At 70.6% G+C, this 57,671-nt stretch carries 48 protein-coding genes and 3 pseudogenes (1 of these 51 running past the window's edge); 28 read left to right on the forward strand and 23 right to left on the reverse strand.

Annotation, left to right across the window (positions count from 1 at the left end):
* Positions 1 to 364: 364 nt before the first annotated feature.
* Together ACZ4QV_RS31145 and ACZ4QV_RS31150 are read left to right on the forward strand one after the other, a co-directional pair.
* Positions 365 to 454: pseudogene (locus tag ACZ4QV_RS31145) on the forward strand (endonuclease domain-containing protein); the annotation flags it as partial.
* A gap of 117 nt (positions 455 to 571) precedes the next feature.
* The gene (locus tag ACZ4QV_RS31150) at positions 572 to 817 is read left to right on the forward strand and encodes a hypothetical protein (protein ID WP_467763695.1); all 246 of its coding nucleotides are present in this window, start codon (positions 572 to 574) and stop codon (positions 815 to 817) included.
* A gap of 252 nt (positions 818 to 1,069) precedes the next feature.
* Here ACZ4QV_RS31150 and ACZ4QV_RS31155 read toward each other — a convergent pair whose 3' ends face one another.
* The 6 genes and pseudogenes from ACZ4QV_RS31155 to ACZ4QV_RS31180 form a co-directional block, all read right to left on the reverse strand.
* Positions 1,070 to 1,846 (reverse strand): alpha/beta fold hydrolase, encoded by a 777-nt coding sequence (locus ACZ4QV_RS31155; protein WP_361154670.1) that lies wholly within the window; start codon positions 1,844 to 1,846, stop codon positions 1,070 to 1,072.
* Positions 1,847 to 1,850: 4 nt separating this feature from the next.
* Positions 1,851 to 2,480 carry a TetR/AcrR family transcriptional regulator gene (locus ACZ4QV_RS31160; protein ID WP_467763696.1) on the reverse strand — a complete coding sequence of 210 codons (630 nt, stop codon included), beginning with the start codon at positions 2,478 to 2,480 and terminating at the stop codon, positions 1,851 to 1,853.
* Positions 2,477 to 2,662 (reverse strand): hypothetical protein, encoded by a 186-nt coding sequence (locus ACZ4QV_RS31165; RefSeq protein WP_467763758.1) that lies wholly within the window; start codon positions 2,660 to 2,662, stop codon positions 2,477 to 2,479. Before ACZ4QV_RS31165 ends, ACZ4QV_RS31160 begins: the two co-directional genes overlap by 4 nt.
* Before the next feature lie 408 nt (positions 2,663 to 3,070).
* Positions 3,071 to 3,630: pseudogene (tpg, locus tag ACZ4QV_RS31170) on the reverse strand (telomere-protecting terminal protein Tpg).
* 7 nt (positions 3,631 to 3,637) lie between these two features.
* Positions 3,638 to 5,305: pseudogene (gene tap / locus ACZ4QV_RS31175) on the reverse strand (telomere-associated protein Tap); the annotation flags it as partial.
* Positions 5,306 to 5,379: 74 nt separating this feature from the next.
* Positions 5,380 to 6,384, reverse strand: coding sequence for a GNAT family N-acetyltransferase (locus ACZ4QV_RS31180; RefSeq protein ID WP_361586920.1), 1,005 nt, complete (start codon positions 6,382 to 6,384; stop codon positions 5,380 to 5,382).
* A gap of 178 nt (positions 6,385 to 6,562) precedes the next feature.
* Between ACZ4QV_RS31180 and ACZ4QV_RS31185 the strand changes: the two genes are divergently transcribed.
* A complete protein-coding gene (locus ACZ4QV_RS31185; RefSeq protein ID WP_361586923.1) occupies positions 6,563 to 7,351 on the forward strand; it encodes a class I SAM-dependent methyltransferase in 789 nt (262 codons plus the stop codon).
* A gap of 214 nt (positions 7,352 to 7,565) precedes the next feature.
* Here the strand turns inward: ACZ4QV_RS31185 and ACZ4QV_RS31190 are convergent, their stop codons facing one another.
* Complete coding sequence (locus ACZ4QV_RS31190; protein ID WP_467763697.1) at positions 7,566 to 8,582, reverse strand: Lrp/AsnC family transcriptional regulator; 1,017 nt, start codon at positions 8,580 to 8,582, stop codon at positions 7,566 to 7,568.
* Between the two features lie 146 nt (positions 8,583 to 8,728).
* Here ACZ4QV_RS31190 and ACZ4QV_RS31195 point away from each other — a divergent pair, with 146 nt between their 5' ends.
* Positions 8,729 to 9,673: an isopenicillin N synthase family dioxygenase gene (locus tag ACZ4QV_RS31195; protein WP_467763698.1), complete on the forward strand. Its 945-nt coding sequence runs from the start codon at positions 8,729 to 8,731 to the stop codon at positions 9,671 to 9,673.
* 820 nt (positions 9,674 to 10,493) lie between these two features.
* On the opposite strand, the gene ACZ4QV_RS31200 is transcribed toward ACZ4QV_RS31195, so the two are convergent.
* Complete coding sequence (locus tag ACZ4QV_RS31200; protein ID WP_361619737.1) at positions 10,494 to 11,582, reverse strand: hypothetical protein; 1,089 nt, start codon at positions 11,580 to 11,582, stop codon at positions 10,494 to 10,496.
* A 269-nt stretch (positions 11,583 to 11,851) separates the two neighbouring features.
* Positions 11,852 to 12,232 (reverse strand): winged helix-turn-helix transcriptional regulator, encoded by a 381-nt coding sequence (locus tag ACZ4QV_RS31205; RefSeq protein WP_361586929.1) that lies wholly within the window; start codon positions 12,230 to 12,232, stop codon positions 11,852 to 11,854.
* Positions 12,233 to 12,307: 75 nt separating this feature from the next.
* Here ACZ4QV_RS31205 and ACZ4QV_RS31210 point away from each other — a divergent pair, with 75 nt between their 5' ends.
* Positions 12,308 to 13,237 carry an NADP-dependent oxidoreductase gene (locus ACZ4QV_RS31210; protein ID WP_361619735.1) on the forward strand — a complete coding sequence of 310 codons (930 nt, stop codon included), beginning with the start codon at positions 12,308 to 12,310 and terminating at the stop codon, positions 13,235 to 13,237.
* On the opposite strand, the gene ACZ4QV_RS31215 is transcribed toward ACZ4QV_RS31210, so the two are convergent.
* A complete protein-coding gene (locus ACZ4QV_RS31215; RefSeq protein ID WP_361154683.1) occupies positions 13,227 to 14,150 on the reverse strand; it encodes an alpha/beta fold hydrolase in 924 nt (307 codons plus the stop codon). The two genes, ACZ4QV_RS31210 and ACZ4QV_RS31215, sit on opposite strands and share 11 nt — an antisense overlap.
* A 94-nt stretch (positions 14,151 to 14,244) precedes the next feature.
* On the opposite strand from ACZ4QV_RS31215, the gene ACZ4QV_RS31220 reads away from it, so the two are divergent.
* Positions 14,245 to 14,973 carry a TetR/AcrR family transcriptional regulator gene (locus ACZ4QV_RS31220; RefSeq protein ID WP_467763699.1) on the forward strand — a complete coding sequence of 243 codons (729 nt, stop codon included), beginning with the start codon at positions 14,245 to 14,247 and terminating at the stop codon, positions 14,971 to 14,973.
* 189 nt (positions 14,974 to 15,162) lie between these two features.
* Here ACZ4QV_RS31220 and ACZ4QV_RS31225 read toward each other — a convergent pair whose 3' ends face one another.
* Positions 15,163 to 15,741, reverse strand: a complete 579-nt coding sequence (locus tag ACZ4QV_RS31225; RefSeq protein WP_361635128.1) for a TetR family transcriptional regulator — start codon at positions 15,739 to 15,741, stop codon at positions 15,163 to 15,165.
* A gap of 415 nt (positions 15,742 to 16,156) precedes the next feature.
* Between ACZ4QV_RS31225 and ACZ4QV_RS31230 the strand changes: the two genes are divergently transcribed.
* From ACZ4QV_RS31230 to ACZ4QV_RS31250, 5 genes are all read left to right on the forward strand, one after another.
* Positions 16,157 to 16,681, forward strand: coding sequence for an AfsR/SARP family transcriptional regulator (locus ACZ4QV_RS31230; RefSeq protein ID WP_361620350.1), 525 nt, complete (start codon positions 16,157 to 16,159; stop codon positions 16,679 to 16,681).
* Positions 16,682 to 16,733: 52 nt separating this feature from the next.
* Entirely contained in the window at positions 16,734 to 17,813 is a 1,080-nt protein-coding gene (locus tag ACZ4QV_RS31235) for a tetratricopeptide repeat protein (protein ID WP_467763700.1), read from the forward strand.
* Positions 17,705 to 18,304 carry a PucR family transcriptional regulator gene (locus tag ACZ4QV_RS31240; RefSeq protein WP_467763701.1) on the forward strand — a complete coding sequence of 200 codons (600 nt, stop codon included), beginning with the start codon at positions 17,705 to 17,707 and terminating at the stop codon, positions 18,302 to 18,304. The genes ACZ4QV_RS31235 and ACZ4QV_RS31240 overlap by 109 nt, the downstream gene beginning before the upstream one ends.
* The gene (locus tag ACZ4QV_RS31245) at positions 18,256 to 18,468 is read left to right on the forward strand and encodes a hypothetical protein (RefSeq protein WP_467763755.1); all 213 of its coding nucleotides are present in this window, start codon (positions 18,256 to 18,258) and stop codon (positions 18,466 to 18,468) included. Before ACZ4QV_RS31240 ends, ACZ4QV_RS31245 begins: the two co-directional genes overlap by 49 nt.
* Before the next feature lie 290 nt (positions 18,469 to 18,758).
* Entirely contained in the window at positions 18,759 to 20,672 is a 1,914-nt protein-coding gene (locus ACZ4QV_RS31250; protein ID WP_467763702.1) for a hypothetical protein, read from the forward strand.
* Positions 20,673 to 20,869: 197 nt separating this feature from the next.
* On the opposite strand, the gene ACZ4QV_RS31255 is transcribed toward ACZ4QV_RS31250, so the two are convergent.
* The 7 genes from ACZ4QV_RS31255 to rph all read right to left on the reverse strand — a co-directional run bounded on the left by ACZ4QV_RS31255 (position 20,870) and on the right by rph (position 27,984).
* Complete coding sequence (locus ACZ4QV_RS31255) at positions 20,870 to 21,610, reverse strand: hypothetical protein (protein ID WP_361154691.1); 741 nt, start codon at positions 21,608 to 21,610, stop codon at positions 20,870 to 20,872.
* Complete coding sequence (locus ACZ4QV_RS31260) at positions 21,528 to 22,217, reverse strand: SDR family NAD(P)-dependent oxidoreductase (protein WP_467763703.1); 690 nt, start codon at positions 22,215 to 22,217, stop codon at positions 21,528 to 21,530. Before ACZ4QV_RS31260 ends, ACZ4QV_RS31255 begins: the two co-directional genes overlap by 83 nt.
* A 622-nt stretch (positions 22,218 to 22,839) precedes the next feature.
* Positions 22,840 to 23,934 carry a response regulator gene (locus ACZ4QV_RS31265; protein WP_361154694.1) on the reverse strand — a complete coding sequence of 365 codons (1,095 nt, stop codon included), beginning with the start codon at positions 23,932 to 23,934 and terminating at the stop codon, positions 22,840 to 22,842.
* Positions 23,927 to 24,169: a hypothetical protein gene (locus ACZ4QV_RS31270; RefSeq protein WP_361154695.1), complete on the reverse strand. Its 243-nt coding sequence runs from the start codon at positions 24,167 to 24,169 to the stop codon at positions 23,927 to 23,929. The genes ACZ4QV_RS31265 and ACZ4QV_RS31270 overlap by 8 nt, the downstream gene beginning before the upstream one ends.
* Before the next feature lie 381 nt (positions 24,170 to 24,550).
* On the reverse strand, positions 24,551 to 24,922 hold the full coding sequence (locus tag ACZ4QV_RS31275) for a toxin Doc (protein WP_361154696.1): 372 nt from the start codon (positions 24,920 to 24,922) through the stop codon (positions 24,551 to 24,553).
* A 1-nt stretch (position 24,923) separates the two neighbouring features.
* Positions 24,924 to 25,181, reverse strand: coding sequence for a ribbon-helix-helix domain-containing protein (locus ACZ4QV_RS31280; RefSeq protein WP_361154697.1), 258 nt, complete (start codon positions 25,179 to 25,181; stop codon positions 24,924 to 24,926).
* Between the two features lie 133 nt (positions 25,182 to 25,314).
* Positions 25,315 to 27,984 (reverse strand): rifamycin-inactivating phosphotransferase, encoded by a 2,670-nt coding sequence (gene rph / locus ACZ4QV_RS31285; RefSeq protein WP_467763704.1) that lies wholly within the window; start codon positions 27,982 to 27,984, stop codon positions 25,315 to 25,317.
* Positions 27,985 to 28,938: 954 nt separating this feature from the next.
* Here rph and ACZ4QV_RS31290 point away from each other — a divergent pair.
* Genes ACZ4QV_RS31290 through ACZ4QV_RS31300 form a run of 3 tightly spaced genes read left to right on the forward strand, consistent with a single transcriptional unit; the run spans position 28,939 to position 31,739 of the window.
* A complete protein-coding gene (locus tag ACZ4QV_RS31290; protein WP_361586951.1) occupies positions 28,939 to 29,259 on the forward strand; it encodes a chorismate mutase in 321 nt (106 codons plus the stop codon).
* Between the two features lie 3 nt (positions 29,260 to 29,262).
* On the forward strand, positions 29,263 to 30,504 hold the full coding sequence (locus ACZ4QV_RS31295; RefSeq protein WP_467763705.1) for a 3-deoxy-7-phosphoheptulonate synthase: 1,242 nt from the start codon (positions 29,263 to 29,265) through the stop codon (positions 30,502 to 30,504).
* A gap of 50 nt (positions 30,505 to 30,554) precedes the next feature.
* Entirely contained in the window at positions 30,555 to 31,739 is a 1,185-nt protein-coding gene (locus ACZ4QV_RS31300) for a histidine decarboxylase (protein WP_467763706.1), read from the forward strand.
* A 137-nt stretch (positions 31,740 to 31,876) separates the two neighbouring features.
* Here the strand turns inward: ACZ4QV_RS31300 and ACZ4QV_RS31305 are convergent, their stop codons facing one another.
* The 3 genes from ACZ4QV_RS31305 to ACZ4QV_RS31315 all read right to left on the reverse strand — a co-directional run bounded on the left by ACZ4QV_RS31305 (position 31,877) and on the right by ACZ4QV_RS31315 (position 33,950).
* On the reverse strand, positions 31,877 to 32,752 hold the full coding sequence (locus ACZ4QV_RS31305; RefSeq protein ID WP_361635102.1) for a LysR family transcriptional regulator: 876 nt from the start codon (positions 32,750 to 32,752) through the stop codon (positions 31,877 to 31,879).
* A gap of 94 nt (positions 32,753 to 32,846) precedes the next feature.
* Positions 32,847 to 33,107 (reverse strand): nuclear transport factor 2 family protein, encoded by a 261-nt coding sequence (locus ACZ4QV_RS31310; RefSeq protein WP_467763707.1) that lies wholly within the window; start codon positions 33,105 to 33,107, stop codon positions 32,847 to 32,849.
* Positions 33,108 to 33,200: 93 nt separating this feature from the next.
* On the reverse strand, positions 33,201 to 33,950 hold the full coding sequence (locus ACZ4QV_RS31315; protein WP_361154705.1) for an SDR family oxidoreductase: 750 nt from the start codon (positions 33,948 to 33,950) through the stop codon (positions 33,201 to 33,203).
* A gap of 330 nt (positions 33,951 to 34,280) precedes the next feature.
* On the opposite strand from ACZ4QV_RS31315, the gene ACZ4QV_RS31320 reads away from it, so the two are divergent.
* From ACZ4QV_RS31320 to ACZ4QV_RS31335, 4 genes are all read left to right on the forward strand, one after another.
* The gene (locus ACZ4QV_RS31320; RefSeq protein ID WP_467763708.1) at positions 34,281 to 34,652 is read left to right on the forward strand and encodes an OsmC family protein; all 372 of its coding nucleotides are present in this window, start codon (positions 34,281 to 34,283) and stop codon (positions 34,650 to 34,652) included.
* A 133-nt stretch (positions 34,653 to 34,785) separates the two neighbouring features.
* Positions 34,786 to 35,571: an ArsR/SmtB family transcription factor gene (locus ACZ4QV_RS31325; RefSeq protein WP_467763756.1), complete on the forward strand. Its 786-nt coding sequence runs from the start codon at positions 34,786 to 34,788 to the stop codon at positions 35,569 to 35,571.
* Between the two features lie 221 nt (positions 35,572 to 35,792).
* Positions 35,793 to 38,894, forward strand: a complete 3,102-nt coding sequence (locus ACZ4QV_RS31330) for a DEAD/DEAH box helicase (protein WP_467763709.1) — start codon at positions 35,793 to 35,795, stop codon at positions 38,892 to 38,894.
* Complete coding sequence (locus tag ACZ4QV_RS31335) at positions 38,869 to 39,069, forward strand: hypothetical protein (RefSeq protein ID WP_467763710.1); 201 nt, start codon at positions 38,869 to 38,871, stop codon at positions 39,067 to 39,069. The genes ACZ4QV_RS31330 and ACZ4QV_RS31335 overlap by 26 nt, the downstream gene beginning before the upstream one ends.
* Positions 39,070 to 39,090: 21 nt before the next feature.
* Here the strand turns inward: ACZ4QV_RS31335 and ACZ4QV_RS31340 are convergent, their stop codons facing one another.
* Complete coding sequence (locus tag ACZ4QV_RS31340) at positions 39,091 to 40,119, reverse strand: S66 family peptidase (RefSeq protein ID WP_361619885.1); 1,029 nt, start codon at positions 40,117 to 40,119, stop codon at positions 39,091 to 39,093.
* A 113-nt stretch (positions 40,120 to 40,232) separates the two neighbouring features.
* Here ACZ4QV_RS31340 and ACZ4QV_RS31345 point away from each other — a divergent pair, with 113 nt between their 5' ends.
* Positions 40,233 to 40,457: a hypothetical protein gene (locus tag ACZ4QV_RS31345; RefSeq protein WP_361154712.1), complete on the forward strand. Its 225-nt coding sequence runs from the start codon at positions 40,233 to 40,235 to the stop codon at positions 40,455 to 40,457.
* A gap of 119 nt (positions 40,458 to 40,576) precedes the next feature.
* On the opposite strand, the gene ACZ4QV_RS31350 is transcribed toward ACZ4QV_RS31345, so the two are convergent.
* Positions 40,577 to 41,464: an alpha/beta fold hydrolase gene (locus tag ACZ4QV_RS31350; RefSeq protein WP_361586970.1), complete on the reverse strand. Its 888-nt coding sequence runs from the start codon at positions 41,462 to 41,464 to the stop codon at positions 40,577 to 40,579.
* A gap of 412 nt (positions 41,465 to 41,876) precedes the next feature.
* Here ACZ4QV_RS31350 and ACZ4QV_RS31355 point away from each other — a divergent pair, with 412 nt between their 5' ends.
* From ACZ4QV_RS31355 to ACZ4QV_RS31395, 9 genes are all read left to right on the forward strand, one after another.
* Complete coding sequence (locus tag ACZ4QV_RS31355) at positions 41,877 to 42,203, forward strand: CU044_2847 family protein (protein ID WP_361635094.1); 327 nt, start codon at positions 41,877 to 41,879, stop codon at positions 42,201 to 42,203.
* A gap of 47 nt (positions 42,204 to 42,250) precedes the next feature.
* Positions 42,251 to 46,498 (forward strand): nSTAND1 domain-containing NTPase, encoded by a 4,248-nt coding sequence (locus tag ACZ4QV_RS31360; protein ID WP_467763711.1) that lies wholly within the window; start codon positions 42,251 to 42,253, stop codon positions 46,496 to 46,498.
* Between the two features lie 838 nt (positions 46,499 to 47,336).
* Positions 47,337 to 48,815 carry a sugar transferase gene (locus ACZ4QV_RS31365; protein WP_361154718.1) on the forward strand — a complete coding sequence of 493 codons (1,479 nt, stop codon included), beginning with the start codon at positions 47,337 to 47,339 and terminating at the stop codon, positions 48,813 to 48,815.
* 82 nt (positions 48,816 to 48,897) lie between these two features.
* Positions 48,898 to 50,217 carry a nucleotide sugar dehydrogenase gene (locus ACZ4QV_RS31370; protein WP_361635088.1) on the forward strand — a complete coding sequence of 440 codons (1,320 nt, stop codon included), beginning with the start codon at positions 48,898 to 48,900 and terminating at the stop codon, positions 50,215 to 50,217.
* Positions 50,207 to 51,508 carry a glycosyltransferase family 4 protein gene (locus ACZ4QV_RS31375; protein ID WP_361635085.1) on the forward strand — a complete coding sequence of 434 codons (1,302 nt, stop codon included), beginning with the start codon at positions 50,207 to 50,209 and terminating at the stop codon, positions 51,506 to 51,508. Before ACZ4QV_RS31370 ends, ACZ4QV_RS31375 begins: the two co-directional genes overlap by 11 nt.
* Positions 51,505 to 52,902: a Wzz/FepE/Etk N-terminal domain-containing protein gene (locus ACZ4QV_RS31380; protein WP_361635082.1), complete on the forward strand. Its 1,398-nt coding sequence runs from the start codon at positions 51,505 to 51,507 to the stop codon at positions 52,900 to 52,902. Before ACZ4QV_RS31375 ends, ACZ4QV_RS31380 begins: the two co-directional genes overlap by 4 nt.
* Positions 52,899 to 54,470, forward strand: coding sequence for a Wzz/FepE/Etk N-terminal domain-containing protein (locus tag ACZ4QV_RS31385; RefSeq protein ID WP_361154725.1), 1,572 nt, complete (start codon positions 52,899 to 52,901; stop codon positions 54,468 to 54,470). The genes ACZ4QV_RS31380 and ACZ4QV_RS31385 overlap by 4 nt, the downstream gene beginning before the upstream one ends.
* Before the next feature lie 3 nt (positions 54,471 to 54,473).
* Positions 54,474 to 56,402, forward strand: a complete 1,929-nt coding sequence (gene asnB / locus ACZ4QV_RS31390) for an asparagine synthase (glutamine-hydrolyzing) (RefSeq protein ID WP_361154727.1) — start codon at positions 54,474 to 54,476, stop codon at positions 56,400 to 56,402.
* Between the two features lie 25 nt (positions 56,403 to 56,427).
* Positions 56,428 to 57,671, forward strand: the 5' portion of a protein-coding gene (locus ACZ4QV_RS31395; RefSeq protein ID WP_361635079.1) for a bi-domain-containing oxidoreductase. It continues 946 nt past the right edge of the window; only the first 1,244 of its 2,190 coding nucleotides appear in the window; it begins with the start codon at positions 56,428 to 56,430; its stop codon lies beyond the right edge, outside the window.

The raw sequence follows: 57,671 nt of genomic DNA on the forward strand, positions 1-57,671 counted from the left end.
TTCACCCGCCCACAACCTGACATCAGCAAGGCCCCCACCCATAACCAGACCAACGACCCAACTAGCCACCAGTCACGGCAAGCACCGTTGCAGTACTAGGGTCCGCCGTCAACGGATCTTGCCCAGAGCAAAGCGGTGGCAACAAACTTGCCCATATGGTGACTACCGTGCTTCGGCTCAGGAATACGTTTCTAGCAGGCCGTGAATTCGTCCGGGCCAGAACCGAACCCTCTGCTTCCGAAACGTGTGTGAAATCCGTACGCAGGCCGGCGGCGCCGGTGCGCCATTCCGTGAAATACGACTCGGTATCCGGTACGACTCGCATCGCGGGCGCAGCGCGCGATGCGACGAGTAGCTGTGCCGGCTGTACCAGGCGGCGCAGGCCTCGCGGGGATGGGATCACTGCCACGACCACGGCTACGTCCGAGGGCCGCTCTGCGGCAGCTGCAACACCTACGAGAGCAAACGTCACACGCACGGCTTCCTCCAAGCAGAAGGTGGCACCCTGCCACTCCTGGAATGCCGCGGGTGCCTCGACAAGCAGACACTGCCGCGCCGGTACCACTCCGCCGTGCTCCGCGCCCACCTGGAGCAGATCGAGCGCCACGGCCGCTGCCAGCAGCAAACGTACGCGAGCGAGGTCGACTTCGTGCACGGCGTGTACCGCTGCGAACTGCGCTGCTGGGCAACGACCGTCCCGTCGACGAAAGACGTCACGGTGCCCAAGACGGCCGTGCTCACGCAGGCCTTCGTCAATGCGGCGCTCGCCGCGCAGCAAGGTCAGCCGTCCCCCGGCGCTGCACCGGGCGCAGGGTGACCGGCGCGTCGCGCCGTCATGAGCACCGCTTCACGTGCAGGAACAACCGCCCCGCGGAAGCACGAGCGGCCCTGAACCATGCCGGTCCAGGTGTGACTGAGTGCTTCAGTTGGCGGGTGAGCGCGCGAGTCGGCGGCTGGAGCGTGCGGCGTCGACGGCTCGGGGGAGCTGAACGGCGTAGATGTCGAGAAGAGGCCAGGGGCAGTCGCCCGCCCCAGCCCCGGTCTCCGGTCGAGGGCTGAGCGGCGCCGGTCATGCCGCGGCGAAGGCGGTGATCAGGCCGGACAGGGCCTGCGGCGCCTCCATCGGTACCTGGTGGCCGCAGTCGATGGACGCGATCGTGACGTTGGTCAGGTGGGGCACCGTCAGCTTCTTCTGCATCTCCAGGCCCCAGGTCGGGTCGCCGTCCGCGACGATCAGCAGGGTCTCGACGTCGTTCGGTGCGGCGCGCTCGGTCCAGTCCTCGTAAATCCCTTCCTTCAGCCAGGCGTCCCAGGCCTTGCGGTTCATCCGCGCGTAGTCTTCGCAGGCACGGTCGAACACTTCCGGCTCCAGCGGCAGCGCGGTGCGGTCCAGCACGAACTTCCTGGCGTCTGTGCGGTCCCTGCGGCTCTCGAACAGTTCGCGCGGCAGGTCCTCGCCGCCGACCTCTTGCCCGAGCGGCGTGGGGGTGATCAGCACGAGCTTCGCCGGTGGATGCGCGAGCCCCAGCCCGGCGCCGGCCCGGCTGGCAAGGATCTGCATGACCTTGCCGGTCATCGAGTGACCGACCAACACGTAATCGGTCAGGCCGAGTTCGTTGATCGTGGCGGCGAACGCGGCGGCCATCTCGGCCATCGTGTAGCCCGGGACCGCGTGCGCCTCGCCGTGGCCGGGTGCGTCCACCGCCACGACCCGGAACTGCTCCGACAGCGGCGCGCTCGCCTCGATCCACTCACGGCGGGCGAAGCTGAACGAATGCGAGGTCACCAGGGTGCGCCCGGGATGCTTGGCATGGGGCTGCTGGGGAGTGTCGGTGAGGGGAAGCATGGTTCTAACCTCCGGTTGCCGTCGGTGGGGGCGGGGTGGTCGGCCGGGTGAGGAGCAGGCCCTGTACGGCGGTGCGGGCCAGGTGCACGCAGGAGTCCACGTCGACGGGCTGGTGGCCGAGCAGCAGGCGGAACGCCACCGGGCCGAACAGCAGGTCGATCGCCGCGTCAGGCTCGACGTGCGGGTCGAGCTCGCCGCGCGCGACCCCGCACTCCCACAGCGCCCGAAGCGCCGCGCGGCGTGGGGCGAAGAACCGGGCGTTGAGCAGCTCGGCGGTGCCGGGTTCCAGCACGGCGGCGGCGACGAGCTGGGCGAAGACGACGCCGTCGCGGCCTTGGTAGTACTCGGCCAGGTGGGCGACGACCTGGACCAGGTCGTGCGCGCTGTCGCCGGTTTCGACCAGCGGCACCAGGCGGTCGATGTGCGCGGCGAAGGCCTCGATCGCCAACGCGGTGCGGTGCGGCCAGCGCCGGTAGATCGCGGGCTTGCTCACCCCGCTGCGGCGGCTCGCCGCCTCGACCGTGCACGCGGCGACGCCGCCTTCCAGGAGCAGTTGCGCGGCGGCGGTGAGTACGCGCTCTTCGTGCGCGGCCTCGCGAGGCCGTCCCCGCCCGCGGGCCTGCGGGCCGGTCACAGCTGAGCCCGGGATCGGACAGCCTGCAACGGGCCGTGCCGCTCGCCGGGCACTTCCCGGACGAGCGGATCGAGTCGCGTCAGTGCCGCTTCGTCCAGCGGGATCGTAAGCGCGGCCAGGTTCACAGCCACGTGCTCCGGGCTGCCCGGGACCTGAAGCGTTCCGAGCGGGGTATGGCGCATCTCCGCCTCCTTTACGTTACGACACGTAATGTAAAGGCGATCCCGCCGACCCGCAACACCCACCCCTCGGGACGAGCGGTACAGCGCCGCCTTCCGTGGAAGCCTCTCCGGGCACCGAGACTCGGTCCAGGCGAAGCATGCGCCGAGCGGGCCCGCCATACCGTCGGGGTACGCCTGGTGGATGGTGCCGCGCTTGCCGTGGCGCATGCCCCGGGTGAGCTCGTGGCGGAACTCCTGCACGGTGAGCTGCCGGTTCAACCGCCGCCGGCTCAAACCGCTTCCTGCCACCTACACCGTCCAGCTCCCCCGAGCCGTCGACGCCGCCCCCTTCAGTTGCCAACTCGCGCGCTCACTCGCCAACTGAAGCACTCAGTCACATCCGGGGCCCGCTCGCTGTTCGAGGCACGGCTACAGCTCGAAGTCCAGATGGATCACTTCGGTGATCTGCACCTCCTGCAGGGATCCGGCGCGGCTGCCGCCGTCCTGGAAGTACACCTCCTTGAGGGCTTCGGCGGTCAGTTCGCGCAGCCGGTCGTCCGTCGCCGACGCCCTCTGCTGGGCGTCGAAGAGGCGGGCAGCATGCTCGGGCGGCAGGGCGACGGTCAGGTGCCGGATAGGGTCCTCGTCCGTCGCGCCGATCGGCGCCCCGGCATACCCGAGGCGGGCGTGGACGTCGATGACGATGCCGTCGGTCGTCACCGCCTTCTGCCGAGCCTTGGCCCGGATCTGCGGCTGCCGGGCGTTCGTCTCGCGCTCCAGGCGCGCGGCCAGGTCCGCTCGCGGCTTTTTGATCTGGTCCTTGACGTACCACTCGACGGTGCGCTGGGAGATCCGCAGCAGATGGGCGACCGCCTTGGTGCCCTTCAGCTGCTTGACAGATACCGCATCTGCGCGCCCGCGCTCTTGGGCGCCGGGCGGGTGAACGCCTTGTGTACCGCGGCGTCCAGGCCGTCCCCGAACCTGTTCATCGTCCGCCTACTCCCCGTTGTCGACGTTGGTGACGGTGCCGTCCTTGATGTACCGGGCGAGGTTGAGCGCCGGGGTGTCGAACTGCTCCCGTACGCCCTCGCCCTACAGGACGCTCTGCGTGCCCTCGTGCTTGACCAGGCCCGGGTTCGCGCCGAGCTGGAAGCCGCCCGGCAGCGGCTTGCCGTTCCGGTAGGGCAGGAAGTCCAGCGGACTGTCGCCGCCGACCGCGTAGACGACGCGGTCAGACAGGATCGCGACCGGGTACTGGCCGGTGAATGCCGCGTGCTTGACGATCTTGCGGTGGAAGTTGATGCGGGTGCGGGAGATGACGGCCGCGCGGATGTCGGGGCGCCAGGTCGGCCGGGCCAGGGCCCGCCACGGCTCGCCCGGCTTCCAGCCCTCGCCGCGGGGGCGCTCGCGCAGCTTGCCGAGGCCGCCCTTGACCGTCGCCTTGATCGCGGAGACGACGATCGCCATCTGCGGATCACGGCCGCGGTAGCCGTCCATCGCGGCCAGGAAGCCGGCCGGCGACAGGTCCGCGTCGACGCCGAGGCCGGCCATCGTGGCCAGGTAGGCGTCGTGCGGCCGGGTGTACCAGCCGCCCGGATAGCGGCCGTTGCCGTACCGGACGTACGCCTCGATCGGCGCGACCTCGTAGCCGAGCTCCACCGCGTAGGCGACGGTCGGCGTGGCGTACCAGGCCGGACCCTCGGGGCGCTCTCCCATCGGCGTGAACGGGCTGGGCAGCAGATCCGCGTTCAGCTGCGCCCAACGGTCCTTGGCGACCTTCACCCGGGACAGGTCGACGTGCGACAGGTCGACCAGCCACGAACCCGGCAGTTTCGCATCGAAGAACGGGTTCTTGACATGGGTGGGCGCGCCGAGGCCGAGGATCAGGCCGTTGACGCCGGCGGCGAAGACCATGTTGACGTCCAGGCCCACGAGGTTGCGGCGCAGGCACTCGGCGTCGGTCATCGGCCGCGTCCAGTCGTACGCCTCCTCGAACAGCTTCTCCGCCGGGCCGCGTACATGGAAGCGGGGCAGGTCCGCCAGGAGCGGGTGCCCGTCGGGTGCGTCGCACGGTGCGCAGTCGACCGGGTCCTTGCCCAGCGAGCCGGGATGGTGCCCGGAGTGCCGCTTGCCGTCGGCGTCCTGCTCGAAGGCCCGGGGCGCCGGATGCAGCGCGGTCATCAGTTCCAGGCCGGTCACGGCCGTCGATCCGTGCGGCGTCATCACCCGGGACGCGTAGACGCCCAGGAGCCGGGCGAGTTCAGCCGGGGCCAGCTGCCCGGCCGCGCCCCAGTGCCGGGTGTCCAGCGCGTTCCACGACGGGATGCACAGCTGCACGCAGGCCCGCTCCGAGCCCTGTGCGGGGCGGTAGATCCGCGCCCACGGCCCGAACCCGCGCTTGGTCAGCTGCCACTGCGCGCGGGTCAGCTGCTTGATGACCTTGTGGCCCTCCGGGATGCGCCCGGCGATCCGCTCTTGCTCCGTGAGCGTGGTCGGGAGGCCGTAGCGCTCCAGCGCGGCCTCGGTGAGCACGAGCAGCGGGTCGGCGTCCTTGCCGGGACCGGAGAGCTTCGGCCGACCGAGCGTGGCCTCCTTGAGCGTCCAGTCCACCAGGGACGGCAGGGACTTGGCGGGCACGTCCACGACCAGGCCGCCGGTGCGGTACGTCCCCCCTTACAGGCGCGTCGACAGCTCGCTCCGAAGTCCGGGAGAACACCACTGCGGTGAGCAAGTACGGATCAACCTTTTCGGTGAAGCTCCTCCTGGCCCAAGCGGAGACTGAGCTGGCTTCCCAGCTCACGGAACCCCAGCGCCCGTGCGACACTACGGGAGGCCGTCGTACGGGCACGCCACTGCGGCAGCAGACCGTCGGCGAGTGCCTGCGCCACCGCCGCGGAAGCGACCTGCCGTGCCAGCCCGCGGCCTCTTTCCCCTGGTGCGGTGAGCACGCACAGGTGAGCAACTGCCGCAGGCCAAGCCTGGAATCCCGCCGCAGCCACCACGTCCGCGCCCTTGCGCACGACGAACGCAGCGGAGGTGATCTCGTCCATCGCACTCTCACCGGCGTCCTCGGGCGGCACCGACTCCACCAACGCCGTCAGGTCCTGATGCCCGGGGGCGAGCCGTTCAACGGCCCGGCCGGCCGGTACCGGGCGGAAGCCGTCACGGCACACGTATCCCAAGGCCGCCGGACCCAACACCTCATGCACAGGCAGTACGGCCGCAACCGCTTCTGGAGACGTCAGCGAGCTGACCGGCATCCCGGCCAGTCCCCGGCGCAGAACCTGCGCAGCCCTATCGGTCGGTGCCGTGATGATCGCCGAGTCACCCAGCACCACTATCCCGGCCCACGACGGCAAAGCCACCTGCGAGGCGGGCGACGTGACCACGTTCAAGCCCCCCGCCGGGGGAAACGACACCAACGCAGCAGCCAGCGTTTCCCATACTCCCTGGGCCTGCTCCAGCAACGGATCAACAGTCATCAGCCGATCCTGCCATCCCGAGGCCACAGGCACCGGGCGATTACGCCGGCCGTCCCATGACAAGAAGTCCCAGGTGATCTCGCCGCAAGCCACTGCCCGGGGCCACCACTCGGCCATCTGGCTCGGCTCGGTGGGATGCCCGGTCTCGGCAAGCACCGGCGCGCCGCACGCGGGCACCATGAGTCCAGCTTCCTCAGGTCCGTCGATGACGAACATGGTGAGCTCGGCGATGATGCTCCAGCCGTCACACTGCGGCACCACTCCGTCTGGGCCTTCCTCTCACTGGATGGGGGCGGCGGGTGCCACAACTGTGCGCGCCTACGTGTCCCTGCACGACAGAACGGCGTCAGACAGCTGAGGTGTGCCGACCGGCGTCGGCAATAGATAGCCGACGCCGCGCGTCAGCTCGTGCGGCAGGAGGATCCGCTACCGTCACCAGATGTCTGAAGCCGCTGAGAAGTCCGACGCCGCCATGTCCGCCTGGAAACAGTGGCAGGAGGCTCCTTGGGGTCGGCTGCGCTACGCGATCGCCGAGGCGAACCTTGTACGGCACTTCGGCGACCTGGCAGACGAGCCGCTGTGTGTCCTTGACCTGGCTGGAGGCAACGGCAGCGACGCCCTGCGCCTGGCTGCGCGGGGACACCGTGTCACGATCGTCGACTACGCACCCGCGATGCTCGCCTCAGCGGCAGAGCGGGCTGATGCGGTCGGCCTGACGGATCTGATCGACTGCGTCGAGGCCGATGTGCACGCGCTGCCCGCCGACATCGCCGGCGGGGAGTTCGACGTGGTGCTGTGCCACAACCTCCTTCCCTACGTGGACGATGTCCACCCCACACTCACGGCGTTCCTGGCACCTCTGCGACCCGGCGGCCTGTTCTCGGTAATGGCGGTCAACCGGTATGCGGCGCCGTTGACCGTTGCCGTCCGTGAGATGGATCTGGCCGCCGCGGCAGCCGCACTCGACACCGACCAGGCCTGGACACAGACATTCGACTCGCCGCTGACGCTGCACACGGCGGAGGAGATTGCCCGTCATCTGTCCGCCCTGGGCTGTCAGAACCTGCACCACTACGGCATCCGCAGCGTCTGCGACTACATCACCGACGACGCGCGCAAGCACGACCCCGCGTTCTACCAGGACCTCGAACGCCTCGAACTCGCCCTGACCGCCCGCCACCCCTACATGCACACGGCCCGCCTCTTCCAGCTGACTGCCCGCAAGTAGGAGAAGTGACGACGCCTGTGGCGGGCGACAGTGAGGCCATCGTCGCGGGGCAAGCAGACGGTGCCGTGGACGGTGATGGTGGCGGCGGGACGGGGTGGGGCGGCGCCAGGGCTCCGTCGGCGCACGGCTCTTGTTCGTAGTCGCCGGCCGCTGTCCGGAAGGCGTACGCATACGAGCCCTGGGCAATGTCCCGGGACCCGGCGGCCCGGGCCCATCACGTGCGATCGCGGGCGTGTACTGGTGTGAAGGGGGTGGCGAGGCGTTTGACCTCGTGCAGGGTGGGAGCGGTGTCAATGCTGTGGATGCCTGGCAGGGTGCCGAGATTCTGGTCGATGTAGGCGTACAAGTCGGCCGGGGTGCGGAAGATGCCGTTGGCGACCAGATTGGCGGGGCCGGTGACGGCGGCGGTGAAGGCGATGTCGGGGTGGGCGGCAAGGGCCTCGCCGACGCTGCGCAGGCGGGCGGGGGCCACCGTCAGCCACAGTTGGGTGCTCATGTGGTGGCCGAGCAGTTGGGGTGCGAAGTCGACGAAGAGGTCGAGCGCGCCGTGGTGCCGGAGGCGGTCGAGGTGGCGCTGGATGCTGGAGGGTGAGCGAGCGGCGGCCTTGCTCAGCGCGGGCAGGGTGGCGCGGCCGTCGCGGGCGAGATCGGTGAGCAAGATGTGGTCGGTGGCATCGAGGCCACACGGGACGACGGTGTCGGGAAAGGGCGCCGAAGGAAAAGGCGAAGGAGTAGAGGCGGGAGTGGAGACTGAAGCAGGGTCGGGGGTGGTGAAGCGGGTGGCGTGCCAGGTGGTGGTGGCGCCCTTGAAGATGTGCAGCATGCAGTGGGCAGTGACGGACATGAGGTTCGGGGTGCGGGGCAGCGCGGTCAGCAGCAGGGCGTTGCGTTCGTCTGTGGTGCGGGCATCGAGGGCACAGTAGAGGTCGGTGCCGCCGGCGGTGAGGGTGACCCAACTGGTGTCGGGGCGGCGGGCGAGGCTGTCGGCGAGGGGGCGGGCCGTGTCGGGGGCGCAGCGCAGGCGCAGCAGCCAGCGAGTGTGCCCCAGACGGTGCGGGTTGGTGCGGCCGGTGATGCGCAGGCCGAGGTCGCGCAGGCGGTGATAGCGGCGGGCGGCGGTGTGCTCGCTGATGCCCAGGGTGCGGGCGAGGCGACTGTAGGGGGCGCGTCCGTCGAGCTGGAGGGCGTGCAGCAAGCGCTGGTCGAGGTCGTCCGGGCCGCCGGAATCCACCGCGTTCCCCCGTTTCGTTGCCGGTTCCTGCCGTGTCCGAGCCTACGGCTTCCGTCCGGTCGGCCGGCGACGAAAAAGTGCCCGGGAGCGGCCGGAGCGCCCGGCCTTCGCTTCCGCGCTCCGGTGCGGGGAGGGAGCAGTTCGCCATGCACCGTCCGGATATTGGCGTCATCGATCTGTCCTGGTGGTCCGAGGGCCGGGAGTCCCGGGAGCGGCTCGCGTCCGCGGTCGACCGGTCCTTGCGGGCCAGTGGGTTCCTGCTCGTGCGCGGTCACGGCCTCGACCCGCAGCTGCCTGTCCGGCTGCGGGCGGCGGCCCGCGCGTTCTTCGCGCTGCCTGCCGAGGTCAAGGCCCGCTACGCCCAGCAGGATCGTCGGGGCGGCTGGTTCGGCCGCGGCCAGGTGAGCACAGCCGCATCCGAGGGCACCGTGACCCCGCCCGACCTGAAGGAATCCTGGGCTGCCGCCTTCGAGACCCGCACCGCCCGCACGGAGCTACTGCCCGCCCGCTGGCCGGCCCACGTACCGCTGCTGCGCCCGTACGTGACGGAGTTCGCCGACCGTATGCGCGCGCTGTCCGACACGCTGCTGCAGATCATGGCCACCGCGCTGGGGCAGCCCGAGGACTTCTTCACCCGGCACACCACCCGCCCGAACGGAAACGTGCTGATCAACTGGTACCCGCCGCGGCACACCACCGGACCCGCCCGGCCCGGACAGTTCCGCATCGGAGCGCACACCGACTTCGGCCTCCTGACCTTGCTGGACCGGCAGAACGGCCAAGGCGGGCTGCAAGTCCATGACGATGCGACCGGCTGGCAGGACGCCCCGTGGCAGCCGGGCACCCTGACGCTCAACATCGGTGACCTGATGCAGCGTTGGAGCGGCGACCGCTGGCACTCCGGGCGCCACCGTGTCCTGCCACCGCCCCCCGAAGCCCCGGCCGAGGAATTGACCTCCCTGGTCTACTTCCACACCTGCGCCCCCGACACCCCGGTCACCTCACTGCCCGCAGTCACCGCACACAGACCGTACGAAACAGTGCTCGCCGGCGACTGGCTCCACGACAAACTGCGGACCATCAGCCCCTGAGAAGCTGCCGACAATCGGCCTGACCCGCTGCCAGGCTCCGCCTCACGCCTGGGCCGGTATGCGGAGGCGATTTTGAGGTCCACTCTCTGCGTCGTGGTCGCCTCCGCAGCGGCGAAGGCGCCGTACGAGACCAGCCGTCCGCCGGGACGCCGGCGTCGAAGCGCGGGGGCTCTTCGACCCCGAGGGTGCCGACGAATCCACGATCAGGCACCAGTCCGACCCGGCCGTCACATGGGTGGAATCCTCGGCGCTGTCGATCAGCCACACGTCCAGCGGGCCGGACGGGGCTTCCGTACCGTACAGGTGCCACGACGCGACCACCCGTTCAAGACGCCGCCCGACCAGGCGGTCAGGGCGCATGCCAGCACCGTGCAACAGGCACTCGTTCAACCTCTTCGACACCACCCGGCGACCGTACCGTCAGGCAAAGCCCCAGCTCAACTCCTCAGGAGTCCTTGCAGAACGACCGCTGTGCGACACGGTGGAGGAATTGGTGATGTCGTTCCTCGGGGGTGTCGACCGCTCCCGGGCTCCGTGCCTCCTGGGGTGCGCTGCCCGAAGCCGCCGTTCCTCCGGAAGGCCGAGCCGATACCGATACACGGTCTACCAGACACTGACGGACCATCCGCCCAAGCCCTGCCGCCACCCTTTGCGGTGATGTACGAGGAGATCAGCGGGGCGAAGCGACGAGCATGACCTCGGTTGCCAGCTCGCTGAGGCGGGTGTCCGTATACATGGTGGCCTCGCCAGCAGCAGAGGTGCGGCCCGCTGCGCTTATTGCCGCGCCGGACTGCTCGGGCACCACCTTCTGCAACACGCGTCAGGAACGGGTGGCGGTCGCGCAGCCGTTGCCCGCGGCCGTCGTTCTGTCGCTCGTGTCGATCGGCTTGCTGCGGTCGTACGGATCGACCTGGCGAGCTGTGTCGGCGGACTGCTTTTCGGCTGTGCCGAAGGGTGGTTCGAAGAAGCCCGTGGGGCCGGAACAGCCGCCGTTGGTCATGTCGAGCGCGTACGAGACGAGGGACATCGTGCCCGGTTCGGTGATGACCTCGGCCGGGTCGTCCCAGCTCATCACGACCTTGCGCCGTACGATCGTACGGATGACCTCGGCGTCCTGCCCCGCGTCGCCCGCTGCCGGGGTGACCGGGTACACGAAGGTGACGTCCGCTGTCACCTCGACCGCTCCCCGCTTGCCCTCGCGGTACGTGAGCCGGCCGCGTGTCTTGACGACATCACCGACCAGCCGGGCCCGCTCCGGCCGGAAACGGCTGAACAACCGCAGCGGGTCGGTATCGGAAGTCGGCGCCGTCGACGACAGGGCGCTCCGGAGATACTCCTGGACGTCCTTCTGGTGCGGGTTAAGCAACGCGATCGCCTTCGTGGGCCGCTCGCCGCGCAGTACGTGGGAGTCGAGCCCTGCGGCCGCCATGAAGGCACGGCTTTTCTGCAGGGCCTGCTCGACCTGGGCGGTGTCCATCCAGCCGGTCGCCCTGGCCTCCGGCACCGCGATCCCGGCCGTTCCGTCGGCCCAGCGAGCGGCGGGCGAACCCCGGAAGGGTTCGGCCAGGGTGGGGCGCAGGCTCGGCTCAGCGCCGGGTGCCTGCCGCGGGTTCTGGGACTCCGCGGCCAACGGCGTCCCATCCTGCCCGCCCTCGTCGCCGAACCAACCGACGAGCTGCTGCGGGAAGAGCGCTACGGCCAAGAGAGCCACGGCCGCCAGTCCTGCCGCGTACCAACCTGTCCTGCGCCGGGGCCGGCCGGGCGAGTACGAACGCCATCCCTCCGGCTGCCCGGGGCGTTCCCGCAGCCGCCGCCCCACCTCACGGGCGCGCGCCGACGGTTCCACGGGAGCTCCGGGCGCACCTGCCACCGACTCGCGCAGGAACCGTTCCCACTCCTCGTCGGACACGGACGAACCGCCCTGTCCCCCAGCCCCGCTCACAACGCTCTCCAGTTTCCCGCTCGATCGCTCGACATCTGTTGCGCGAGCCCCCGACCGCCTGCCCAGCAGCTCGGCTGTGCGCCGAACCATCCACCACAATGCACGCATGATCGCATAAACAGGGGCCCGGGCCGGCGGCGGCCAGACACCGGTGACGGCTACCGGCCCTGCCCGGTCCAGTCCGGTTCGGTCCAGTCCAGGGCGCCTACGCTCTGTCCGGTACCCCAGCGGGGACCTCAGTCGCTGGGGGTGGCCGGCTCGGGAGCGGCGTCGAGCGCGTCGAGCACTGCGTCGCCGTTCGCCCTCGCCCACTCGGTCAGCACGTGGATCGGACCGGTCAGTGTCTCCCCGAGCGGGGTGAGTTCGTACTCGACCCGGGGCGGCGCCTCGGCGTAGGTGTGGCGGCGGACGAGGCCGTGCGCCGCAAGGCGTCGGAGCGTCTGGGTGAGCATCTTGCGGGAGATGCCGCCGATCAGCTCGATCAGTTCGCCATGGCGCACCGGGCCCCTGCTGAGGCCGTAGAGCACGACCACCGTCCACTTGTCGGCGATCAGCTCGACCGCCAGACGCGCCGGGCAGTCGGAGAGAAAGGGATCGCCGGGACCGAAACCGCTCATGACGCCAAAGGTACCTGCGGGTTCCTATCGGAAACCTAGCCTGGGATCTCTTCCCCTTTCGAAGCCAGGAGAGTCATGCGAGTCATCACCCAGCAGGCGTTAGGCGGTCCCGAGGTGCTCACCATCGTGGACGCGCCCGACCCTCAGCCGCTGCCGACCGAGGTTCTCGTCCGCGTCAAGGCGATCGGGCTGAACCCGTTGGAGGCGCGCTTGCGCGCCGGCGAGTTCCCGCTGATCGGCCGGCCGCCGTTCACCCTTGGCTGGGACATCAGCGGCGTGGTCGGCGAGGGGCCGCAGACGTGGCGGTTCAGGCCCGGCGACGAGGTGTTCGGGATGCCGTTGTTCCCGCGAGCGGCGGGCGCGTACGCCGAGGTCGTGTCGGCTCCGGCGCTGCACCTGGCACGCAAGCCGGCGGCACTTTCGCATGTCGAGGCGGCTGCGCTGCCGATCGTCGGGTTGACGGCGTGGCAGGGCCTCGTCGACCTCGGCGGTGTGACCGAGGGCGACCGCGTCCTGGTCCACGGCGGTGGAGGCGGGGTCGGCCACGTTGCGATCCAGGTAGCAAAAGCGCTCGGCGCGCATGTGGTTGCGACTGCCAGCGGGAGCAAACGGGAGTTCGTCGAAGAGTGCGGCGCCGACGAGGTGATCGACTACACGGCGGTCGACTTCGACGAGGTGGCCCACGACATCGACGTCGTACTCGACACGATCGGCGGTGACACCGTCGAGCGGTCGCTCGCCGTGCTCCGCCCAGGTGGTCACCTGGTGACGGCGGTCGCCGAGCAGGACGCGGAGCTCGCCGCCAAGTACGAGGCGGCCGGCATGCGCTTCAGCGGCATCGCGGTCGACCCCGACCCGGCCGCCCTGCGAGGTCTCGTCGAACTCGTCGAACAAGGCAGGCTCCGGGTCCACGTGCAGGAGACGTTCCCGTTCGAGCGCGTCGCCGAGGCGCACCGGCTGCTGGAGAGCGGTCACCTGCGGGGCAAGATCGTCCTCACCGTCTGATGTGGCGAGCGGTATTCGCCAGGGCGCGGATTTCCGTAGTGACTGTTTGCCATACGGGTTCGGGAATCTCGTGTCCGACCTCAGGCAGGAGGACCAGGCGCGCGCCGGGAATCCGGGAGGCGACCGCCCGTCCCGCCCTGGGCTTGATGAGCGGGTCGTCCTGCCCGTGGAGTACGAGGGTGGGCCGGCTGATGGCACTGATCTTCTGGCCGTGCCACTGCGCGCCGATCTGACGGCTCTGCGCCTGCTGGTCGTGCACACCGCTGTCGAGGTTGCGCGCGGCGGCTTCTCGGGCTGCCGACTCGTCGAAGGGACGTTTCGGCGAGGCGAGGAGGCGGGTGACGGCGACGCCGGCCGCGAGGTCCCCCTCAGGGGTGTCGGGGAACTTCAGGCCGGCGAACTTCGCCAGGGTCCTCAGCCGGACGTATTGCAGTGACCGCAGGCCCGCGGCGTCTCCGGGGACGGCGGCCATGGTCGTGAGGGTCCGGACGCGGTCCGGGTGCCGTAGCGCGACGCGTTGTGCGACGGCACCGCCGAGCGAGACACCCAGCAGATGTGCCGACGGCCATCCCAGGGCATCCATGACCGCGACGGCGTCGTCTGCCATGTCCTCGGCGGTGTAGGCGTCTCCGCGCTTCTTGAACAGCGCGGAGATGGGGTTGCGGGTGACGGTGGGCGGCAGGTGGGTCGACTCCCCGCCGTCGCGCTGGTCGTAACGGGCGACCGCGAAACCGTGCGTCGCCAGCATCCGGCACAGCCCGTCCGGAAACCATTTGCGGTTCGCGCCCAGCCCTGTGGTCAACAGGAGGGGTTCCCCGGCCACCTGCTCGTTCCACTGGTCGAAAGCAAGCCGGACCGCACCGTTCTCGGCCCAGCGGACCGGGCTCCACGGACTGGCAGATGACGACGACATGAGCACCTCCGATAACTGCGATCACCGTTCGCGGTTTAGCATAGGGCAGCGGCACGACGATGGCGAGGCCGGACGGAAGAGAGAGGTGACCGACGTGGCGGAGCAGTCCGAACCCGACTCGGCGAAGGAACACGTGACGGTCTGGGCGCGCCCCGAACGCGGCGCCCGCGGCCCCGCGGCCGTGCACAGCCGCGCGGATCTGACCGCTGTCGCCGTCGAACTGGCCGACCAGGGCGGCTTGGCGGCTGTGTCCACGCGCCAGGTGGCCAAGGCGCTGGGCACCGGCCAGGCATCCCTCTACCGCTACATCTCCAGCCGCGACGACCTGCTGGACCTGATGACGGACGCGGTGGCGGGAGAGGTCGACCTCGACGTGCCGTTGGGCGGCGATCCCGTGGAGGACCTGGTCGGCCTCGCCTCCCGGACCAAGACGGTCCACCTGCGGCACCCCTGGCTGCCCGACGTTCCGCCGGAGCCTCTCCGGCTGGGCCCCCGCGGCCTGGACTACCTGGAATACGCACTGCGGGCGATGGCACCCGTGGCACTGCCGGGACGGACCAAGATGGAGATCGTCGGCCTGATGAACGCCCTTGTCGCCCAGTTCGCCCGGACGGAACTCCAACTGAGCCGCGGAAACACCGGCCGCCGGACGGCGCAGACCGCTTACCTGAGCGAAACAGTCGCCCAGGGGAAGCATCCGCAGGTCGCTGCGGCGCTGGCCACTCCCACCGAAGCAGACCCGGCTCAGGACCCGCAGGCCCTGTTCGAGCGGGCGATGCACCGGGTGCTCACCGGCCTTGTCGCGTCCGCCCCTCCCTCTTGAGGGTCAGCTCGGCAAGGAATCACCGCCGGCTCACACATCTTCCACGGGGCAAGGCACGGTAGAGCATCACGGGACAGCGAAGGCCCGGCGTCGAATTCAAGCCCGCATCAGCCAGTACGAGCGACGCGGACACCGCTCAGACAACTGCCCAGCAGGCCGTTTCCGCCTTGAAGGTGCCGCCGTTCCGGATCAGAAGCGCTGTTCCGGCCGGGCCGCGGTCGCAGGTGCGGCGATGCCTGGCAGACAGCAGTCGAGGAACGTCCGCATCTGCGCCTGGGCGGTGCCGGGGGTGCGATGGCCGGCCATCCCGGCCCATGCGCTGATCAGCAGCTCGGCGACGGCCTCGGGCTGCACGTGCGCTTGGAGCTCACCTTCGCGCTGGGCGGCGTGCAGCGGTCGGGCGACCGTGGCTCGCCAGGCCGGCCAGGGGGAGGTCCAGCCGTCATGGGTGTCGGCGAGTGCGGCCAGGTACGGTGCGGCCCGGACTTTCGGGTCGGTGTCGAGGCGCCGGGCCATCAGCAGCGCGAGTTCGCCCCAGTACTGCAGGGCCGGGCCGCGGCGCGGAGGCAGGCCCTCCAGGAGGTCGAGGCCGAGCAGCGCGTGGGCTATGCCTTCCTTGCTGCGGAAGTGGAAGTACACCGCTCCCGCGGCGACGCCCGCCCGGGCGGTGATCTGCGAGATGGACGCTCCGCCGTAACCGCGCTCGATGATCACCTCGGCGGCTGTGGTCAGGATGGTGCGGCGTGTGGTGACTGCCCGGTCCTGCACGATGTCCCCCGTCCTAGCGAATACTTCACTTTAGTTGAACAGTGGAGCACTCCGGGACGGGGAGGTACGGAACCATGCCCGGACCCGCCGTCATGCGCCAGTACGATCCTGGCCGCTCGCCTGCCACCGCCATTGTGTCGAGACGGCTCCGCCGGTTCCAAACCCAGGCGGTACCAATGAACGCATACGTGGTGAAGGCTGGCGGCCGGTGGGCGCTGTGCACGTGTCGGGGGATGGATGTCAGAGACATTCCGTGCAGATATCGCTTCTTCGTCAATTTCGCGACGAGTTCAGGACGTGGGCGGTCTGTGCTGCACGTGTCGGGCAAGGGAGGCTGGATGGTGGTGGCACCAGTGTCGGGGGCAGGGGTGCCATGGTCGTTGATGTCGGGGGTGGACGTGTACTTCGGTTCACCGTGCTCGGGCCGGTCGCGGTGTGGCGGGACGGGGAGCGGCTGGACGCTGGTTCACCGCAGCAGCGGGCGCTGCTCGCCGTGTTGCTGCTGCGGGGCGGGCGGGTCGCGTCGGTGGCCGAACTGATCGACGCGGTGTGGGGCGAGAACCCGCCGGCGAGCGCGGTGGCTGCGCTCCGGACGTATGCGTCCCGGCTGCGCAAGGCCCTGGGTCCGGACGCGGACATCATGGTGAGCGACTCCGGTGGATATGCGCTGAAGGTCGGCGAAGAGAGCGTCGACCTGAGCACTGCCGAGCGGCTGGCAAGCGAAGCCGAAGGGGCCTGCCGCCTCGGTCAGAGCGACCGGGCCCGCGAACTGCTGCGGCAGAGCTTGGATTTGTGGTCCGGCGAGACACTGGCCGACGTACCCGGTCCGTACTGCGCGGCACAGCGCGCCCGCATCGAAGAGCGCCGTCTCGCCCTGCTGGAAACCGCCTCGACCTGGACCTGGCGACCGGCCGTCACGCACAGGCCGTGGTGGAGCTGAGCACGCTGACGGCCAGTCGCCTGCCCCCGACCGTTACCGGTTCCACAACCTTGTGCGCCTGTACGCGAGGACATGCGCCGAACGTGACGAGACGCCACAACAGCAGGACGCGGCACGGTCTCGGCTGTTGGACTTCTATCTGGCGACCACCGCACACATCCACGCGATGCAGCGGCCCGGCGACACCACATGTGACCACCTTCAACCCACCCAGTGGCCCGGCTTGGCTTTCGACCATCCTGAGCCCGCACTGCAGTGGCTGTTCACCGAAGCCGAGGCCCTCTTTGCGTGCGCCGGCGCCTCGGCCCACGGCCCGGCACTACGCCGCGCCGTCGACCTCATGTTCGTCGCCGAAGACCTGGTCGAATCCGGTCCGGCCGTCCAGCAGTACGCCCAGGTGAACGCCCGCCTTCTGGTCGCAGCCGAGCGAGCGGGCGACGCCCGGTCCACAGGCCGTCTGTACTGTCCGATGGTGCACCTCCATGTCATGGCCGGTCGATTGCCGGAAGCGGAACACGCAGCCCAGGCCGCCAGGAGGTTCCCACTGCGCTGCTCCGACCCGGTGCTTACGGCGCAGGCCCTCAACGAGAGCGGCATCCTCGCGAGCATGCAGCACCGCTACACCGAGGCAGAGCACTACTTGCTCCAGGCCCTCGACGCCTACCGCCGCTACGGCAACCGGAACGGATGCGCGAACATGCTCGGCAACCTGTCCCGCCTCTGCCTGGATACCGATCGCTTCACCGAAGCGGTGAGCCTGGCCGAGCAGTGCCTGGCCGCTCTCCGCTCCATCGGCGCGACACTGCGGCTGGCCAACGGCCATTACAGCCTGGGACTGGCGCTGGCGCAGGCCGGCCGTACGGACGACGCTCTGGAGCAACTGGCCCGAGCATGGCCCATCTACCAGAGCCACCGGCATCGTCTGTGGGAGGCGCTGACCTACTGGCGGATGGCGGACGTCCACCTCACCGCAGGAAGGAGGGCCTTGCCACGACCGGCAGTGTCGTCGCCGTGGTCGCCACCGTGGGCGAGCATCCGAAGGAACCGCTGCCGGAGGAGCCGCGCCTCGGCCTCCGACTCGCCGTCGGCCGCGTCCGAGGGCGGCTTTCCCCCGCCCACGTCCTCTGCCTGACCCGTCCTGACCACGCTCTGGTGTTCAGCGTGTGGCCGGGTGGCGTCGGCGACGAGGCCGCTGTCGGCGCGGCCGAGGTCATGGCGGAAGCTCTCGTCCGACGGGTGGGTGCCGAGCTCCCCTCGATTCCGCCGAGGGCGTTCCGGGCCGGAGTCGGCCGGGTTCGGCACCGGCTGGCGGAGGCGGCCGTCTCGTACGAGGAAGCCAGGCAGGCCGCGGAGGTGGCCCAGGCGACCGGAAGCGGCCAGGCGGTCACCGCTTACGCGCGGTTGGGCGTCTACGCGCTCCTGGCGAAATTGTCGTCCACGGAGTTCGTCGAGAGCATGCACCCCGGTCTACGCGACCTGTTGCAGCCGGAAACCGGCGTCCCGGAACTCGTGGACGCCCTAAGCACCTACCTCGACGAAGCGGGCGAGTCCGCCGCACCGCGGCCCGGCTCCACATTCACCGCTCGCCCCTCTGCAACCGCCCGCACCGCATCGAGAAGCTGACCGGCCTCTCCCTCACCCGCGGCGACGACTGCCTGACGGCCCCCTCACTCTCAAGATCGCGCGACTACGCCATCCGGGCTGACCACGACGACAGTCAGGGCCACGGGCTGCATCCCACCATGTGGTTGTCGGTGTTGACGGTGCGGGCCTGGCCAGCACCTTGAGATCCCTGACGTTCCCCGGCCTGTGAAGCGGCGGTGCTGGGCTCGGAGCCCCCATGCCGCTGCCGACTTCGGTCTTGCCGGGTCCTGCGGGCACTGGCTGGAGTCATGACCCTGCCTGCGCCTCTGAACGGTGGCGGTCACGGCCCGCCGGTACAGACCGTGGTCCCAGCGGTCCCAGCGTCTTGTGCGTACCCCGTGTCACCACGACCCTGGTGGGGTGACTCGCCTTGCTGAGTACGGTGCGGCGCCTGACGAAGCCGCGTCTGCGGTGCCAGGAGCACGGCCGGGCCGTGCCCACCGAACGAGAGGACGGTTCGCTCGTGTCATTACCAAACGGTCCCTACGTCGGCGCGTCGTTCTTGACGGTGGCCAACCCCGGGTTCGAGCAGGGTAGGCAGGGGTGGGTGTGGGATGACGGCACCGGTGTCGCCACCGGCGATCCGCATACCGGACGCTCCCACGCCCACCTGGACGCCGGACGAGGACGGCAGGTGCGGCAGGCGGTGACCGCAACCGGGAAGGGCACGTACGACGTGTCCGCGTGGATCGCCGCAGGCGGGCCGCGTGGCGCGTTCCTCGTACGGGTCAACGGCGCGCCGGCCGGTGAGGTCGCCGTCGCGAACCGCTCCTTCTACTCCCGCCACACCGTCTCCCGGGTCGCCCTGAGAAAAGGGGACCGGATGGAGATCGAGTTCACCTCCGGCGACGCCTGGGTCAACGTCGACGACATCATGCTGTCCCCCGCGGCCCCGGCCGATCCGCGGGTCACTTCCTCGGACCCCCTGCTGGTGGAGATGTTCGAGTGGGCCAAGCGCAAGGCCAACAGCTGGGTTCATCTGGCCGGCACCGTCGGGCCCCTCAACGTGGACGAGAGGCACCCCGGCGGGACCGGCTCCGCGGCCTATGCCCCGTCGTACTGGGCCGGTTACGCGCACCGGAGCGGCTACTACGTGCGCGACACCGCTCACCAGGTTGTCGGCGCCCAGATTCTGGGGCTGAGCGAAGAGAACAGGACCATGCTGGGCTCTTTCGCTGCCTCGGCGGTCGCCGCACACGCGTACTACCCCGTGTGGTCGTTCAACTTCGACGCGCGGACGTACCTGAGCATCGACTACCGCGGCGTCGATGCGTTCGTGCGCGAGGTGCCCGCGCCCTTCGAGCTGGTGGAGAAGACGGAACAGGCCTACCGGTGGAGCGGCGATCCCTTCTACGTCGAGGACGACATGTGGGACTTCTGCCGTCATGCCACCACGGAATTCGTCAAGGAGCACGACCGGCTCAAGCCCAACGGCGTCGCCGAGGGCACAGGACAGGGCATTTTCGAGGGGGCTGCCAGCTACAACGAGGGCAGCGGCGAGCAACTGGTCGAGGCCGGCGACGCGTTCGCCTCCCAGTACCGGGCCTACCTGGCCGCTTCCGCCCTCGCGTCGGCCCGGGGTGAGAAGGAGCAGGCGGCCCGGTACGCCGGCCGGGCGGCGGAACTGCGCAGGTACTTCCATCACGGCTGGGTCGCGAACCAGGGGGCCGCGATGACACGCGCCTATTCCCTCTCCGGTGCCCCACTGTCCGGGTGTGGCAGGGAGAACAGCTGGTTCATGCCCATGAAGCGCCTCCTGCTGCCCGGACCGCGCAACGACGCCTACCTCGACTACATCGACGAGATGGCCGAGGGGGTGGGGAAACCGGTCAACATCGAGGCCATCACGTACCTGCCCGACACCTTCTTCGCCAACGACCGCGACCGGCAGGCGTGGAAGTGGATGCGCTACGTCTACGACCACCGCGACGACCGTCACCCTGTTGCTGCGCAGGGACTCAACGGCGACTACCCGGAAGTCGCGTTCACCCTCGTCTCACAGGCCGTCGAGGGACTGATGGGATTCCGCCCGGACGCCCCGCGCGCCAGGGTGACCACCCGCTCGCACCTGCCCCGGGGTGTCGACTGGGTACGCATCGACAGGATCCCCGTCGGCGGTGCCTGCTTCGACCTGCGGCACGACGGAACCCACAGGTCCGCACTCACCAACGGCACCTCGAAGGTGTATGTGTGGCAGGCCCGGTTCCCGGGCGACCACCGTGCTGTCAGGACCGACGGCAGGCCGTACGAGACCCAGCGGAGGACCCTTCACGGGAAGGTCCACACCTGCGTGAACGTACGGGTGCCGCCGGGCGAGACCGCGGTCGTCGAGATCGTCCGAGAGTGACCGGCTCGCCGCACCCCACTCCCCGCTCCCCGCTCCCCCGTGGTGCCCTCCAGCTCTGCCGCCGCTGTGGCGAGGCGCGCCGCGGCGGGCCAGCCCCATGGGGGCTGCCGGGCCTGGGGCCTTCACGCCGGGTCCACCGGGTGAAGGCCCCCACCACGGTTGAGGGGTCAGGAGGGCTCAGAGGCCGTCGTGACTGTTCAGACCGAGTACTGGCCGCGCCCCGGACGCTTCAGCTGTCCTGCCTTGACGGCGCGTTCCAGGGTGTTGCGCAGCGATTCGCGCTGGCCGGCGGTGTCTTCCCGGCCCAGCGCGGTGTTGATGTCGGCAGGGCGCATCGCGGCTCCGTGCTTCTGCAGGACGGCGAGAGCCGCGGTCAGAAGCGGCGAAGCCACCTTCGCGGGCTCCTCGGCCGCCGGGGCGGCCGCGCGCGAACCGGCGGGGGCCTTCTTCTTGGCCGCCGGCTTGGTCGTCTTGGTCGTCCTCGGCTTCCTCGACGCTTCCTCGGCCTTGTCGGTGGCCGGCTTCTTCGCCGCCGCACCGGCCTTGTCCGTGGCCGGCTTCTTGCCGGCAGCAGCGGCCCGGGGAGTCTTTCCGGCGGTCTTCTTGGCGGGGGTGCGGGGCTGGGGCACCGTGGCGGCGGCTTCGTCGGCCGGAGCAGGTGCCTCAGGCTGTGCCTGCTGCGCCTCCTTCTCGGGCGCCGCGCCGGCCGGTTCCTGTTCCGGCTGCTTCTCGTGCCCCAAGGTCGTGGCGGGTCCAGGCTGGATGGTGCCAGTCAGTACCCGCAGGTGCTGGAGGGCCTGCCGGGCTGCTGACAGGCGCTGCTCGGCCTCCTGGAGTTCCTTGCGCAGCGACTCCTCACGTGCGGACAGTTCCGGCAACTGGCGTTCGAGGTCGTTGATGGCCTGCTGGAGAGCGGATGTTTCGACGGCAGAAGTCACCTGGTGTCCTTCGGTCGGTGCCTGACACTGATCCAGTCACCGTACGCGTCTTCCGCAACATTGGGATCCCACTGTGCGCATGTCGGATCTCGACGGTATCTGTTCCTGGGGCTCGGACGGAGGGTTGTCCCGCGCTCCCGGCGGCGGAACGCACGTGTCTGACAGGTGGGTGAAAGGGCCCCGTCGAGCGACGCCACAGGTTGACGCCGCCGGTGACATCGGTCTTCGCGCCGGTGATCCAGCGGGCATCGTCGGAGGCCGGAAAGGCGACCGCGTCGGCGATGTCCGGAACCTGGCCGATCCGGCCGAGGGCGGTGAGACCGATGTTGCGCTCCAGAGTCGCCGGACCTGTGAGCACTTGGGCAGTCATATCGGTACGGGTGAATCCGACTGCGACGGAGTTGACGGTGATGTTGCGGGGACCGAGGTGTTTGGCCAGGGTGTGGCCGAACACGTCGAGTACACCCTTGGTGAGCGGACAGCCGATGCCGTGGGCCGAGGCGAGGCGGGTGGAGACGGAGGAGATGTCGACGATCCGGTCGCCGTCTCGTTGGTGCCGTAGGGCACGGCGACCAAAGCGCCGCACCGGCCCAGTCGTTCGCGACACAGTCTCCGCCGCGGAGTTGCGGAGCGACGAGTTCGACGACTTGGCGGGCGAGCGAGGGCTCGGTGCCGAGCCAGCCGTCGATCAGGGCGAAGTCGACCGGACCGCCGAGATCACGCAAGGTGGTGCGCGCGTCCCCTTCGCGGATGTCCACGTACGCGGAGAGCCCGGCGGCGGCGAGGGCGCGCTCGGCGGTGGCCACCTTGGCCGGCACGATCTCCGATCCGATGACCGTGGCGCGCGAGCGGCGGCCCAGCAGTAGATCAAGTCACCCTGTCCGGGGGAGAGCGAGAAACCGTACTCGCTACGTATCCGTGCGGATCACGCTCCAACCGGGCGCGGGGGGGGCGCCGGGCGCAAACCGCCGCGCCGACGCAAGCCTGTCGATCACGGCATTCACAAGAGCATCGCGGAGGGGGTGGTGGGGGTGGCCTCGAACATGACTGGATGCCCTCTCTACACAAATGAGCCAAGGAACTGGACTGGTGTACCGCAAACCCGGTGCATTCAGCGATGCGTTCACCCGCGTCAGGGGCCAACCCGCAATCACGTGGCTGCCGTTGGGGGCGGCAGCTGAAATCTGTTCGAGCTGCCCCTCCCCTGCCGTCGTGACAGCGCCAGGTGGTCACTGAGCTCCGGCGAGGCGCCGCTGTTCGAGGTAGATGCCGGTGAAGACGGCGACCTTGGCCCGCAGGACCCAAGGGTCGAAGGGTTTGCCGATGTAGTCGACGGCACCCGCGGCATAGCCGCGTGCGGAGTGTTCGGGGTCGGTGCCCATGGCGGTGAGGAAGATGATGGGCACGTCACGGGTGCGGGGACGCCGTTTGATGTGGGCGGCGGTCTCGTAACCGTCCATGTCAGGCATCTGGACGTCCATGATGATCACGGCGAAGTCGTCCTGGTCGAGGAGGGCTTTGAGCGCTTCGCGGCCGGAGGAGGCGACGACCAGTTCCTGGTCGAGGGTGGACAGGACGGCGGTCATGGCCAGCAGGTTGTCCGGCTGGTCGTCCACGATGAGGACCTTGGGCATGGCCTGCGGGGCCGCCGGGGTCATGGCGGCTACGGCCTGGACCTGTTCGACTGCCTCAAGCTGCCGTTCCAGCAGCGTGCAGCGTTGTTCGGCTTCGTCCCGCCGTTGCTGCGCCTCTCCGAGCTGGGCGGACAGCCGGGTGACCTCGTCCTGCAACTGATCACGTTCCCGCAGCAGGTCGGTGACGTCCGGGCTGGCTGCGGCCAGGCGTTCGGCTCGTTCCCGTTCCGCGTTCCACTCCGCCTCCAACTGGTGCAGGCGTACCTCCAGGTCGGCGATACGGTGTTTGCGGTCCAGCAACGCGTCGTCCAGCGCGTCGCCGCGGGCGGTGGAACGGCGGGAGACACGGTCGGCCTCGGCGAGCTGCTGCTCCAGAACTTCCACGGCGTGGCGGGGCGAAGCGCTGGTCTCGACGGCTGCCCGGTGCAGACGACGCACCAGGTCGATGGCCTCCGGGGTGGCGGCCATGCCACGGTGTTCGGCGACGTCGGTGAACAGGTCCATCACCACCTCCCACGGCGGGACGCGGGTGCCGTTGAGATAGCGGGAGAACGTGCCGGCATCGCGTACACGGCGGGCCGCATAGCGGCGGACCGAGACGCCCATGCTCTCGAACAGCTCTCGCAGCGCCATGGCCAGCGCACGCGACTCCGGTGTCAGCCCCTCGGCGAGAGGACGCAGCTCACCCACGGGCGCTCCCGCCCTTCGCACGCACCTCGCGCACGGCCGACCTGCCGCGGGCGGAGTCCGGGGCGATCACCTGGTTGACCACCGGCACCGCCCCGCCGGCAGCGGCGAGGCCGGCGAGCACACCGCCCACCACCCCGTTACCCGCCAGCACCGACAGCAGGCCGACGCACACACCGGCCAGCGCCGCCAGCAACAACACCAGCGCCGCCCTCACCGACACAAGCGAACGATCCATCGAACCGGCCCTTCCTCTCCCCTGCCGGACACCGGCTGGGACAGCGCGCCCCGGCTGGGCCCGCTGTGCGACGAGCCACACAATGGCGGCAGGCGAATCCGTTGCGCCAGGTATTCGGAGAACCGGCAACATTCCAGAGGTGTTGCCGCCTGCGCCCGGCAGCCCGCAACACTCGGGAGCCCAGGTCATGACTGGTGACTGGTGGCTGGTGCAGTGGCGGGTGTTGCGGCAACGCGGTGGCCGAAGGTGCCGAGCAGCACTGCGGGCACTGAATGCGCCGGGCAGCGCCGCGGGCGCTGAAGGTGCCGTGCAAGCCGGGGCGGCCATCTCGGCTTGCACGGCGTCCGCGGTGTCCGACGCCGACGCCGAGCAGGCTGCCGGTCAGATCCGCCAGGAGCGGATGCGGTCGGCCGCGTCGTAGCCGTCGGTGTGACCGGCGTGGAGGTCACGGGCGAGGTCGATCAGTGCGCCGTACGGCGGGTCGATCCCCTCCCCCGCGGCGTCCATGTACGACACGGCGACTGCGGAGCCGTACAGGGCGTTGCGGGCCGGGAGGGGGCGCAGCCGGATGATGGTGTGCATGAGGGCAGCCGCGCGCCAGGCGTTGTCGACGGCGACGCCGACCTGCGGAGTGTTGACGCGGTGCCGCGCGACCGCCGCCACGAGGCTGGAGAAGTCGTGGACCGAGGGGTGCTTGGGCAGCACCTCCGCCTGGCGTTCGAGCAGCCAGCGGAGGTCGATGTGAAGCTCCACCTCAGGCCGCCCGCCCCGGAGAATCGGCAGCGTCCGGACCGGCGGGGGCGTCGTCCGGGAAAGCCGCGTCGAACGCGTCGGCGTTCTGCGCGACGAACTGCCGGAAGAGGTCCGCGGCGCTTTCGAGACGGGGGTCGCGGACCGCGTTGCGCGCGGCCTCGGTGATCAGCGCGGTCACCGTGGTGCCCTCGGCCTCGGCCCTTTCCTGCAACTGGGCGTGCAGTTCTTCGGGAACCCGGATGGTCACTGGCTTCGACATACCCCGACCGTACAGCAGGGCGTACAGCAAGGGAGCGGAACCAGTGGAACCAACCAGGCCGGCGCGGTCAGCCGCACAGCTTGGCGCTGTTCAGGCAGAAGCTACGCACCGGGCTTCTCCGTGTGCCCGATCGTCACTCCAGAATCTCGACGTACCCGTCGGTACCGTGCACACGGATCCGCTGCCCGTCCCTGATCAGCCGGGTGGCCTGCGCCACGCCCACGACGGCCGGCAAGCCGTACTCCCTGGCGATCACTGCGCCATGGGTCATGAGGCCGCCCACCTCCGTCACCAGGCCCGCGATGCCGACGAACAGCGGCGACCAGCTGGGGTCCGTGAACGCCGTGACCAGGATGTCGCCCGCTTCGAGTTCGGCGTCCGCCATGTCGAGGACGACGCGCGCCCTCCCCTCGACGGTCCCGGCGGAGACCGGGAGGCCGGTCAGGGCACCGGCCGGCACGTCGTCGCGCCGGTAGGCGCCGGTGACCGCCTCGCCGTCCGAGGTGAGCACCCGGGGCGGGGTGAGCGCGTGGTACGACCGGAACGCTTCCTTGCGCTGCTGGATGAGCTGGTCGTCCACCTGGTTCGAGCGCACGGCGTCGTGGAACTCCTGGAACGTGAGGTAGAAGACGTCCTCCCGCTCAGCCAGCACCTTGGCCTGCACAAGGCGCTCCGCCTCCCCCAACAGGGCCTGCTTGTAGACGAAGTAGCGACTGACGATGCCGTACTTCGGGTACTCCCGGTACCCGATGAAGGTGCGGACCCGGTCGATCATCCGCTTGGTCTCGTCGGCTTTCCGGTCCCCGTCCGGCAGGGCCCGCAAGCGTGCCAGTACGTCCTGTTCCTTCTTCAGCGCCTTCTGCCGTCCTTCCTCGAAGCGCTGCCCGGCGGCGCCCGGCTCGAAGTTCCTGACGTTGTCGAGGATCACGGGAACGAGCGTGGCGGGGCGCTCGCGCCAGCGTGGCCTGGTGATGTCGATCTCGCCGACGCAGCGCATGCCGTACCGGTCGAGGTAGGCCTCGATGGCGTCGCGCGCTTCGGGGCCGCCCGCGCGCTTCGCCAGCTCGTCCAGGAAGTCCTCGTGACAGACGCCGTCGTGCCGGGCCCTCTCGTCCCCGGCCCCCTCCTGCCGGACGCCGTCCTCCTGCACACCCTGCAGAAACGCCACCACCTCCGGATACGGGCGGATCACATCCGCGACGTCGAGCAGCGCCAGTCCCATCTCCGACGTGATGTTGTCGGGGGCGGACAGCGTGAGCGTGTCAGCCACGTTCTTCTCGCCCAGCCACTCCTGCAGCTTGTCGTTGAGCCACCACGTGGCCTCCATCCCCGCCATGATCGCCTGCATGCTCACGGGGTCACCGAGGACTCGCTTGTGCTCCTCGAATGCCTCCAGCAGGAAGGCGAAGAGTGCCGGCCCGGTCTTCGTCCGGATGTCACGTTCCAGGGCGGCGACGGATGCCTGGCTGCGTTCGATCAGCTCGGTGACGACGGCCGGATCGGTGACGATCGGGGCGGGCGCAGCGCCGGTCGCCGGCTTGCCGGGGGCCGGGTCCGGGTCCGGGTCCGGGAGTGACGGGACGAAGTCGTCGCTGGCGAGGACGGTCTCCAAGGCGTCCCTGGTCAGCGGATCGCCCTTGCCGATGAGGTCCAGGAGGCCGGCGCGGCTCGCGGGCGACGCCAGGCGCTGGGTCACGTCGACGAACAGCCTCCCGCCGGCCGTGTGCATCGGCACCATGGCCGTCAACTGCCACGTGGAGAGTCCCAGGGGCTTCATGGGGTCCGTCATCATCTGCTGATGGCCGACGGAGACATAGACGTGGTTCTCCTGGTCGTCGGCCTCCGGTACGGGGAACAGCGTAGTGATCGGCCGGCTCTGGACGATGTGGAAGCCGTCATCGACCAGGCACCACTCGATGTCCTGCGGACGGCCGAAGTGCGCTTCGATCCGCCGCCCGAGCTGCACGAGCCGTACGACCTGGGCGTCCGTCAGCGCGGGTTGTTCCTGCCGCTGCGCGTCGATCGCCGTTTCCCGCGTGCCGCCGGCCGCCAGGGCTTGAACGGCACGCTCCTTTGCGGCGATCTCCTTGGCGACGATTTCACCGTCCCGCACCTTGAAGACGTCCGGGTTGACCAGGCCGGAGACCAGTGCCTCGCCGAGGCCGAAGCCGGCGTCCACGGTGGCGACCTTCCGGTTGCCGGTGACGGGGTCGGCCGTGAACAGAATGCCGGACGCGTGCGGGAAGACCATCTGCTGCACGACCACAGCCATGTGGACCGTACGGTGGTCGATGCCGTTCCGCTGCCGGTAGGTGACGGCCCGCTCGGTGAACAGTGAGGCCCAGCACCGGCTGACGTGCTGGAGGACCGCCGTCGGCCCCACCACGTTCAGGTACGTGTCCTGCTGGCCGGCGAAGGAGGCCGTCGGCAGGTCCTCCGCCGTCGCGCTGGAGCGGACGGCGCAGGCGGCCTGCTCGCCGAGCTGGGTGAGCGCGCCGGTGATCGCCGCCACGAGGTCACCCGGGACGGCCGTCTCTTCGATGGTCCGGCGGATCTGCGCGCTGAGCGTACGGATCGCCTCCCGGTCGTCCGGGCTCACACGCGACAGCTGATCGAGCCGATCATCGAGCGACGGCGCTTCCGCCACGATGCGCCGGAAGGCGTCCGTCGTCACGCAGAAGCCCGCCGGCACGCGGATGCCCTCGATCCGCGACAGCGCGCCCAGATGCGCGGCCTTGCCGCCCACCACCGCGACCTGCGTCTCGTCGATCTCCGCCAAGTCCCGCACGTACTGCTCGATCATCGCGATGCCTCCGAGGCAGTCGTGTTCCGTTGCACTGCGCCTGCCGGTGGCATCACCGGCCCCACCACTGGGTTCGACGTCTCCACGTCCCCCATACGTCGACAACACACGCACGTAGTGCCCCTCATTTCCCCAGGTTGTGGCTTCAGCGGACGATTTTGCGCCATCCCCCGGGCCTTGCCGCAAGCCCCCCGGTGCGCTATATGTTAGGAGTGGCGAGGAGAGGGGTCTCCTTGCCTTTGTTTTTGCTCGGCGTGCCGGACAGATGTGTGCCACCGGGCTACCGGCTGCGGCATCTGCTGTCCGGTCATCTGGAACGGTCCGCCGCGAGGACGCCGTCACCGCCCTGGTGCGTGAGGCACGGGAAGACCGGCGTCGTCATCGGCCCGGTGGACGTGCGGGCCGCCCCGTCCCGTGCACCATCGCAGCCCGGACGGGATTCGCGTCCCCTTCTGCCTCTGGACCGACCACTACAGGTGCGCCAGGGGCGGCTACGGCCCACGCCGCGATCCCACCTTCTCCGTCCAGGCAAGCGACCGTACTGGCCACCAGGCCCCATAGCTCATGGGGTATCCCCGCGCCGACCTCCACACCGCCTGACTGAAGACCGCCCACCCCTATGCCTGGGGCCGTTGGAGCAGTCCGCCCTCGCGAGGCTTGTTCAGCCCGGGACCTGTCCGTGCAGCAACCGGAACAGCCACCCGGCTGTCGGCTGTCGGCTGTCGGCTGTCGGCTGTGGGCACCGCACTCAGCCGCGTCGGTTCCGATCGAATCCGTGGCCAACTCCACAACATTGCGGCTGAATGCGCGGGGTGGTGAACGTGTGCTCCCCCGACGGGAGAACGCGCTGATTGAACACCGTCACGGCCGGTACTCGCTTCCGTACGGAGGTTTCCAGCCAGACGCCTGCTGAGCTCCTCCGCCAATTCTCCGGGACGACCGAAAGGATGGATCATGATGTCCGGCCACACCTTCCGCACCGCGTCGGCAACCGACGGCGAACAGTTGTCGGGCAAGGCGCGCATCGCCATGCTGCGCAGCCGCATCGACGACCTGGACATCGCCGTGGCGGACCTCCTGAGCGAACGCGCTCAGCTCTCGGGCGCGGTCCAGCAGACACGGCTGGCCGACCGGGCCGCGCGCCTGGACTCCGGGCGGGAACACCGGGTGCGTCGGCGCTATACGAGCGTGTTGGGGCCACGGGGAGCCTGCGTCGCCGAAGCGGTCCTGGTGTTGTGCCGAGGCTCGCTGGGCCGCGACCGCAAGGAGCGCTGAGAGATGCCGGCCGGCAACGGTGCCCTTGACCGTGCCCTTGACCGAGCGGCCATCGAAGAATGGCTGGACCGACCGGCCCGGCAACAGCCTGAATGGGAGGACGCACGGCGCGCACAGGCCTGCCGCCGTACTCTCTCCTCCTGGCCCGGACTGGTGGAAGCAGCCGACATCGACCGGTTACGCCGCCTGCTGGCCCAGTGCGCCACAGGCGAGCGCAGCGTGGTGCAGGCGGGCGACTGCGCGGAGGCGCCTCAGGACTGCGCTCCTGAAGCGGTGCTGCGCAAGCTCGGACTGATCGACGCACTGGCGGGCCTGTGGCAGATGACGACTGCGACGCCGGTGGTGCGGGTGGGAAGGATCGCCGGCCAGTACGCCAAGCCCCGCTCCGCCCCGACCGAACACGTCGACGGACGGCCGCTCCCGGTCTACCGCGGGCACATGGTCAACCGGCCCGGAACCACCGAGGCCCAGCGGCGCCACCGCCCGGAGAACATGCTCGACTGCTACCGGAGTGCTGCCCGCACCCTCGGCGAGATGCGGCGGCTGAGCGCGGACGCCGACGGCCGGCCCACCGTGTGGACCAGCCACGAGGCCCTGGTCCTCGACTACGAAGTGCCGCTGCTGCGCCGCGACGTACACGGGCGCCTGTTCCTCAGCTCCACCCACTGGCCGTGGATCGGCGAGCGGACCCGCGCGGTGGACGAGGCCCACATCCACCTGCTCGCCGCCGTCAGCAACCCCGTGGCCTGCAAACTCGGCCCCAGCGCCACCCCGCGAGAGGTGCTGGCACTGTGCACGGCCCTGGATCCGCAACGTGTCCCGGGCCGGTTGACCTTCCTCACCCGTATGGGGGCCGCGGCTGTGGCCGCCAAGCTGCCGGACCTGGTGCGCACGGTGCGCGAGGCGGGTCACCCCGTGCTCTGGATGTGCGATCCGATGCACGCCAACACGGTACGGACCGACAACGGCCTGAAGACGCGCACCATGGAAGCCGTCACCGCCGAACTCAGCCAGTTCCGGCACAGCGTGACCGCCGCCGGTGGCATCGCCGGCGGTGTCCATCTGGAAACCACCCCCGCCCCCGTGGCGGAGTGCGCCGGGGCCGGGGAGCAGCCCGACGGCGCACCGGACCGGTACACCACGCTGTGCGACCCGAGGCTGAACCCACGCCAGGCACTGACCGTCCTGGCCGACGCCGCGGAACCGCTCAACGGAGACGGCGAGCACGGCTCCAGCCGGACCTGATCCGGCGACCCATCCCGCGTTCTCCGCTCCGTCACTCTCCGGGAACTGTCATGACATCACCTTCCCCCCTGCCCGACCTCACCGTTCAGGAGGCTCCTCGCAGCGGCGAAAAGGCTCGCGAAGACCTCACCGTCGTGCTGGACCTCGCCGCCCAGATGCGCCGCTCACGCGCCCACATGGTCGGCTTTCCGGTCAACCTCGAATTCGACTACCGGCCGCTCGCCGCCTACCTGGCCGTCCACGGCAACAACGCCGGCACTCCGTACGACAACAGTGAGTACCACCTCCACAGCAAACATTTCGAGCGGGCTGTCATCGGGTTCTTCGCCCGGCTGGCCGGAGTCCGGCCCGAGGACTGTTTCGGCTACCTCACCCACGGCGGCACCGAGAGCAACCTCTTCGGTGCCTGGGTCGGCCGCGAACGCCACCCCGACGCCGTCCTGTACGCCTCGGAGCAGGCGCACTACAGCATCCCGAAGATCGCCCGTCTGCTGCGGATGGACCACGAACCGGTCGCGGCCCAACCGGACGCCACCCTCGACCCCGACGCCCTGCACTGCGCACTGCGACGCAATCGAGAACGGTCCGCCCTGGTCGTCGCCACCATCGGCACCACCGGCCAGGGCGCCGTCGATGATCTCCCCGCCATTCGGCGTGCCCTGGACACGGCCGGCACCACGGGTCACCACCTCCACTGCGACGCCGCCTTCGGCGGTCTCATCGCCGCGCTCGGCCCCCTCCCCCGTCCCTGGAACTTCTGCGACGGAGCCGACAGCATCGCCATCAGCGGCCACAAGATGATCGGCTCACCCATACCCTGTGGCATCGTCCTGGCCCGCCCCGCTCACGTCGATGCCGTCCGCGCCCCCGGAGCCGCGGTGGGCACGGACGACGACACCATCAGCGGCTCACGTGATGCGCTCTCCCCCGTGCTGCTCTGGCGCGAACTGCGCAGGCTCGGCCGCCAGGGGCTGCGCGACCGCATCCACGACTGCGTACGGACCGCCGACTACGCCACCGAACGGCTACGGGGCTGCGGCTCCCACCCCTCCCATCTGCCCGGTACCAACACCGTCCTGTTCGACGCCCCCGAACCCGAAGTGTCCCGGCAGTGGAACCTGCTGGCTGTCGACGGCAGAGCTCACCTGATCACCATGCCGCACGTGACGCCCAGGCACATCGACCGCCTGTGCGCGGACATCGTCGAAGGGCGGCCCTCACCCTCGGCGCGGTGACTGGGGGGGGCAGCCGGTTGCGCTCCCAGAAGATCGCCAGAAGCCCGGTCCCCGCGATCAGAGCCGCCCAGCGCATGTCTGGCGGGCGATCCGCGTGCTGAGGATGACGCGCCACACGGGCCCGGGCCGGTTCGTACTCACAACGTCACGTGGGTGAGGAAGGTGTCACGGCCGGGGCATGTGGTTCGCGAGAGGTAGAGCGCGTGGAGAGGCGCGTAGACCGGAGGTTCGAGGGCGAGAACGCGTGCTTTGCCGCCCGCGGCGGGGCCCGGTGCCGTGGTGACGAAGGCGATGTGGTGGGTGCCGATCACGGCGGTGACCGGGGGCGTGCCTTGGCGGTCGGTGCGCTCGGTGCGGGGTTCGAAACCGGCGTGGCGGCAATGGCCGATGAGGAGGTCGGTGTAGCCGGAGTTGCCGGGGGTTCCCCAGACCAGGAAGAGCTCGTCGGCGAGTTCGGGGAGGGTGACGGAGATTCGGGTGGCGAGGGGGTGACCGGAGGCGACGGCGATGTGCAGGCGCTGGTGGCCGAGGGTGGTGCGGGTCAGGCCGTGGGCCGGTGTGATGGCGCGGCACAGTCCGATGTCGAGGTCGCCCGCGAGGAGCGCGGCCGTCAGCTCGGAGGGGTAGCGCTGGTGGGCCTCGGGGGCGATGCCGGGGTGCGCGTCGGTCACGGGTGCGAGCAGGGTGACGACTTCGTCGCCGGTGACGGCGGGGGTGTAGCCGATGCGCAGCGTCTCGGTCTCGCCGCGCCCGATGCGCCGGGCGCGGCGCAGGGCGGAGCGGGCCATGCCGTTCAGCACGTGGGCGTCCTCAAGCAGGGCCGCTCCGGCGGGCAGGACGGTGACGCCGGCGCTGCCGCGCTCCAGCAGGGGCACACCGACTTCGCGTTCGAGGACCCGGAGGGAAGCGGACAGGGCTTGCTGGGACAGGTGCAGCCGGGCGGCGGCACGAGTGAGGCTGCCTTCCTCGGCGATGGCGACCAGGTGTTCGAGCTTGTTCAGGTCCAGTCGCACGTCGACATCCCTGGGGTCGGTAGTGGCGGACAGTGGTGATTCAGGCCGGGCCGGTCTCGAAGCGGCTGATGCGGCTGTCGATGACGGTGAAGGTTCACCGGGTGCGCATACTGCCCCATGTGGAGTCGGTGCAGGTAGCCGTCAGAGGCCGAGCGTCGGCCGAGGTGTCCTCGGCACCCTGGGGCCCGTTCGCGGAGAAGGTTTCGTTGTCGGCCCACGCGGCAAGGGCGCGCTCGGTGCCGTCGTCGGACATGATCGAGTCGTCCGTCAGCGCGGCGAAGAACGCTTCCTCGTCACCCGTACCGACGGCGGTGAGGAAGCCGGCCACCGCAGGATCGGTCGGGTGTGCAGGCAATCAGTGCCTCCAGGTGTTGTGGCCGGGGCACCAGTGCCGACGGGCCGCCCGGGCCGGGCCGCGGCCGGTGCGGCCCGCCGGGAAGGCACGAGGTCAGCGGGTGGTGTAGCCGCCGTTGGGGAACATGGTCTGGCCGGTGAACCACCCTCCTTCGGTGGCCAGGAACTTGATGATCGGGACGATGTCCTCGATGTGGGTGAGCTGGTTGCCCATCGCCTGCGACTTGTGGAACTCCACCCGCTCCGGGGTTTCCTGCGGGTAGAAGAACGGGGTGTCCATCGGGCCGGGCGCCACGGTGTTCACCGAGATGTGGCGGTCGGCGAACTCCTTGGCCGCCGCCCGGGTGAAGTGCTCCAGCGGCGCCTTGCCGCCGGCGTAGGTGGAGTAGCCGTCCGTGAAGGCGGCCAGCAGCGACGTACCCAGGCTGATGATCTTGCCGTGGTCGTTCAGCCGGCGCCCGGCCTCCTGGATGAAGAAGTACGCCGCCTTGGCGTTGATGCCGAACATGCGGTCGTACTCTTCCTCGGTGGTCTCCAGGATCGGCTTGCGCAGCACCATCCCGGTGGTGTTCACCGCGATGTCGACGCCGCCGAAGGTGTCCACCGCCGTATCGAAGAGCCGCCGTACGTCCGCGACCTTGGTCAGGTCTCCCTGGGCGGAGACGGCCTGTCCCCCGGCCTCCTGGATCGCCGCCACCGTCTGCTCGGCCTCGTCCTGGGAGCTGTGGTAGTGCACGACCACCTTCGCCCCGGATTCCGCGAACGTCCGGCTGATCAGCCCGCCCAGGTTCTTCTCGCCCCCGCCGACGACCGCGATCTTGTCCCGCAGAGTGTTCTCCGTCATGTTCCGGGCTCCTCACGTGCTTCCCGGGTGACCGACTTGATCACCTTCACGGACGACACTAGACGGACATTTCGGTCACCGGGTAACAGAAGTTTCGAGTCGTTCCACAAACAACGTCGATACCCCCAGGCGGCAGACCGACGCCGCCGGAACCCGGCCGATCCCGGAAGGAGCCTGCTCGGGCAGATCCGACCAGGGGTGCTGCACCAGGCAGCACTCACCCCGACACCCGCCCCCCTTTCAGCGTTCCAGCATCCGGTCATCGACTTCTCACGATGTGAGCCGCTCGCCAGGATCCCGCCGAGTCGGGTTTCGGCAGGGAGGCAAGCGATGGTCGAGGCTGTGGCGCTTCCGGCGCCCTGGCAGGTCAGGTTCCAGGCGGGCGACAACGCGGGCGTCGCCGACACCCTCAAGGCCGGTACCGGTGGCTCGGCGGGAATGCGGCCGCACGAGCTGCTGGAGGCCTCCCTGGCCACCCGCACGACCATCTCGGCGCGGATGACACTGGCAGACCTGGGCATCACCGACGCCGAGGTGCGGGTGCGGGTACACCTGGAGCGCGAGGAGTCCACGACGCGGTTCCGCTACGCACTGCTCCTTCCCCCGGAACTGGAGCACCATCGGCCTACGGTCGAGGGGCGCATCGCGCGCTCACCGGTACGTGCCACGCTGAGCAAGCCGCTGGCGTTCGAACCCGCCTGACCGGCCTCGCACGGCGACGCGTACACACCCCATCGAGCCAGGCAAGAGCAGACCGCTCGACACCACCTCCCGCCCTCTCGGCTTGACATGCAACCTCATGGTTGCCAATCTGAAGGTGAGGGGGTTGGACGGCATGGACGAGGTGTTCAAGGCGCTCGCGGACGTGAGCCGCAGGCGGTTGCTGGACCGGCTGAACGAGCGGTCCGGGCAGAGCCTGCGCGAGCTGTGCGCGGGGCTGGACATGACCAGACAGGCGGTGTCCAAGCACCTGGCGGTGCTGGAGGGCGCGGGCCTGGTCACGGCGGTCCGGCACGGCCGGGAGAGATGGCACTACCTCAACCCCGTCCCCATCCACGATCTCGCCGACCGCTGGATCGGCCAGTACGAGCGAGGCCGGATGACCGCGCTCAGCAACCTGAAGCACGCCCTGGAAGGAACGGCGATGAGCAAGCCCGAGTTCGTCTACACGATCTACATCCACACCACGGCCGAGAAGCTCTGGGAGGGGCTGACCAGCCCGGAATTCCTGAAGCAGTACCACGGTGACTGGGCGCCCTCCTCCGACTGGAAGGTCGGCTCGACGGTGCTGTGGCCGGTCGAGGCCGGCGGTGAACCGCAGGACCTCGGCCAGGTCGTCACCGAGGCGGAGCCCGGCAAACGGCTCGCCTACACCTGGCACACGCTGCAGCCGATGCACCAGAAGATGTTCGGCATGAGCGACGCGGAGTTCGCGGAGGCCGTCAAGGAGCGCTCGAAGGTCTCCTTCGACATCGAGCCGGCCGAGGAACCGGAGCTGGGCATGAAGCTGACCATCACCCACGACGGCTTCGCCTCGGCCGACTCCAAGATGCTCGAAGGCGTCAGCGGCGGCTGGACCATGATGCTGTCGGAGCTCAAGACGATCCTCGAAAAGGGCTGACCCCCTTCCCGGCGGGCCTGGCCGCCCCCGGCCGGCCGTCGCGGACGGCCAGGTCGGACACGTGCGGCATCGCCCGAACGGTCCGACCGGTCACCCGTACGCCGTACCGGGCGCTCGCCACCGTGCGTAAGGTACGAGGCGAGACGGCGCGACGGGTGGGGTGGGGCAGCGTGACGGATCCGCGGCAACGGCAAACCGGGATCATCGAATACTGGCGGGCGGTGGAGCTGTTCAGTCCGCAGAAGGTTCCGGCGGTCTCGGTACGGGACCGGGTCTGCTCGGTGACCGCGGACGGCCCGCTGCCGTGGGAAGAGGGGCATCCGCTGCGGTCGGTGCCACTGGATCCCGGTTACGCGTGGCAGCACGTGGTGTACGGCGGTACGTACCGGCTGCGGGCGGTGCGCGACACGCTGCTCGCCGTGTTCGGCGAGAGCGAGGAGGACCACGACGGGCGGATGGACGGCGAGAGTGCCCTGTTCGCCTTGACCGTCACCGACGAGGGACGGCTGGTGCTGGACTCCCCCGTGCTGTCCACCTGCGCCTGGGCCACCGGCCGGGCACTGGCCCCGGGGCCGGGCCGAAGGGGCTGGCTGGACGGCTTCGACGACGAGGCGGCCGACTGGCTCGCCCGGGCCGCCGACCTCGGCGACGTACCCGTAGGTGATCCGCCGGGGGCCGGCCGCAGGGGCGACGGCCTCACGGACGAGAGCCTCACGGACGAGGGTCTCGTGGGCGGGGACCTTGAGAGCGGGGACCTCGCGGACGGGAGCTCCGGGGACGGGACGGGCAGCGGGGACGCCGCGGATGCCACGACGGGAGCGCACCGTCTCACGGCGAAGGACCTGCTCGGCTTCGTCCACGACCTGACCGCGGCCTGGGGGCTCGAGCAGACCTTGGCGCCCAGCGAGGTGCGCGTACGCAGCACGGCTGTACGCGTCCGGCGGACGACCGAAGCCGACCAGCAGGATTTCCTGAACAGTTTCATCGCCGGCGATCTGGGGCTGGTCGCAGATGCCCTGCGCGCGCGTGCGCCCGGCACGGCGCTGGCCTCCTACCTCACCCCGTCGCAGGACGTGAACACCGCTTGGAGAGTCGATCTGCGCCGCCGGCCGCAGGCGGCACTCGACGCCGTGGCGCCCTTTTCCACGCCACAGGGCCGATGGCCGACGGAGCCGGCGCATCCGCTCGCGCTGAGCCAGCAGTTCGCCGTGAACAGCCTCTGGTCCCAACTCGGCACCTCCAGTGGGCTGTTCGCGGTGAACGGGCCGCCGGGTACCGGCAAGACCACGATGCTGCGGGACTGCTTCAGCGCTGTGATCGTGGAGCGTGCCCGAAGGCTGGCACAGTTGCGCCTGCCGTCCCAGGCTTTCGCCGACCACAAGCCGTACACCTGGAAGAGCGGCGACTACACCCGCACCGTCACACCGCTGCAAGCGGAGTTCACCGGCTTCGAGATGGTGGTCGCCTCCGCCAACAACGGGGCGGTGGAGAACATTTCCACGGAGATTCCCGCCCGTACCGCGCTCGGCGCACCATGGCGCGAGGAGGCGGACTATTTCGCCGAGCAGGCCACCCGGCTTCTGAAGGGGACGCCTGCGTGGGGTGCGGTCGCGGCCCGGCTGGGCAACAAGAAGAACCGTATGCAGTTCGTCAACCGGCTCTGGCACGGCAAGTACAAGATCACAGACTTGGGTGCGCCGCCGCCCGCTCCGGGCAGGTCACCGCGTCGGCGTGACGCCTGGATCGACAGTGAACGGGGTCTGTCCCAACTGTTCCGGGAGTGGATGAGTACGCCGCAGAGCGGGGTGTGGCGGCAGGCCAAGGAGCGTTTCCAAGCGTCGCTCAGCGAGGTGGAGCGGCTGCGGACCGACCGTGCGGCGGCCGCGGGCGCCCTGGCACGGCTTCCGGAACTCCGATCCAGGGCGGCCCAGGCACAGCAGGCGATCGAGGAAGCAGCCGAGCAGGAGGAATGCCGCCGACAGGCGCTCCCGGCAGCAGACAGTGCCTTGGCGCGGGCGCAGGCGCGGCTGCGGCAGGCGGAGGAGGACCGGGACAGGCACTTCGCACGGCGGCCGGGCTTCCTGGTGAGCCTGTCCACGCTGGGGCGGGCCGGGCGGGACTGGCATCAAAGGGACCAGGAACTGACGGCTCACGTGGAAGAAGCACAGGCTGCCGGTGTCGCCGCGCAGACCGCGTGCGACGGGGCACGCGAAGCCGTTGCCCGGGCTGCCGCCGAGCACGTGGCGCGCCGGCAGGCAGGAGAGGCGACGGATGCCGAGCTGGCCGCACAGCAGGACGTGGTCGACCGGGCCCGGGCAGCGTGGGGCCCGCATGTGCCGGAGCAGGCGTGGCTGTCCGACGACGCGACGCGGGAGCTGGCTGCCCCGTGGGGGGACGAGGAGATCAGCCGGGCCCGGAGCGAAGTGTTCCTGGCGGCGCTCGGCCTGCACGAGGCGTTCCTGCGCTGCACCGCACGCACCATGTACGCGAATGTGATGGCCGCCATGGACGCGGTGGCCGGCAACGTGCCCAAGACCGTGGCGCAAGAGCCTCTCCGGGCTGCCTGGCAGAGCCTGTTCCTGCTCGTTCCCGTCGTCTCGACCACCTTCGCGTCGTTGGACCGTGTCTTCGGGCGGCTGGGGCAGGAGTCCCTGGGCTGGCTGTTCATCGACGAAGCCGGCCAGGCGACGGGGCAGATGGCTGTCGGTGGCATGTGGCGCGCCGCGCGCACCGTGGTCGTCGGCGACCCGCTCCAGCTCGAACCCGTGGTGGTCCTGCCGTGGACCGCCCAGCGGGCGCTGGGCCGGGAGTTCGGCGTGGACGAACAGTGGGCGCCCAGCCGTACGTCGGTCCAGCAGCTCGCCGACCGTACCAGCCGCTACGGCACCTGGCTGCCGGCCGAACTCCCCGACGGTCAGCAGGAGGTGTGGGTGGGCAGCCCGCTGCGCGTCCACCGCCGCTGCGACGACCCGATGTTCACCGTCAGCAACGCCATCGCCTATGACAACCTCATGGTCCACGGCACCCCGGAGCGCGGCGACTACCGCTATCGGCCCCGCAGTTGCTGGGTGCATGTCAGTGCGGGCGAGGCGGACGGGCACTGGATCGCCGAAGAGGGCCGTGCGCTGCGCGCCGTCGTGGGGAAGCTCCGCGACGAGGGTGTCGATCTCGCGGAGGACGTGTACGTCATCAGTCCTTTCCGGGCCGTGGTCCACGGCCGCTCAGCGGGCCTGTCGCGGGCTGCTGCCCGAAGGGCGCGTCGGCACCATTCACACCACCCAGGGCAAGGAGGCCGACGTGGTGATCGTGGTGCTGGGCAGTGATCCGCGCCGGCCCGGTGCACGGAGCTGGGCAGCCGCACGCCCCAACCTCCTGAACGTCGCCGTCAGCCGCGCCAAGCGTCGCCTGTTCGTCATCGGCGACCGCGACGCCTGGCGCGACCAGCGCTTCTTCGCCACGCTTGCCGATGCGCTCCCGGCGCACACCTGGCAGCGGTGAGCCCGCGTCGTCGGCGTGACCTCAGTGCAGTGTCTGGGTCAGTTCGCTGCGGATCGCGGTGTGCACGACTCGGCCGTGTGCCCCGTTGACGAGGGGCAGGTACGGCGGCACATGTCCGCACTCGACATCGGCGATGATCGGTACGTTCAAGGGGCCGAGCGCGTCGAGAACGGCTTGGTGCTGTGTGAGTGAGTCGTTGTCAGGTGCCGAGGTGCGGCCGACGAGGACCGCGTTCGCCGTGTCGAAGAAGCCGGCCAGTCGCATCCCGTGCAGGTTCCGGCAGATGGTGAAGGCGTCGTCGCCGGACGCTTCGACATGGACGAGGAGCCCCTGCGGGGACTCGGCTCGCGCGAAGGCGGAAACGTCGAGGTAGGCGGTTCCCGTGAGGTTGCAGAGGGTTTCGATACAGCCCCCGATCAGGCGTCCTTCGGCCTCCACGTCTCCGTCGGCGTCCAGTCTGGTCCACCTGCCGGGCGTGTCGAGCGGGTACTCGCGTACCTCGGGTTGGGCGCGGAAGTCGTCCCAGCCGGTGGATCGGTAGCGGTCGGGCGGGGTCTGTGTGTAGCGGTGCCCTTGCGGAGCAGCGACGATGTCGAGCCACGACAGGAGTCCCTCGGGCACCCGGTACGGCGTGTCCATCAGGTTGTTGCCGTGCACGGTCGCCGTTCCCGTGAGGAGGGTCAGCGGCGTCATGAGGGTCGACATGTCGGAGAACCCGACGAGCCAGGTCGGCTCGGCGTCACGCAGTCGGTCCCAGTCGAGCAGGGGGAGCAGGTCGATCGCCGTCTCGCCGCCCCAGGGCGGCACCACCGCTCTGATGCCGGGGTCCGTCAGCATCGACATCAATTCACCGGCGCGGTCGGCCGCCGGGGCACTGAGATGACCGGCTCCGTCCATGCAACGGCCGACAACGACCTCGTATCCCCGGGCCTCCACATCGCGGACGGCCACGTCGAGGCGCGGACGCAGCTCTTTCGCGACTCCGCTCGAAGGGGAGGTGATGCCGACGCAGTCACCGGGACGCAAGGGGCGAGGGTATCGAACCGGCATGCGCCGGATTCTGGCACGTTGCCACGGCCGCACACTACTGACTTCCGCAGCAGGCCGGGGTTCATCGAGTACGGGTTCGTGCCGCCGGGATCGGCCCGGACGTCCGGCACCTGATGACGGGCCGGCCCTACTGGGCCCGCCTCGTCCTCGGGCTGCGCCGGCCCGGCGCGGACGCCACCGCAGCCTGCGGGTCCGGCGCGGCCGTCTTCGTCCGCTCTCCGGGCGAGAAGGGCGGCATCTCTCCCGTCGTCGACAGCACGTATCCCCTGGCCGAGGCCCGGCCGCCGTCCGCCATCCGGAGAAGGGCCGCCCCCGAGGCAAGATCGTCCTCACCGTGAGGCCCGACGTCCGAGCGGTTCGGGCAGCCGGTCGCGTGTCCGTGGCCGGTTCTGGAAATACGGAAGCGTCACACGAGCGGCTGCGGAACGCGTGGGCACCAAGGCGCTCAGGCAGGCGCTCAGGCCCAGCGCTTCACGAAGTCGATGGCCGCGGAGTCGACCTCCGCGGGGTTCGAGGCGCTCAGGAAGTGCTGCCCACCCTCGATGATCTCCACGCGCGCCTCCGGGGAGCGGGTGAACATCCGAATCTCCTCATGGGCGTTGGCCACGGAGTACACCTGGTCCGCGGTGCCGTGCAGCCACAGGACGGGGCAGCGGACATCGTCCAGCCGACCGTGGAGCCCGTCGCGGTCCCGCAGGTTCACCGTGCTCAGGCGCAGGCGGTGGCGTCCGGTGTCCCCGTTGTAGTTGGCGCGGTAGACGGCGAGCCAGAACGCGCGTTCCTGGGCCGGCAGGCCGCCCATGGCCGTGTCGAACACGGCGTCCACGACGTCGTCCGGCACCACCCAGTCCTCGCCGACCGGCTCGGCGAGCGCATCGATGAGCGGCGTGTTGAACCCGATCCCGTCCCAGCACCCCAGTGCGCGGCTGCGCCCGCTCTCGGAGTCCATCGACGTGCCGAGGGTGATCAGCCCCTTCACGATGTCCGGGGCGAGCAGCGCCATGCGGACCGCCACCCAGCCGCCCTGCGAGGTTCCCAGCACGAAAGCCTGGCGGATCCCGAGGGCCGCGAGGGCCTGCAGGTTCGCGACCGCGCTGTCCCAGTAGGTGAAGTGCCGGTACGAGGCCCGCGTGCGGCCGTGCCCGTACGGCTCCAGGGCCAGCAGGTTGACCGCGGACCCGAGCAACGGATCGGCGAACTGCGGCCGGTACAGCTCGGCCGAGGTGGTGTACGAGTTGATCAGGACCAGTGTCGGGAGCGCGGGGTCGTAGGGCCTGGCGAAGGTGTATCCGACTCGGGACCCGCCGAGGTGGGGAATCTCGACGGTCTGCTCGATCTTGCTCACTGTGACTCCTCCATCGGTGCGCGGCGGAAAGTCCCCGGGACCGGACGTCGGATCGACAGCCCGGATCCCGGAGACGCCCAGCAGTCACTGGTTCCGCTCCAAGGCGCCCCGGTCGCTCACGTCGCCGGCGCCACCGCGTCCAACATCATCTGCCCGGAGGGATATTCCGGCGGAGGCGGTGCGGGGGCCAGGGGCGCGTGCCCGTCCGCCGCCGACCGTCTGCGGGGCGACGGCTCCGGCACGTCCTGGCCGCAGTCACCTCGGCACCGTCCACCGGAATGCGTCGCACCCGACCCGGGCCCTGCGGAAAAGGCCCGCCGTCGGAGATCGCGGCTACCATGGCAGGCCGGGAAGACCGGCTCAACGTCCATGATCAGCAAGCTATTTGACGGAGCAGCAGAGGGGTTGTCGAGTGTACCTGAGTGTCCCCTTCGAGGACGGCGAGGTCTTCGTCGTCGAGGTGTCCGACGAGCAGGGTGCCGGGGTGGTCCGGGCGCGTCGCGGCGACGAGCTCTTCGAGCTGTCCGCCGAGACGTTCGAGTCGGGCATGGCCCGGGTGCAGCGGGTGGCCGCGACGATGCTGGAGCGGCTGACGGACCTGCCGCGCAGTCCTGACCACGTCCGTGCGGAGTTCGGACTGCGGGTGACGGCGCAGGCGGGTCTGGTCGTGGCGAAGGGGTCCGGGGACGCGCACATCAAGCTGGAACTGGAGTGGAGCCGCCCCGAGGGCGGCAGGTGAGGCCGGCGGGCGAGTCGGGCTCCGGGTGGGAGCGTGGGACCGCCCGGGTGCTTCATGACGGTCGCCCGGTCGGGGTGGCGTTCCTGATCCCCGACCGCCTGCTGCTCACGTGTGCCCACGTCATCGCCTCCACCGCAGACCTCCCGGACGACGAACCGCTGCCGGACCTGCTTCCGGTCACCCTCGACTTCCCGCTGCTGCCCGGGCGTCCCGAGGCCACGGCCTCCGTCCACTTCAGTGTTCCGGTGGCCGGGGACAACAGCGGCGATGTGGCCGTCCTCCGACTGAGCGGCGAGCCCCCGCCGGGTGCGGCGCCCCTGCGGATCGTGGAGGCGGAGGACCTGGCCGGGCACCGCTGGCGGGCTTTCGGCTTCCCGCAGTACCCGGGGCGAGGTGGCGGCAAGGACGCCGGGATCTGGACCCGGGGCACCGTCGAGGGCCGCGAAGGTACCGGCTGGTGGCAGCTCACCTGCGCTGAAGAAGCGCCGTTTCCGCTGGCGGGCGGCTTCAGCGGGGCGCCGGTGTGGGACGAGGAGTACGGCGGCGTCATCGGGGTCGTCGTCGCCGTCGAGGCGGACCGGCGGCGCCGGACCGGCTACGCCCTCACCGTGGAGTCCCTGACACGGGAGTGGCCGCAGCTACGCAGAAGGCTGCTGGCGGACAGCCCGTACCGGGAGCTCCTGCCGTTCACCGAGCACGACCGCGCCGTCTTCCACGGCCGTACGAACGAGACGCAGCGGCTGATCGAACTCCTTGAACAGCATCAGGTGCCCGTCCTGCCGGTGCTCGGCCCCTCGGGCGTCGGCAAGTCCTCGCTGGTCGGCGCCGGCCTGCTCGGGTACCTCGACAGCGACCGGTACCTGATCGCCCGCCTGCCCCACGGGCTGCGCCTGACCGCCGAGGAACTGCTGGCCTGGGCCCTGGCCTCGGCGGGAGACCCGGACACCGTGCAGGCGGGGTGGTACGACCGCTGGTCGGCGCTGGCCCGGCAGCTCACCGACGAGCAGGGCATCCGTACCGCCGTGGAGCAGACGCTTTCCCGCCACGGCGGGCGGTGCCGGCTGGTCCTGGTGGCCGACCAGTTCGAGACGCTCCTCGCGGACGCGCCCGGCACCGCCCGCCGGCTGGACGCCATGCTCGGGGTCCTGACGGCTCGCCGCACGGACGGCAGCCGTCCCGCCCAGGCCGTGGTGGTCGTCCGGATCGACTTCCTCCGGCAGCTCGAACAGCTCCCCCATCTGCGTACGGCATGGGACGCCACCTCCATGATGGTGCAGCCGATGATGCGGACGCAGCTACGGGAAGTGATCACCTGTCCGCTGGAGGGGCACGCGGGGGTCCGGTTCGCCGACGGCCTGGTCGAGCAACTCTTGCGGGACGCCCCGCCCGGCCCGGCCGCGCTGCCGATGCTGGAGTTCGCCTTGAGCCGCCTGTGGGAGCGGCAGGAACGCGGGTGGCTGACCACCACCGCGTACCAGGAGCTCGGCGGCGTGGAGGGAGCCCTGGCGGGAGAGGCGGAGCACCGGCTGTGGGACTGGGCGGACGTGGCCGAGCGCCAGGCGCTGGAGCGGATCTTCATCCAGCTGGTCCGTCCCGGCGAGCAGCTCGACGCCGGGGAGCGCGGCCCGGACACCCGCCGGGTCGCCGCCCGCACGCAGTTCTCCGCGGGTGACTGGGCGTTGATCCACCGGCTGGCCAGTACGCGGCTGGTCGTGGTGACGCGTCGCCCGACCGGGCGGGACACCGCCGAGCTGGCGCACCAGACGCTGGTGGAGAAGTGGCCGCGGCTGCGGCGCTGGGTCGAGGAGAACCGGGAGTTCCGCGGCTGGCAGGAGGGGCTGCGCCGTTCCCTGCGGGCCTGGCAGGAGCAGGGCCGCCCGCGCGAACTGGTGCTCGGCCGGGAGCAGCTCGTGGAGGCTCGGCGGTGGATCGGCGCGCGCGGCACCGAAGTACCCGCCGAGGAGAGGGAGTTCTTCGAGGTCAGTGCCCAGGTGCAGCAGCATCTCGCCCGTCGGCGGCGCCTGGTCCGTACGGGCTTCGCCGTGCTCACCGCGCTCGTCCTCGTCGCCGCCGGTCTGGCCGCCCTCAACGCCCGCAGCAGCAGCGAGCAGCGGGCTCTGGCCGCCGCCCGGAGCCTGACGGAGCAGAGCCGGCAGCAGGCCAACGCCGACCCGGCCCTGGCGGCCCGTCTGGCCCTGGCCGCTCAGCGCGTCTCCCCCACCGCGGAGACGCGCGCTCAGCTCCTGTCCACGGTCTCCTCACCCCTGCGTGCCACGCTCGCCGGGCACACGGGAGAGGTGCGGTCGGTCGCCTTCAGCCCGGACGGCCGTACGCTCGTGAGCAGTGCGAACGACGGCACGGCCCGTCTGTGGGACACGGCGGGGCACCGGCGTCCTGCCGCACTCGACGGTCGTGGCAGTCAGGTGCACGGGGCGGCGTTCAGTCCCGACGGAAGGACGCTCGTCACCAGCCACAGTGGCTGGAAAGTGCGGCTCTGGGACGTGCGCACGCGGAAGCAGACCGCTGTCCTGGCCGCCGGGAGTCCGGCTGTCTTCAGCCCGGACGGAGGCACGATCGCCACCGGTGGACCGCGGGGCAAGGTGCTTCTCCGGGACGCCCGTACCCATCGGAGGACCGGTGAACTCCCGGTGTACCGCGACGACGACGGCGCCTGGCCCGCCCTCCTCGCGTACAGCCCGGACGGCAGGACCCTTGCCGTCACCGTCACAGGCCACGACACCAGTAGGAGCGCCAAGTCCGAGGTACAGCTCTGGGACGTACGGGAGAAGCGGCGTACCGCCACGTTGAAGGGCCACACGGGTGAGGTCCAGTCGCTGGCGTTCAGCCCGGACGGCACCACGCTGGCCACGGGCGCGAGCGACGCCACGACGCGCCTGTGGGACGTGCGCGGGCAGCGCTCACCCACCACACTCACCGGACACAGCGGCACCGTGTTCGCCCTGGCCTTCAGCCCCGACGGCCGGGTCCTGGCGAGTGGCGGCCAGGACCGCTCCGTACGGCTGTGGGACGTGCGGGTGCGCACCGGCGTGACCGTGCTGACCAGCCATACCGGGATGGTGAACGCACTCGCGTTCAGCCCGGACGGCGCCATGCTGGCCAGCGGGTCCGAGGACGCCACGGTCCGGCTGTGGGACATGCGGGCCGGGCTGCCGCGCGCCACCTTCGCCGGGCCGGGCGGTTCGGGAAGCCCGGCCTGGAGTCCCGACGGCCGTGTCCTCGCGACCGGTGACCGCAACGGGACCGTGCACCTGTACGACGCTCGTACACGGCGCTCGCTGGGCCGCCTGACCGGGCACACCGGCAAGGTGAAGGCGGTGCGGTTCAGCCCGGACGGCCGGTACGCCGCCGCGAGCAGCGACGACGATCCGGCGGTCCTGCTGTGGGACGTACGAACCCACCGTCGCCTCGCCACCCTCGCCGGCCACCGCAAGCCCGTGCAGACCGTCCTCTTCAGTCCCGACGGGCAGACCCTCGCCACCACCAGCTACATCGACAGCACGACCCGCCTGTGGAGTGTGCGGACCCACCGGCAACTGGCGTCCTTCCCCATCACCATCATGGTCACCTGGACGGCCTTCAGCCCGGACGGAAAGATCCTCGCAACCGGCGGCCGCACGTCCTCGTCCGTGCAACTGTGGGACGCACGGACCCACCGGCACCTCGGCACTCTCGCCGGGCCCGGAAACACGGTCAGCTCCGTGGCCTTCAGCCCGGACGGCGGCACCCTGGCGACGGCGGGCTGGAACGGGCGGTTGTGGCTGTGGGACGTGCGACAGCGACGCCTGATCGCAACGCTGGCGGGCCACACCGGCGTCGTGCAGTCGGTGGCATTCACCCCGGACGGCAGGACCCTCGCCAGCAGCGGCCGGGACGCCGCGACCAGACTGTGGGACGTACGGACCCGTCGCCAACTCGCCACTCTCAGCGGCCATACGGGCACCGTCTCGTCAGCCGTCGTCAGCCCGGACGGCGAGACGCTGGCAACCATCGGTGACGACCGGACGGTCCGCCTGTGGGACCTCCGCACCCACCGGCAACTGGCCCTGTTCACCGGCCACACCGGCACCCTGCGCTCGGCCGTCTTCGCCCCGGACGGGAACACCCTCGCCACCAGCGGTGAAGACGGAACCGTACGCCTGTGGGACACCGACGCCTTCAACGACTTCGCCACTCTCACCGCCGACGCCTGCACGATCGCGGTCCGGTCTTTGACCGAAAAGGAATGGCAGCGTCACGTTCCCGACGGAGTCGTGTATCGGCGGACCTGCGCTTGAGGTGTGGCCGAATGTGCATCTTTTCGAGCGGCCGGTCCGGGAAAGATCGACACCGGGTCGGCACTTACGCGGGGAACGTCGGAGAGCAGAGCATCTGACCGAGGGCCGATTTCCAGACGGAAACTCATAACAGGCCACCGCTCCGGGCAGTCGAATCCCCTTCGCCCGAACATCCGTTATCCCCGGCCGGCAGCGTCCGGGGCCGACCGGCGTCGGACTTCCCGCCACAGCGGCCCCGGTGAAGGGCGTCAACAAGCCACGCGCTCGGCCCAGGCGCCAACGCCGGGGCGCCTCGGGCCATCGGCGCCGGCAGCCCGAAAACCGACTCTCTTAGCAGGTCACACAACATGCCCTCATGATCGGTGTGCCGTGGACGGGCACCGGCCGGTAGATCCAGTTCCGCAGCTTGAGCACAAATTGCACACATCCCCTTCTTCTTATCGGCGCCGATGCTCTAGATTGACCGTGCTTCAGGTGTTCGGGCCTGAGGCAACCAACTAATGATCCATGGTCCGGCGCCATGAACAGCCAGCTTTTGCGTCCCGGCGCCAGACGTGCGGTGATCAATTCTTGGTGCCCGAAAGGGGGCCCGGGTGCGGGGAGCGCCCGGGGTTCCGACGGGTTTCCACATGCCCCGGAAGTACGGCAGGACCTGCGCGTCCGCAGCTCCCGGGTCGGGTTGTTCACACGTAGTACTCACACGGCCGGGACATTGCGCGGGGGACGGGGGGTCCTCCGCGGGGGAGGAACAGTGCGGCGCGGGGGGCCGGGGGGCCTCCCGGGGGTGAGGAACAGGGCTGGGCGAACACGTCGAGCCACTGGCGACCGGGGGGAATCTGTGCAACAGGGGGGATTGGTCAACCCGTTTCCGTCGGCGCGCGGGCGTCTGGCGAGCGGGGCAAGCAGTGAGCCCGCACTCGACTGGGAGCAGCGGTACCGCCGTACCGTGATCACCAGCGACACCGTCGCCACCGCCTTCGTGGTGGCGGCCATCGGAATCTTCTTCGGGGCCCGGGACGCGGCCAACTGGCACGAGAAGTGGGGCATTCTCGCCTTCGGCACCGAGCTGCTGGTGCTGGGCTCGCTGGCGGTGAGCCGGGCGTGGGCTCCGGCCGTGCTCGGTCAGGGGGCGGAGGAATTCCGTCGGCTCGGCCGTTCACTGTTCACGGCCGCCGTCGTGCTGGCGCTCGGCGGGATCGCCCTGACCTCGCGCAACATCAAGCTCTGGATCTTCGTCGCGATCCCGGCGCTCGCCCTCGTCACCATGACCGTGCGGTACCTGCTGCGTCTGTGGCTGCACGGGCAGCGGAAGAAAGGACGGTGTCTGAGACCGGTGCTCGCCGCCGGGAGCCCGGACACCGTGCGCGACCTGATCGCCCGGGCCCGTAAGTTCCCGCACCTCGGGTGGCGGGTGGACGCCGTGTGCACGACGGACGGCCTCGGACTCGACGGTGGCCACCTGGACGGCGTACCGGTCGTCGGCCCACTGACGGATGTCGCCAACCACGTCCGACGCGACGGCTACCGGGTCGTCGCGATCACAGCGGACCCGCACTGGTCGCCGGACCGGCTGCAGCGGCTGGCGTGGAACCTCGAAGGCAGCGATGCCGAGATGGTCGTGGCCCCCGTGCTGATGGAGGTGGCCGGCCCGCGGCTGCACGTCGACGCGGTGCTCGGGATTCCGCTGCTGCGGGTCAGCATGCCGACGTTCACCGGGGGCCGGCGAGCCGTGAAGGGGGTCGTCGACCGGTTGGGCGCGGCGGTCCTGCTGGTGCTGTTCGCGCCGCTGATGGTGCTCGTCGGGCTGCTCGTACTGATGGACAGTCCTGGTGGGGCGGTCTACCGCCAGCGCCGGGTCGGCAAGGACGGCCGCGAGTTCACCCTCTTCAAGTTCCGCACCATGGTCACCGGGGCCGACGCGGCACGTGCCGAGCTGATCCACCGCAACGAGGGGGCCGGGCTGCTGTTCAAGCTCCGCCGGGACCCGCGGGTGACCCGGGTGGGGGCGGCGCTGCGCCGGTACTCGATCGACGAACTCCCGCAGCTCTTCAACGTTCTGACCGGATCGATGTCGCTCGTCGGTCCGCGGCCTCCGCTGCCGGAGGAGTCCGCCGCATACGGCCCGGACATCCGGCGGCGGCTGCTGGTCAAGCCCGGCCTCACCGGCCTGTGGCAGATCAGCGGACGCAGCGACCTGCCGTGGGAGGAGGCGGTCCGCCTCGACCTGCGGTACGTGGAGGACTGGTCGCTCGCGCTGGACGCAGTGATCTTGTGGAAGACGCTGCGGGCGGTGCTCTACGGGCAGGGGGCCTACTGATGCGCGGGGGGCTGCGACGAAACGGTCCTGCCGGCGTGCGGACCGCGGGCCGGCAGGGCCTGCCCGGGGGGAGGGACGAATCATGAAGATCAGCGTTTTCGGGCTCGGCTACGTGGGCTGTGTGTCGGCCGCGTGCCTGGCCGGCCTGGGGCACGAGGTCATCGGGGTGGACGTGAACCGGGTGAAGGTCGACCTGGTCAACGACGGCAAGGCTCCGGTGGTCGAGGAGCGGATCGGCGAGCTGATCGCCGAGGTCGTGGGGACCGGAGCGTTACGCGCCACGGGTGACGTGCGCGAGGCGGTCCTGGGCAGCGAGGTGTCGTTGGTCTGCGTGGGCACGCCGTCGGAACCCAACGGCAGCCTGTGCACCACGTACCTGGAGCGGGTCGCCGAGCAGATCGGCGCCGTGCTGGCGGAGTGCGGCGGGCGGCACACGGTCGTGTTCCGCAGCACCATGCTCCCGGGCACCTGCCTGAACCTGCTGGTGCCGATCCTGGAGAAGCACGTCGGCGGTACGGCCGGGGCGGACTTCGGGGTCGCGGTGAACCCGGAGTTCTTGCGCGAGGGCACCAGCGTGCGGGACTTCTTCGACCCGCCCAAGACCGTCATCGGTGAGTTCGATCCGGTGAGCGGTGACGTGGTGGCGGCGCTGTACGAGGGTCTGCCCGGCGAGGTGTTCCGGGTGCCGGTCCCGACGGCCGAGGCGATCAAGTACGCGGACAACGCGTTCCACGGTCTCAAGATCGGCTTCGCGAACGAGCTGGGCGCGGTGTGCCAGGCGCTCGGAGTGGACTCGCACCAGGTGATGGACGTCTTCCTGGCCGACCGCAAGTTGAACATCAGCCCCGCCTACCTGCGGCCCGGCTTCGCCTTCGGCGGCTCCTGCCTGCCCAAGGATCTGCGCAGCCTGGTCCACGCGGCGCAGCGGGCCGACGTCTCGGTGCCCATCCTCGCCCATGTGCTGCCGTCCAACTCCGCGCACCTGCAACGGGCGGTGGAGCTGGTCGAGCGCACCGGCAAACGCCGGGCGGGCCTGCTCGGGCTGTCCTTCAAGCCCGGCACCGACGACCTCCGCGAGAGCCCGCTCGTCGAGCTGGCGGAGCGGCTGTTCGGCAAGGGGTACGACCTGAAGATCTACGACGCCAACGTGAGCCTGTCCCGGTTGCTCGGTGCGAACCGTGAGTACATCGAGACCCGGCTGCCGCACCTGGCGCAGCTGCTCGCGGACTCCGTCGGCGAAGTGCTCGAACACGCCGAGGTGTGCCTGGTCGGCACCAAGGACCCGGCCGTGCTGTCGGCGCTGCCCCCTGGCGGCGACGGCCCGGTGCTCATCGATCTCGTCCACCTTCCCGACGCCGCGGCGCGCCGGGCCGAACCGGGGTACGTGGGCCTTGCTTGGTGACACGACGTTCGACGGCACATCGTCCGGCGACGCGGCGGGCGGCGGCCGGCCGGGCCGGCGCGCGCTGATCCTGGTGGAGAACCTGTCGGTGCCGTTCGACCGGCGGGTGTGGCAGGAGTGCACGACGCTGCGCGACGCGGGGTGGACGGTGGACGTCATCTGTCCCCGGGGGGAGCAGCGGGACACCGAGCCGGAGGCGGTGCTCGACGGGGTGCGGATCCACCGCTACCCGTTGCGCGCGGCCACCGGAGGGCCGGCCGGCTATCTGCGGGAGTACGGATCGGCGTTGTGGCACACGGCGCGGCTGGCCCGCGCGGTCGGCCCGGTCGACGTGGTCCACGCCTGCAACCCGCCCGACCTGCTGTTCCTGCCGGCGCTGTGGCTGAAGCGGCGCGGCGCGCGGTTCGTCTTCGACCAGCACGACCTGGTACCCGAGCTGTACCTCTCCCGGTTCGGCCGCGGCGAAGACCTGCTCTACCGGGCCGTGTGCGCGCTGGAACGGCTGACCTACCGGGCCGCCGATGTCGTCCTGGCCACGAACGAGAGCTACCGGGACGTCGCGATACGCCGTGGCGGTCAATGGCCGGAGGACGTCTTCGTGGTGCGCAGCGCACCTCGGACCGACCGGTTCCAACCGGTTCCGCCCGAGCCGGAGCTGAAGCGCGGCAAGCCCCATCTGCTGTGCTATCTGGGCGTCATGGGTCCGCAGGACGGTGTCGACTACGCCTTGCGGGCGCTTGCGAAGCTGCGCGACGAGTGCGGGCGGACCGACTGGCACGCGGTGTTCGTCGGGGCAGGTGACGCCTTCGACGCGATGGTGGAGCTGTCCCGGCAGCTCGGGCTCGCCGGGCAGGTGGAGTTCACCGGGCGTATCCCGGACGCCGACCTGGTGCGCTGTCTGTCCACCGCGGACGTGTGCCTCTCCCCCGACCCGCGCAATCCGCTCAACGACGTGTCGACCATGAACAAGGTCCTGGAGTACATGGCGATGGGGCGGCCGATCGTCTCGTTCGATCTCCGGGAAGCGCGCGTCTCCGCCGGTGAGGCCGCTGTTTACGCGCCCGCCAACGACGAGGCCGCGTTCGCCGGGCTGATCGCGATGCTGCTGGACGATCCGGAGAAGCGGGCCCGGATGGGCAAGATCGGCCAGGAGCGGGTCGGCGGGGAGCTCTCCTGGCGGAACTCCCAGCGCTCGCTGCTCGCCGCCTACGCCGCCGCCTGCCGTGGCCGCACTCCGGTGCCGGCGGGCGGCCCGGCCCGGCGCCGGGCGGGGAGGAGGCGGCGCCCTTGAGCGACGACACGATACGCCTGGTCACGATCGGGCGGATGCTCCGTCGGCGCCGGCGGTTCCTCGCCGTCCTCGCCGTGGTGGGCGCACTCGTCGGCTACGGCGTCTCGGTGCTGTACCCGCCGCGTTACACGGCGTCGGCATCGGTACTGCTGCCGGGGCAGTGGGAGCAGCGCGAGCTGCTGACGCAGGTGGAGATCGCGGCCAGTTCGGCGGTGGTCGACCGCGCGGCCGCCGAACTCGGCTGGGCCGGCGTCAGCGGAGACGCGTTACGGGACCGGGTGAGCGCCGAGGCCGCCGACGGGAACATCATCGAGATCTCGGGTACGGCCGACACCCCGGAGCGCGCGCAGCAGCTCTCCGACCAGGTGGCCCAGCAGTTCGTCGCCTTCGCCGCACGGATCGCCGGCGGCACCGCCGACCCCGGAACGGCTGCCGGGCCCGAGGACCTGCGGCAGAAGGTGGCCGAGACCAACCGCCGCATCACCGACCTGGCCAATGCGGCCGATCCCGGGCGGACCGTGGAGAGCGTGCAGGCCCGCACGGCGCTGGAAAAGCTGCGCACCGCGCTGCAGGAGGCCATGAAGAAGCTGGACGAGGCCGACCCGGCGACCGGCAAGGCCGGCATGGTCGTCATGGGACCGGCGGCCCGGCCGACCGGCGCGGTGCCGCCGACGAGGATGCAGCTCATCGTCGCCGGGGCGCTGCTGTTCTTCCTGCTCGCGGTCGTCGGCCATCTCGCAGCCGCCCGGATGAACCGCCGGCTGCGCACCGAACCGGAGGTCGCCGCGGCACTGGGCACGACGCTGCTGGGGGCCGTCGACGTGCCGGGGGAAGGGCGGGCGCACCGGCCGGAAGACCGTGACCGGCGGGCCCGTATCCGCCGGCTGCTGGGCATCGACACCCGGTGGGACGTACCGGAGCCGCAGCGGTCCGGCGACGAGGCCGGCAGACGGGTCCGCTACCGGCGGGTGTGCGCTCGCCTCCGGGACCGGCTGCCGGCCCCCCGACGCGTGCTGGTCGTCGTACCGGAGGGCGACGAGATCGCCCGCCGGGCCGCCGGGCAGCTCGTCGCCGAGGCCGCGAGCGATCCTTCCCCCAGCTCTTCGAGCAGGGGAAACCCCACGCTGCGGGTGGTGGAGGTCTCGGTGTCCCGGCCGATGGTGCCGGACCGCGACACCGAGTCCGGCGCCCTGATCGTGCTCAGCGCGGGCAACTGGACCGCGGAGGAACTCGCCGGGATCGCGGCGGCGTGCGCGGACGCCCGGCACGAGGTCGTCGGCACCGTCGTCGCCGGCCCGGTGTGGACCCGTCCGACGCGGCCCACAGGCCGTCCCTCGCAGAACGCCGCCCTGTCGCTCGCGGTCCGCGGCCCCGCGACGGGAGGTTCCGTGTGACGACGAGCACGGCTCCGGAGCCGTCGGTGACCACTCCCCTGCTGGACCTCCAGGCGCTGGTGGCGGCGGTCCGCAGGCGCCGCCGCCTCTGGAGCTCCATGGCGCTGCTGGGGCTGCTGATCGGCGCGGCGGTGGCGGTCCTGCTGCCGCCCCCGCCGGCCGCGGTGACCACGGTGCTGGTCACCCATCAGGCGGACCAGCCGAACGACACCGGAACACTGATCCGTACCGATGTCGCGCTGCTGGGGACCACACGGATCGCCGCCCAGGCCCTGCGGACCCTCAAGTCTTCCGAAAAACCGGAAGACTTCCTGCGGGACTACCGGGGCACCGGCCTGACCAACAACCTGCTGCAGATCGATGTGACAGGTGCCAGCGACGCGGAGGCGGTGGCCCGGGCCGAGGCGCTGGCCGACGCGTTCGTCACGGACCATGTGCGGCGGATGCGGGAGTCCGCGCAGGCCGAGGCCAAGGCCCTGCGCGACCAGCGGGACCGTATGCGGGACGAGCTGGCCCAGGTCGACAAGGCGATCGGGAACCGGTCGCCGGAGAGCGACCCGAGGGCGTCGGCGAGCATCGAGTCGCTCTTCGCCCGCCGGGCCGAACTGACCTCGCGGATCGCCGATTTCGACCAGCGCGCCGAGGAGGCGCGCATGGGCACGCCCCGGCTCGTCGCCGGTACGCAGATCGTGGACGCACCGCGCGCGGTGCGGCACTCCCTGCCCAGAGCCGCTGCCACCAACGCCGCCATCGGGCTCGTCCTCGGGCTCGCCGTCGGGCTCGCGCTGGCCGCGGTCGGCGCGGTGGTGGCGGACCGCCCCGTACTGCGCCGGGAGATCGCGGCGAACCTGGGCGCCTCGGTCATCGCGGAGCTGCCACGCGCGCCCCGCCGGCCCACCGGTCCGTGGCAACGCCGCCGGACCCGGGCTGCGTACGAACGGCTCACCACGACCCTGGCCCGTGCCGTGCGCCACTCGGCGGAACCCGTGTCGCTGCTGGAGCTGGGCTGTGCGCGCAGTACGAGCGTGATCGCCCTGAACGTCGCCGGGGCCCTGGCGGCGGAGGGGCCGGTGGCGGTCATCGACGGCCTGCCCGGCCCGGAACTCGCCGACAGCCACCGGGAACCGGAGAACACGACCGTGGTCAGCGGCGAGCGTGCCGCGGCCGTGCCGGGACAGGTGCGCCGGCTCGGCGTCGGCTCGGTCGCGCCCGGCACGGCGTGGACCGACCTCCGGTACCTCGGCGGCCGGACCGTGCTCGTCGTGCGGGCCGGGCACGGCAGCGCCGCATGGCTGCACACCGTGGCGCGGCACCTCGCGGACCAGCGCGTTCCGGTGATCGGTGTGGTGCTGATCGATCCCGATCCGCGGGACCGGACCGACGGCACGTTGTGGGACGGGCCGCACACGGCGCTGCGCGGCCCTGATGAGCGGCCGGCCCAGCAGCACGGGACGGGCCTGCCGCGGACGGAACGGCTGGCCCGGCAGCACGGAACAGGCCCGTTGCGGACGGAGCGGCCGTCGATGTCGGCCGCGCGCGTCCCGGGCAGCGACCAGGAGGCTCGGTAGGACATGTGTGGCATCGCAGGTACGTACCGGTGGCCGGACGGGAAGGCCGTGACCGACCGGCTCACCGACATCCTCGCCCACCGCGGTCCGGACGGGGCGGGCCGTTACAGCCACCCCGCCGGTGACGGCGAAGTCCACCTGGGGCACCGTCGGCTGGCCATCATCGACCTGTCCGGGACCGGCGCCCAGCCGATGGTTTCGGACGGCCTCGCTCTCACGTACAACGGCGAGCTGTACAACGCGCCCGCACTGCGCGCCGAACTGTCGGCCTCCGGAGTGCGCTTCCGCGGCACCTCCGACACCGAGGTCCTGCTGGAGGCATGGCGGCGCTGGGGTACCGACTGCCTGCCGCGGCTGCGCGGCATGTTCGCGTTCGCGGTCTTCGACGAGCGGACCGGTGAGCTGGTGCTCGCCCGCGACCAGCTCGGCATCAAGCCGCTGTTCCTGCTGCGGCGCGGTGGGGGCCTGCTGTTCGCCTCCGAGCTGAAGGCGCTCGCCGCCGTGGCCGGCGGGTCGCTGCAGGTGGACCCTGCGGCGCTGGTGGCCTCGCTGCTGTACTACTGGGTGCCGGACTCGCGCTGTGCGTTCCGCGAGGCGGAGAAGCTGCCGCCGGGCAGTTGGCTGCGGTGCCGGCCCGACGGCCTGGTCGAGAGCGGCCGGTACTGGAACCTCAGGGACATCGCCGCCGAGGCCCGGGAGCAGGCCCGCAGCGGCGAGCAGCCGGACCTGGCCGCCATCGTCGAGGAGTCGACCCGCCGGCACCTGCTCTCCGACGTGCCGGTGGCGACCTTCCTCTCCGGCGGTCTCGACTCCAGCTACCTGACCGCGCTGGCGGCCCGCGACCGGCCCGGGATCTCGGCTTACACGATCGGGTTCCGCGCCGAGGACGCCAGGTTCGAGGCGATGCCGGACGACCTGCGCTACGCCCGGCAGGTGGCCGAGCGGTTCGGCGTCGACCTGCGGGAGATCGAGATCGCGCCGGACGTGCTCGACCTGCTGCCGCGGATGACGTACCACCTGGACGAGCCCATCGGCGACCCGGCCGCCATCAACACGTTCCTGATCTGCTCGGCGGCCCGGGAGGCCGGCGTCAAGGTGATGCTCTCGGGCATGGGGGCCGACGAGCTGTTCGCCGGGTACCGCAAGCACCTGGCCAACCTGCTCGCGCTGCGCTACCAGCGCGTCCCCCGGCCCCTGCGCAGCGGCCTGTCCGCGACCGTGGGCCGGCTGCCGGTCGCCACGTCCCGCCGCGGGTACCGGTCGGTGCGCTTCGCGAAGCGGTTCCTGTCCTTCGCCGAGCTGCCGGAGGAGACCGCCTTCCGGCGCAGCTACACCATGTACGACCAGGACGAGCTGCTCGCCCTGGTCCACCCGGACCTGGCCGGGACGGTCGAGGACGTACTGACCGAGCATGCGGACATCTACCAGGACAACGACCTCGACGACTTCGTCAACCGCATGTGCCTGGGCGACGCCCGGATGTTCCTGCCGGGCCTGAACCTCGCCTACACGGACCGGTCGAGCATGGCCGCGTCGACCGAGGTGCGGGTGCCGTACGTGGACGTCGAGGTGGTCAAGGCGGCGTTCGCGGTGCCCGGCGACCGCAAGATCGTCGGACGGCAGGGCAAGGCCGTCCTCAAGGAGGCGGCCGCCTCGGTCCTGCCCCGGGAGATCGTCTACCGGCCCAAGGGCCTGTTCAGCGCCCCGCTGCGGGCCTGGATGAGCCGGGACCTGGCACCACTGGTGCGCGAGGTGGTGCACGACGGTGTGCTCGTCGGTTCCGGGCTCCTGCGCCGTGACGCGCTGACCCGCATGGTCGCCGAGGACGCCGCCGGGCAGCGGGACTTCTCCAAGCATCTGTGGCATGTGCTGACCCTGGAGTACTGGTATCGCGGCGCGACCTCCGGCTCCGGCCGGAGCCGGGCGGCTTGACGGCGTGGACACAAGAGGAGCTCGGGTGAAACAGGTCGTGCAGAACTACAAGAGCGGCGAGCTGGCGGTGCTCGACGTGCCGGTTCCGGGGTGCAAGCCGGGTGGTGTGCTGGTCCGCAGCGCCTACTCGCTGATCTCCACCGGGACCGAACTGATGAAGGTGTCCGAGGCCGGCCTGTCGATGATGGGCAAGGCCCGCTCCCGTCCTGACCAGGTGGCCAAGGTCGTGCAGAGCGTGGCCGCCAACGGGGTGCCCGCCACCTACCGCAAGGTGATGGGCAAGCTGGACTCGTACACGCCGCTGGGTTACTCGCTGTGCGGGGTGGTCGAGCAGGTCGGCGCCGGGATCGACGATGTGACGGTCGGGGACCTGGTGGCCTGCGCCGGCAACGAGCACGCGTTGCACGCCGAGCTGAACTGGGTGCCGAAGAACCTCTACGCCCCGGTGCCGGACGGCCTCGCGCCGCGGCACGCGGCCTTCGGGACCGTCGGGTCGATCGCGTTGCAGGGCGTCCGCCAAGGCGAGTCACAGCTCGGCGACGTGGCGCTGGTCGTCGGCCTCGGGCTGATCGGGCAACTGGTGGTGCAGTTGCTGGCCGCCTCGGGGGTCCGCGTCGTCGGGGCCGATCCGGACCCGGTGCGCTGCGCGCTCGCCGCGCGCCTGGGCGCCGCGGCCTGCGGCGATCCCGCGTCCGCCGCCGTGGAGACCGCCGTCGCCGAACTCACCGGCGGGCACGGCGTGGATCAGGTGTACCTGGCAGCCGGCGGCGGCAGCAACCAGCCCGTCGAGCTGGCCGCCCGGCTGAGCCGGGACCGCGGCCGGGTCGTCGACATCGGCAAGTGCCGCCTGGACCTGCCGTGGAACGCGTACTACGAGAAGGAGCTGGATGTCCGGTTCTCCCGGTCGTACGGCCCCGGGCGGTACGACCCGGAGTACGAACTCCAGGGGCGGGACTACCCGATCGGCTACGTGCGCTGGACCGAGCGCCGCAATCTGGCGTGCTTCCTCGATCTCGTCGCCCGCGGCCGCGTCGACGTGGAGCCCCTGGTCTCCCACACGGCCGACTTCGACGACGCCGTCGAGACGTACCGGCGTCTGAAGGACGGCGACCTGAAGGCCGTGGCGGTGCTGTTCCGGTACCCCGACCACGCGGGAAAACCGGAGGAAGCGCAGGCTTCGGTCGTGGCGGTGCCGCCGGTGAACGTACGGGCGTCCGCGCCGGGCCGGTCCGTCACGTCTCCGGTGCGGCTGGCGTTCGTCGGCGCGGG

This window comes from Streptomyces sp. NPDC026394, assembly GCF_055567735.1.

Coding starts and splice junctions, on each gene's coding strand:
- asnB (WP_361154727.1), top strand. CDS start 54,474: ATGTGTGGCATCGCAGGTACGTACCGGTGGCCGGACGGGAAGGCCGTG.
- ACZ4QV_RS31185 (WP_361586923.1), top strand. CDS start 6,563: ATGTCTGAAGCCGCTGAGAAGTCCGACGCCGCCATGTCCGCCTGGAAA.
- ACZ4QV_RS31370 (WP_361635088.1), top strand. CDS start 48,898: ATGAAGATCAGCGTTTTCGGGCTCGGCTACGTGGGCTGTGTGTCGGCC.
- ACZ4QV_RS31155 (WP_361154670.1), bottom strand. CDS start 1,846: ATGCTTCCCCTCACCGACACTCCCCAGCAGCCCCATGCCAAGCATCCC.
- ACZ4QV_RS31295 (WP_467763705.1), top strand. CDS start 29,263: ATGCCGGCCGGCAACGGTGCCCTTGACCGTGCCCTTGACCGAGCGGCC.
- ACZ4QV_RS31340 (WP_361619885.1), bottom strand. CDS start 40,119: ATGCCGGTTCGATACCCTCGCCCCTTGCGTCCCGGTGACTGCGTCGGC.
- ACZ4QV_RS31315 (WP_361154705.1), bottom strand. CDS start 33,950: ATGACGGAGAACACTCTGCGGGACAAGATCGCGGTCGTCGGCGGGGGC.
- ACZ4QV_RS31165 (WP_467763758.1), bottom strand. CDS start 2,662: ATGCGCCATACCCCGCTCGGAACGCTTCAGGTCCCGGGCAGCCCGGAG.
- ACZ4QV_RS31325 (WP_467763756.1), top strand. CDS start 34,786: ATGGACGAGGTGTTCAAGGCGCTCGCGGACGTGAGCCGCAGGCGGTTG.
- ACZ4QV_RS31300 (WP_467763706.1), top strand. CDS start 30,555: ATGACATCACCTTCCCCCCTGCCCGACCTCACCGTTCAGGAGGCTCCT.
- ACZ4QV_RS31210 (WP_361619735.1), top strand. CDS start 12,308: ATGCGAGTCATCACCCAGCAGGCGTTAGGCGGTCCCGAGGTGCTCACC.
- ACZ4QV_RS31270 (WP_361154695.1), bottom strand. CDS start 24,169: ATGGATCGTTCGCTTGTGTCGGTGAGGGCGGCGCTGGTGTTGTTGCTG.
- ACZ4QV_RS31320 (WP_467763708.1), top strand. CDS start 34,281: ATGGTCGAGGCTGTGGCGCTTCCGGCGCCCTGGCAGGTCAGGTTCCAG.
- ACZ4QV_RS31215 (WP_361154683.1), bottom strand. CDS start 14,150: ATGTCGTCGTCATCTGCCAGTCCGTGGAGCCCGGTCCGCTGGGCCGAG.
- ACZ4QV_RS31280 (WP_361154697.1), bottom strand. CDS start 25,181: ATGTCGAAGCCAGTGACCATCCGGGTTCCCGAAGAACTGCACGCCCAG.
- ACZ4QV_RS31195 (WP_467763698.1), top strand. CDS start 8,729: ATGCACCGTCCGGATATTGGCGTCATCGATCTGTCCTGGTGGTCCGAG.
- ACZ4QV_RS31290 (WP_361586951.1), top strand. CDS start 28,939: ATGATGTCCGGCCACACCTTCCGCACCGCGTCGGCAACCGACGGCGAA.
- rph (WP_467763704.1), bottom strand. CDS start 27,984: ATGATCGAGCAGTACGTGCGGGACTTGGCGGAGATCGACGAGACGCAG.
- ACZ4QV_RS31205 (WP_361586929.1), bottom strand. CDS start 12,232: ATGAGCGGTTTCGGTCCCGGCGATCCCTTTCTCTCCGACTGCCCGGCG.
- ACZ4QV_RS31345 (WP_361154712.1), top strand. CDS start 40,233: ATGACGGGCCGGCCCTACTGGGCCCGCCTCGTCCTCGGGCTGCGCCGG.